This window comes from Staphylococcus sp. HMSC035D11, assembly GCF_001836075.1.
GTDB lineage: Bacteria > Bacillota > Bacilli > Staphylococcales > Staphylococcaceae > Staphylococcus > Staphylococcus hominis.
The window spans coordinates 1-44340 of sequence record NZ_KV827232.1 but is presented as its reverse complement, the minus strand read 5'-3'; the positions used below and the strand labels follow the sequence as shown (position 1 = coordinate 44340).

Here is a 44340-nt window from a genome sequence, read left to right as displayed (position 1 = left end):
TTTTTTTTCTTTTTTGAACTATACATTTACGTTAACTCCCTGCTTTCTTACCCTCTTTATATGTTGTAATGAATTTATAATAACCTCAACTTATTCATCATATATTATTTTTATCATTGTATTCAAAAATACGTCTAAAGTCTAAAGGTCCAGTTTATATTAATGATTTATAATAGAAGTCATACTATTAACGTGAGGTTGATTATGGATTATTTGCAACAATTTTTAACTACGACTGTTATCTTAAATATTTATTTAGTCATTATTATAGCAATATCTTATATAATTATTCATCAAAATCGACATTGTTCTTTTAGTCAATATTTAGATATTTACTTAAATTATATTCCAGTACTGACTCATGAAATGGGTCACATTCTATTTAATAAGTTAAGTGGGGGGCATGCTAAAGATCTTGTCATTGTTGTACGCCCTAGTGAACGTAAAGAAACGTTACAACAAGGCTATGCAATAACACAATCTAAATCAGTTACTGGACAATGTATTACGACATTAGGTGGATATGTTATGCCACCAATCATGTTAATGATAGGTTTTTGGACCATTCATTTTAACTATCCAAGCTTATTTTTAATCTTATATAGTTTGATATTTATGTATTACCTTATTTTAACATCTCGAAAATTGTCTCCCATTATCGTTTTAATCATTTTAATTTCATTATTGTATTTTTTATTGCAAGACAATAATCAATTTATGATTTTTTATATCGTAGTCCTCCTATGCCATCTTATCTTAGGTGTCCTATTAGGAGAAGTTTTGCAATCTAGTTGGACAATTATATTATTGACTTTCCAAAGAGTAAAAACACATTGGGATGGTAATACTTTAGCTGAATTGACACATTTACCAACATTATTTTATAGTCTATTTTGGATTATGATTAACGGTTTCTCTTTATATTTAATATACAAATTTATGATTTAAAAACGGCTCATCATATTCAAGTTGAATAGATGACGGTTTGTTTAATTTTTCTCTACAAATATATTCATTGCATTATCATAACTTAGAATCGTCATAGTTGTATTATTATTTATAATCATGACTTTATTGGTTTTATCTTTGGATACTATTTCAATGTTATCTCCAATTGAAATATGCTTACTGGATAGATAAACAAGTAAATCCGTTCTATCGCGAACACGTTTAATGTTTACTATGTCTCCTTCATCATATTCAAGTAATGAGTCATTATACTTTTCTTTATAAATATAATTTCTTGGAATAACTCCTCCATGCGGACAAGTTTCAGGATAATTTAACAGTTTATCTATCCTTTCTAAAAATAAGTCAGAAATTTTATGCTCTAAAATTTCCGCTTCTTGATGTACTTCTTCCCAATTATAATTTAACACTTCAATTAAAAATTGTTCTAATAAACGATGTCTTTTTATAATATCGAGTGTATGAGAGAGACCTTCTTTAGAGAGTTTTACCCCTTTATAATGTTTAGTTTCAACAAATCCAGCTTTTTCTAAACGATTTACCATTTCACTTACAGAAGGTGGTTTTATATCTAAATATTGAGATAGTATTTTATTTGAAACAAAAGCGCTATCACCACCATTAGTTAGAATTGCTTTGAGATAATCCTCTTTTTCTTCAGTTAACATGATTTCACCTCATAAACAGTTTCATCTTATTGTATCACGAATGGTTGAGTAATGTAGTTGTCTTCTATCATCTTACAATAAGAGGAATACATCTTAAATTTCAATTTTAAACCTTCCATTTATACTAAAAAAACCTAAGACATAGCGAGTTGTCTTAGGTTTAGTATTAATCATTATTGAATTATTAAATTAATCAGTTAAACTGTCTACAATAACCATTTCATCATAGTTAATTGCCTCACGTAATTTTAAAGCTGTCGCTTCTGTAATCTCTTCATCACTAATAAGTTCAGTTAAAATACGACGTTGCTCTCTTAAAGCATTCAACTTAATTTTAGTAATTGAATCTTCAGAACGTGTGTTAAAGAAGTTAGATGGTGATAAGTTGTCTATTCTCATTAAATATCCATCACATATCATACCCACTTCTAATTTATTATCTTCATTTGCCTCTTTAACAAGTCGGCTTACAACATTATAATGGACTCTTTTATTGATTTTAGAAAGTTCCATTAAGTTTTCAGTAACACTTAATGATGAAGCTGCATTTGTACGTGTACGAATATGACGTTTCAAAAGTAATCCTCTAATTCCAACAATAATACGACGACTGAGTGAAGCTTGTCTATAAACTTGTGTACGTTCAGCAAATCGCATATAGTTTTCTAACATGCTTTCCGTAATTTCGCCTTCATCTGCTAATTTTTCAAGCGTTTTTGTTTCTACGTTAAAAGCAATTCGTTGTAAACGTTCCAGCTCTTTTGAATTCTCGTCATCTTTTTCTACTGATTTTAGGAAAGTTAATTTATCATGATATTCTTTAATAACATTTCCATATCGATAGCTTGTTTCAAATGAGGAACGTTTGTTTAAATAATCAATCACGTGTTCTAAAATATAAATTCTTGCTTCTTTAAAATTCATACTTCCTATTTTAGGTTGAGGTGCATTTTTCGTAACAAAAGGTAAAATGATTTGTGCAATCACTAAGCTTAAGATAACCATACCTGAAGAAATAAAGAGTAAGTCATTACGATACTTAAATGACTCATGATTTTCTAAATAGTAAGGTAACGTTAATGCGATTGCGAGTGAAATTGTTCCATGAACACCACAAAAAGTCATAATTAACGCATACATACTTCGTTTAGGGGGTTTCTCTTTCGTATTTGTTCCATCATCATTCATTAATTTTTGGAATGGACTGACTGATAGATAAAATAAAGGATATAGTACATAAACCCAAATAAATCTAAATACATATACAGCCAATGCTACTAATAAAGTAATTCCTATTAAGAAAAGTAAGTTATGTGGTTCACTTTTAATAATTTTTACAATGACTTCCGGCACTAAGAAGCCAAGTATTGAGAATACAAAACCATTTAACGCATAGCCTAAAATATTCCACGTATGGTTATAACTTAGTTGAAGGCGTGTACGTGTTTGAGCAATACGGTCACGTTCAAAACCATGAACAAGTCCAGCCACTACAGCAGCAATAATACCTGAAGCATGGAATAGTTCTGCCACAAGATAGGTTACAAATGGTGTTAACAATTGAAGAAATACAAACATATTAATATTTTCAATACCACGTCGTGTTAATGTTAGACGGAATCGAACAAGTAATATACCGATTAACAATCCTACAATGGCCCCTCCGATTGAAGCAATTAAGAATTGTTGAATCGCTTCAAATAATGAGAAAGCGCCAGTAACAAGTACCCCTACTGCTATTTTAAATGAAATGATACCTGCAGCATCATTTAATAAAGACTCACCTTCTAAAATCGTCATTGCACCTTTTGGTAATACTTTACCTTGTGTAATAGCTTGCACTGCCGGAGCATCGGTAGGACAGAGAATTGCGGCAATCGCAAACGCTGCACCAATTGGTAAATCTGGCCATACTAAGTGAATAAATAACCCTACACCTATGACGGTAGTAATTACTAAACCTAATGCCATTAACATGACAGGTTTAATATATCTTCGTAAATGTACCCTAGATACATTAACACCTTCAACAAATAATAAAGGTGCAATGGTAGCTAGCATAAAGAGTTCAGAATCAAAATTGAATTCAACTGGTACAGGCAATATAAAGAGGATCATTCCTAATATGATTTGAATAAATGCAAGAGGTACTTTAGGAATAAAAGTATGAACAAAGGAGCTTACAATAACAACAGCTAGAAATATGAGAATCGTTTCAAATATTTCCAAACTTTCACCCCATTATTTCATATTTAATTTGAGATATAAGATACATTATCATCTTATTTATTTTAAACGTATGTAGTTATTATCTACCGTTCTTATGCTCTCAATTTAATATCAATTTTATCATTAAAATATATTCAGATTAACTAACTTGCACTTTCAAAATAATTCACTTAAAAACTATTAAGATATGCAATTATTCTTCTAAATCTTCAATATTTTTATCACCATGTTGTTTTCTTTCTTCAGCTCTATAGTTTTTAATATCATAATACAGTTTTTCTCGTTGTTCTTCTCTTTTTTTAGCACGACTTTTTAACTCATCTGTTGTATTAAATTCTTTTGAACTTAATAAAATGGAAGATTGTCTTGGTGCATCATCTTTTCTATACATGTATGCTCCAGTTCGATAAGCTGCTCTAGCAACAAGGTGCATACCAACAGCAGATGTTAAATTAATAAAGACAATGGATAATAATAAACGAACACTAAAGAGACCTTGCGCCGTCGTAAAGTATATTAATACCCCGATTAAAGTAAGTAATACAGAAAGCGTTGAGCTTTTCGTAGAAGCATGACTTCGTAAAAAAACATCTTGAAATTTTACAATGCCTATTGCACTAATTACTGCAATAATACTTCCTAGAAAAATAAGAATAGACGCAATCAACTCAGTGACGCTTTTTATGAGTTCCATTGAATACCCGACCTCCTCCAATAAATCTAGAAATAGATACAGAGCTTACAAATGAAATGATCGCAATTAACATAATTGAATCTAAGTACGCATCAGTATCATAAATCACGCTAACTACTCCAACAATGCACATAATGACGGCACTAGCTGCATCAAATGCTACGACTCTGTCTGCTGTTGTAGGACCTTTAATCAAACGAAACAATCCAATAATAAATGCAATACCAAATAATATTAAAGCTCCTGTACTAAAAAAGTTAGTCATCGCTTGGATCATCGTGACACCTCCATAATTAAACGTTCATATTGTTTAATACTTTTTAACAAATTAGCTTTTTCATTTTCAGAAATGTCTATACTATGAATAAAAAATTTATTGGTTAATTTTGAAATTCTAATCACTGTCGATCCAGGCGTAATAATAATTAAAATGGTTAAAAATGTAATGGCCCAATCACTTTTTAACTCTGTTTCATATGTGAGAAGACCAGGATTCATATCTTTTGTTTTAAATAAAATGTATTTAATGATACTAAGACTTGAAGTAATTAACTGATACAAATATATACCTAAAAACTTAATAGCTACCCATATTTTTACTAAATAAAATTCTTGACCAAAGAATCGGTGCAGTATATAAATCACAATTAATCCTATAAGATAGCCAGATACAAAGGTAGAGAATAAAAAAGAACCTTGGTCTTGAAAGAGTACCCATAGAAAAGCAATTAAGATATTCAATACAATTTGTCTCATTTATTCTCCTCCTTTAAATGTGGATTAACTAAGTGATGAAAGTAAGCATCATTTGTATTTAACTCTGTTGCATTTTTAGTAACATTCATAACAATTGGTGCTGCAAGACCCATAACTACTACAGCTACAGTTAATATGCCAATCATACCTTTTCGATGAGCAGGCAATGGATTGTAATCAACTTGCTCGCCATCTGCATCTCCAAAGTACATAATAAATAGTATTCTAAATAGACTATACATTGCTAAAAGACTTGTTAAAATCATGAGTGCTAATCCGATATAATTACCATTTTGAACCGCACCTTGGAAAATAAGCACTTTACCAGGGAATCCACTAAAAGGAGGAACCCCGCCAATCGCGAAAATCATAACGATAAATGCTACGCCAAAGAAAGGCTCTCTCTTTGCCAAACCATATAAATACTTATATTCTCTATAACCAGACATATAAACTAAACTACCAATAATAAAGAATAATAATGTTTTTACTACAATATCGTTTGTTAGATAAAAAATAGCACCATGAATTCCAGCAAATGTATTTGATCCTAAGCCTAAAATAATAAAACCAATTGATAAAATAACTTGATATGCTGCAATTTTCTTTATGTCTTTAAATGCAATGACTCCAAAAGCACCAATAATCATTGTAATACAAGACATAAATACAAGTATTGGGTGTGTAATATTTGGATGTTGATCAAATAATAAAGTGAAGAAACGAATTAAAGCATATGCTCCCACTTTCGTCATTAAAGCTGCAAATAAAGCTGCGAGCTCAGTATTTAATACTGCATAAGCTTTAGGTAACCACATAAATAACACTAACGATGCTTTTGAACCAAATGCAATCATAAATACAATTGCAATGACAACCACCATTTCATTATTGTGAATATCATCTAAGCGTAAGGCAACTTGAGAAAAGTTTAATGTTCCTACTAATTTGTAAAGTAAGCCAATACCTAATAAAAATAACCAAGACCCAATAATATTTAAAACAACATAGACAATGGCTGCTCTTAATTGTTCTATTGATTGTCCTAATGTTACAAGCACAAATGATGCAAGTAACATAATTTCGAACATCACATAGAGGTTAAATAAATCAGAAGTTAAAAAAGCACCAATCACACCGGTAGTTAAAAATAAAATAAATGTTGGTAAATAATAGCGATTCACACGTTTTTCAGCAGATCCAAATCCATACGCCATAATTAAAGTCACTACAAAAGAAGCGACTGTTACCATGAGTAAACTTAAAGTATCACCTAAAAATTGAATACCAAAAGGTGCTTTCCAACCACCAAAATCTAAAGTGATTGGTTTATGATTCATCACATAAATCAATAAAGCTAGCGAAATAAGCGTATTAACCGTCATTGTTCCAATATATAAAATCTTCGAAACTCTATTTTTATTCTTCGTAAATACAAGTAATAATGCACAAAGAAGTGGTAAGAGAATCGGAAGGATTAATAAGTTACTGTTCATCATCTTCATCCTCCCTAAGCACATCAATTTCTGATTCTTTTGTAACACGATATGTTCGATAAACTAATACAAGTAAGAAAGCTGTCATACCAAATCCAATAACAATTGCAGTTAAAACAAGTGCTTGCAATAATGGATCGACATAGTTGGTATTTGAACCACGAATAAGCGGTTCTGTTACGTGGTCACTATAGTGACCCATACTCATAATAATCAAATTACCCGCATGCGTATAAATCGAAATCCCTACAATAATACGAATTAAATTTAAAGATAATATCATGTATGTCGCTAAGAATACGAGAAATCCTATAATTAGTAATAAAATAAGATTCATGATTTACCTCCACTCAATGCCAACATAATTGTGACAATCACACCCACTACTGAAAGTACTATGCCTAATTCGAAAATCGTCACTGTAGTAATATGCATTTCATTAAATATTGGTAAATGAAGTGTAAATTCACTTTGATATAAAAATGATTTGCCAAAAAAGGTAGGCGCAATAGCTGTGATTAAAGAAATAAGCGCTCCAATAATCATTAATTTTCTAAAGTCGATAGGTAAACTATCCAATACTTTTTTTACGTCGAAAGCTAAAAACATCAAGATAAAAGCTGAGCTAAAGACGAGACCACCAATAAATCCTCCTCCTGGATTATTATGACCCGCTAAATAAATGTAGAAACCAAAAGTAAGTAAAATGAATACAACAATTTTAGTTACTGTTTTTAAGACTACGTCATTTTCTTTCATCTTGACCCCTCCGATCTTTGTAATTTAATAATGTATAAATACCTAAACCAGCAATAATTAATACCAAGCCTTCAAACATAGTATCAAGTGCTCTAAAATCACCTAAAATGGCATTCACAATATTTTTACCACCTGTGAGTTCTTTTGCATTCATATAATATTTAGAAATAGTTTCTAAACCATCACCTTGTTGTGCCATAAATACAAGTGTTACCACTGCGCCTGCAAAAATGAATGCTACAACAATTTTCATCATTTCTTTTTTCTTATCTGCTTTCTTACGAGAAATATTTGGTAAGCGTGAAAAACTAACAATGAATAATATTGTAGTCATCGTCTCTACTACAAGTTGTGTTAAAGCTAAATCAGGTGCCCTCATGATTAAATAAAATAATGCAACTGAATAGCCAATAATTCCATTTAATATTACCATCGTTAAACGTTGTCTTATAAAGACAAGTGCTATACCAACAACACTGATTGAAATCGCAAGCAGCACTTCTAAAGGCCCAAAGTCAGTAACATGCATTAGATGTAGTTTAGGAAACCCTACTCTTAAAAAGCCATACGCTACAAATAGTGAAAACACTAAAAGCGTAATCACATTGTAGTAATTTAATCGGTTCGTCATTACACCACGAATACTACAACCAGCATAATGTTCAAATATGCTATAAGCTTTACGATAGGAATTTGTAATCGATGCTGTTTTGATTAAGCGGTGCGTTAACACTTTCCAATTTACTTTTGTTGCTAAAATAATTCCTAAAATAATAACAATGATACTAAAAATAAGCGGTAAATTAATACCATGCCACTGGGATACATGTGGTGCCATCTTATCAACTTGGATACCTAAGTTTGTGACATTTCTTAATGCAGGTAAAACAATCGGATGCGTAAAGGTATTTGGGATAAAGAAGATAACAGGTAGCATCACAGCAAAGATCATTGCTGGTAAACTGAACAACCACGGCTCATGAATATGCTTTTTAGGAACTTCTTTTTCATTAAATTCTCCCCAATATGTTTCTTTTAGCATGTAAACTGCATAGACAAACGTGAATATACTTGCAATCACGCCTAATGCCACAATTATAATGGTTAAAGTTAAACTAAATTGCTCTAATTCAATAGATTTAACTAAAGAATCAAAAAACATTTCTTTACTTAAAAAACCATTTAAAAATGGTACTCCCGCCATTGATAATGCTGCAAGCGTCATACTCACGTGCATTTTAGGAAAGAATTTTCTCATACCATTTAATTTTTTAATATCTCTTGTGCCCGCTTCATGATCAATAATACCTACGCCCATAAATAACGTACATTTAAATAACGCATGATTCATGACATGGAACAACCCTGCAAATAAAACTAATGTGTAAATTTTAGCCATTGGTCCACTTGGATGCTGCGCAATACCTCCACCTAAACCAACCATTGTCATAATCATCCCAAGTTGACTAACTGTAGAATAGGCAAGAATTCCTTTCAAATCATATTGTCTTAAAGCTGTAAGAGATCCAAACATCATTGTGATTAATCCTACAAAAGTAACAATATAAATATAACTATTACTTAAGCCTAATACAGGTGTGAATCTAAATAGTAAAAATATACCTGCTTTAACCATTGTTGCTGAATGTAGATAGGCACTTACAGGGGTTGGCGCAGCCATAGCTTTAGGTAACCAAATATGAAATGGAAATTGAGCTGATTTTGTGAAAGCTCCAATAAGCATCATAATGATCATTGGAATAAATAAAGGTTGCTCACTAATATGATGACTTTGCGATAAAATTTCAGTAATTGTATTCGTACCTGTCATTATGTACAACATAATAAAACCTGTTAATAATGCTAAGCCGCCAAATACCGTAATCATAAATGACTGTATTGCACCTAGCTGACTATTTGCATTACTATACCAATACGAAATAAGTAAGAAAGATGAAACACTTGTGAGTTCCCAGAAGATATACATAAGAATGGTATTATTAGATATTACTATACCTAACATACTAAACATAAATAAAAGTAAGTATATGAAAAATCTAGGTAAGTTATCACCATTAGGCGTTAAATATTGAGTAGCGTAAAAGAAAACAGCTATCCCTATAATAGAAATAATTAAAGCAAACATTAATCCAAGTCCATCTAGTCTTAAATCTAAATTCAAATCGATAGCTGGCATCCAAGCTAGTTTAAAAGAAATCACTTTCTGATGAAGTACACTAGGAATTTGAGATAAGAAATAAACAGAAGCAATTACTGGAGCAAATAGGGAAATATATCCCGCATAGCGTCTTAGAGGTCTAATAAATAAAGTGATTAGAACCATACCTATGATTAGTAAAAGTGCCCCTAGTAAATAAATTAAACTCATCAAAACCCTCCTTTTTATAAATTCAAAGCAATAATTGTATGATGATCTTCTTTAGGTGACAAACCAATAAATTTCAAAGTTTCATGCGTAGTCTGGTGTCCTAAATATTTTTGAATAATCGCAATAGAAATACCCGATTTATAAGCATGATATGCAAAAGTTTTACGTAGAGTAGTTAAACCAATATGTAAAAGGCCTAATTCTTTAGCTGCGTGGTGAATAATTCGATAAGCTTGCTGACGTGAAAGTTCTTTATGTGTACGAAGAGACTGAAATAAAAGATGATCATCTTTCAACTGATTTTCATAGATATATGTATCAATTTCATTTCTTAAATCAGAAGGAATCATAATTTTGATAAATGGGGCACTTTGTTGAATCCAAGCTGTCTTTATTTCTTTATTTTCTTTATTCTTTATATCTTCAACTTTAAGATGTAATAAGTCAGTAAGTCGCATACCTGTATGTATAGCCAGTTTAAATAAAAGATAATCTCTGTCTGATTTCATTTGTAACACGTGATACATCTTCTTAATATCATTCTTTTTCTTAATAGGTTCTACATAATTCATTTATCCACCTCAAAAAAGTTTCTTATTTAATGATATATCATATTTTAGTAACATTAAAATATTTCGCTCAATTATTTTTGACTTCAAGTTACTTTTTTTAAAAATATTTTCGATATATAAAGTGTAAGGAGGTGAAAGTAAGATGAACGAAATTACTCAGTTATCTGTTATTTGTACTCACGTTACACATGATACAAATGGAAAAGCTAAAGAAATTAAACGTCGATTTAATAACATTAATACACGTGCTTCTGAAGCAGACATCAAATCATTTGTAACAACAATTTCAAATTTGATTGAAGAATCTTTCGATAAAGTTGAAGTTGTAAAAACTCAAGGATTAGTTTAATGAATGATTTTATTAAAAAGGAGGTATGAACAATGTCAAAAACGTTAGAACTTATATTTAAGACAAATCTAAACAAAACAGCTAAGTTACAATTACCACAAATTTCAGCAACAATAACAGAAGCTAATGTACAATCAGCAATGGAAAATATCATTAAGTTAGATGTTTTAAGATTTACCAGTGGCGCTCCAAGTAAAGTCGCTTCAGCTCAGATTGTAGATAAAACAACAACTGTTTTATTTGAATTAAATTAATTGACATAGTAGACGTAAGTTACAATATCAAATTTTACTTCACGTCTTCTAAACAGTAGATTGAGAATGGATGAAGAGTTCTAAAAGAATTCTATCCGTTCTCTTTTTTAGTATAGAATTTTTTTATAAATTTACGTATAATAATCATATTTGATAGTAAAAATAATGGAGGAATTAAGTTTGCTTTTTCTATTTGTACTTGGAATTATTGCTGGTATGATGGTGCCTATTCAAACATCGATTAATTCTAGATTAGGTCGATTTACAGAATCATCTTTTTATGCCTCTACGATTTCTTTTTTTGTAGGCACTCTATTTTTATTAATACTTAATATCATTTTTAATATCCAAATGTTCTCAAGCTCATTTTATGCTGGTCACTCTATTGATTATCATTGGTGGGTTGGTGGCTTGCTTGGTGTATGGTTCTTAACAGGTAACTTATTACTTCTTCCAAGATTAGGTGCAGCACTTACGGTTGTGATGACAGTTGCTGGTCAAATCATAATGGGTGTTATTATTGATACATTGGGATTACTTGGAGCCAATCAAACATCTTTTACTTTTTTAAAAGGTGTGGGAATTATTGTTTTATTATTCGGAATTCTTCTTATGAATCATATACCTAAAAATAAACTTAAAGATAAAAGAAATATCTCACTTTATATTTGGTTGTTCATTGGCTTTATTTTCGGATTTGCGCCTCCACTACAAACTACAATCAATAGCGGACTTTCAAAGCAAATGCATTCTTCTTTATTCGCTGCACTAGTTTCTTTTACTGTTGGAACTATTGCGTTATTTATTCTAACAATCATATTTAATAGAAGTTTAAAAATTAAACTATCACAACATCATTTCGGTCGTATTAAACCGCTCTATTTTATTGGTGGAATTTTAGGTGTCGTATTCGTTACATCTAATATTATATTAATGCCCTATTTAGGTGCTGCTCTTACAACTATTGTCGCAATGCTTGGTCAAATGATAATGGGCGTCATTATTGATCACTTTGGCATTGGTGTACCTAAAAATGAAATGACTTTCCGTAAATTTATAGGATTAATCGCTATAGCAATTGGTATTGTTTTATTACGTTTATTTTAATGGCTAATAAAATTAAACTTTTATCTAAATCTTCGTCTTCTTAATGAAATAATTGAGAAGACTTTTTTGATGTCATCATTTAATTATGTTGTATTTAGCTCTAAACTTGTATAATAAATGCATATTAATGTTTAGAGGTGATTATATTTGAAAAAGTTTTTATCCCCTTTACCAATACTGGTAACCCTCCTCCTTCTCCTTATTATTTCGTTTGGATTTTATATTTATTCTAAGATTCCTAAAACTACTCATTTAAGCAAAATAGAAACGATGACTGTAAAACCACATTACTCTCTTTCTTTTCAAGGCGTTCAGCAAGCTAAACAAAGTTATACACTTTATTATGAGCCCTCATTAGGTATTAGTTCAGATATTCTAGTAAAAAATAACGAAACGATATCTAAAGATACACCCATATTTAAATATTATAATCCACACATTGAAAAACATATTCTTGCAAAAAAGAATCTTTTATCTTCAATACAACACTCAAATAAAATATCCTCCGATAACTTCAACCAACAAGTTCAATTATCTAATGATATACTCAACTTACAGCAACAACTTCAAACACGTATTTATGCTCCTATTAAAGGTCGAGTCACTGTACTTCACCCTTTCCCTTCAAAATCTCATACTGAAATTATGCAAATTAATAGTGATGAACGAATCATTCGTGCTAAAATCAATGAATCTCAACTCAAACAGCTTAAAAATAATCAACTTGTTCAAGTTTCTATTAAAAATACTAGGCAATTTGAAGGAAAAATTTTATCTATTTCTTCTATTCCTTATAAAACTGAGACATCTTCCTCTTTTTATAACGTAGATATTTCTACAGATCCTTCCTACCCTATTGGATACCATTTTAATCTTCACTTAGGAACAACAGAATATGAATTACCCAATAAAGTCATTTACAATAAAAATTATGTTCTAGTTATACATAATAAAAAAATTATAAAAAGAAACATTAAATATATTAAAAGTAAAAAAAGTGGGTATATTATGGTATCCAATGGATTAAATATTGGTGATAAAATTATTACGCATCCTTCTACATCTTTATTAGAAAGCACCGAATAATCTTTTATTTTAGTATATTAAACTTTAATTTTATAATATGGAGTATCATAATAATTGTTCTTAATTAAATCTTTTATAAAATTTGCTTATTTTTATAAACAAAGTATTAATTAATCAAAATATTGTTTTATTAAGTGCATTTTCGTTTACTTTCTAATTTTATTTAGTTATAATTAACTAAATAAAATAGAATTAAATTAATTTATTTAATCTAAATTATTAATAGCTTTTTTAAACTAATAGTTGACGTTATATATAGATAAATTTAACGGATGCATAAAAAATAGAAAGAATATTAGTTGGGGAGGTCTTAAAATGGCTATTTCAAAAATTAATGACTGCTTTGAATTATTAGCAATGATTACTTATGCAGATAAATTAAAAAGCATTATTAAAAAAGAATTTTCAATTAGCTTTGAAGAATTTGCTGTTTTAACTTATATTAGTCAAAGTAAAGAAGAAGAATATTATTTAAAAGATATTATTAATCACTTAAACTACAAGCAACCTCAAGTAGTAAAAGCAGTGAAAAATTTATCTCAAGAAGATTACTTCGATAAAAAACGTAATGAGCATGATGAAAGAACAGTATTGATTCTTGTAAATGCAACGCAACGTACAAAAATTGATGAATTACTTAATAGAGTTAACAAACGAATCGAAGAAGCTAATAAAGAAACAGAATTATAATAGTAAACCCTAAAGAGACTAGAACTTTAAAAAACCTAGAATAATAGCCCGTAGATAACATTCGTCTACGGGCCTCTTTTATAGCCATAATTCATATTATATGATGTTGTTTTCTGTAGAATAACTTCATTCTAATATTTATAAACATTGTTTAATAATTTTTTTATATCTAGAACCCCACCCTTTAGGTTGTTCTGTTTCCTTAGATATTCTATTGTAGATAATTTTGACTCTATGCTTATAATTTTATATCAATAAATTTGTAGTATGAGATGCATCATTTTTTTCTACAAAATTTAAATATAATGTTAAAAATTTCTCTTCTTCTTCTATATGAGGTGCATGCCCTGAGTCATTAAATAAAACATAATTTATATTTTTAAATTGATTTTCAAATTGTTGATTCTCTTTATTGATAATAATTGGGTCATAACGTCCTTCTACTATCATAGTTGGAACATTGATATCATGTGTGACTGTATTTGATTGATTCTCTGTATCTAATAAGGCTCTTGATGCTACTGCACTATCTTCATCGTCTTGTTTACTATATAAACGTTGACGTTGAAACCACTTCATTGCAACGTCACTTTTTTTGTAAATATATGGAAATAATATAAGTAACGCTTCAGATTTATTAAACCCCGCTACTTTATCTTGGTGCTCAATCATTAATTTTGTAAAACCATGGACAATATCTTCAGATTTAGAAGATATAATTGTTAAAGATCGCACTTTCTCTTTATATTTTTCGGTAAAAGCTTGTGCAATAATTCCACCCATATCATGTCCTAATAAATGTGCGCTTTTAATACCTAATTGTTGCATTAACATAATTAAATCTTTAATGTGATCATTTAAGTTATAACTCGTAGGATGTGTAGATTTCCCATGACCTCTCACATCGTAAACAATGACTCTATAGTGTTTTTTCAACTCTTTTTTTAATGAGTAAAACCCAGCTAAATTACCATCTAAACCATGAATTAAAATAACGGGAATGCCTGTACCTGCATCTTGATAAGCTATCTTTATTTGATTAGACGTTTCAATTTTTTTCATATCGGCACCTCCCTTAGTATTTACTATACCCACTAAAACATATTTAACGCTATAAACATGTATACAATTAATTATTTTTTTATTTTAAAATTTTTATATAATTTAAATAAAAAAACTCAACCCTATTAATCAGGGTTGAGTTAAAATCATATATTTTATTAAATACTTCTTCTAGATGATAATCGTATAGTATATGTAACAATTAGTACGACGATAATAATCCAAATGATAAGTGAAACAGTTTGAGCGACATTTGAATTTACAATAACAGCATCAATCGTCTTTTGAGAGAATAATAAACCTACTGCTGTATATTCTAATCTTTTAAAAATAACCCCGCATAAACTCATTATAAGTCCCATAAAGAAAATAAATTGATGACTATACATAGTAATAGGAACAATGCCTATAGTGAGATTAAATGCACGCATAATAATAAGAATTAAAGCAATAATTGCAATCATATAGCCTATGATTATCTCTGTGCGATTACTATATAAATATTTTTTTCGAGCAATTTGTATATGAATAAAAATAGTAATCGGGAAAATAACAATACAATAAAACAAAGATAATATAGTTGCAGCTTGGAATGGAACGTATTGCTTATCATATAAATATGAAATTAAAATAAAATTGATAATAAAAAATATAATAGGATTCAATTGTAAACCAAATAAATTTCGTTGAATAATTAGGATAATTTGAGCCGTTGATTTCCCTCTAAAATCAAGATAATCTTGCTTTTTTTCTTCAGATTTTTTAAAGTCATTACGTATATTTTCTTTAATGTCATCGATAAGTTTAGGGGGCATGGCTTTATGAGTAAAATAATCATTCACATTTTCAAGTAATACTTTATCGTTTGATCGCATATGTTGCTCCTTTATCAAATGTAAGTTTTAAAATACATTCAATTTATTCATTTCAACATTTTATCATAGATTTCAATTGATTTCTTTTCATAAAAAGAAGTAGGATAACGAATCCCAGATTGAATTCGTTATCCTACTTCTATATATTTCATTACCTTTTAAATGAAATGGATTATACGTCACTTTAACTAACTACTTCATTACATTATTTATTAATATCAATACGATATAATTTTAATACTTTGTCTTTAGGTGAGCTTGAACCAAATTGATAGCTTGTTTTACCGTTTTGAATATAAGCAAAATTGCCACTTACACTATTATATTGAACACGTTTAATGGCTTTTTTACCTACGCTTTGTGCTACTTTTTGATAAGTTGGACCATTGGCTTGATTATAAGTCATTGATACTCTAGTCACATAACCAGTATTTTTTTTACCGATGGCAGTAACAACTAATACGCCTTTATTTGTATGGAATTCATAATATTTTTCTTGATTATTTGGATTATATGAATAAATAGGTGTGCCATAGTGATTAATAACATTTTTAATTGATTCACCTATTGTCACATTTTCTAATGTTTTTTGACCTTGAGTTAATTGTTGTACAGTCTGAATCGAATTACCACTAGCTGCTTCAGCATGATTATAGCCTACTCCTGTCATTACTAGTCCTGAAACTAATAGGGCTGTTGCTAACTTTTTCATAAGCACTCACTCCTTTTTCTTTTATGCTTAATTACAGTATACCCTATCCATTACAAAAATAACAGAAATATTACAAAAACATTACAAAATATTTCTTTTTTATAATCCATTCATTTTGGTAAATAATATTATTTAGTGTTGAGGCATATGTTTTTTTATAAAAGGTGTCACATCATGGATAAACTTCTCTTGTTCTTCTTCAAAAGGATACATGCTTGACTTCGAATACACTTCAAAATGTACATTTCCTATTAAATCTGCTACTTCTTTAGATTCAAGAGATGTTATTCTTTCTCCATACGCACTTGCAACTATAAATGTGGGTTTAGTGATGTACTCAAATACTTCTGCAATTCCTCTTTGTTTAAATACTTCATCTACTGCTTCTGTCTCTTCTTTAGTAGAAATTGAATTAGTATCTTCGACATTTTTTAAGAACTTATTCACTTTACGATGTTTATAATAGCGATGTTTATCTAAAAACTTCTCTTGTTTATCTTCATTCCAGTTACGGATTTTATGTGCATATTTTCTAAACAATCGTTCTTCTGGTAACTCTCCTTCAATAGATGTCGGATTGATCATTGTTAACGAAGAGACATACTCTGGATATTGCTTTGATAAATGCGCAATAATTGTAGCACCCATTTCATGGCCAATAAAAGCCGCTTGATCTATGTAGAGATAATCTAATAATAAAATAATATCATCTGCAAATTCATTGAATTTAATATGTCGTGGTTTATCTGAATATCCATGACCACGTAAATCCAATAATACGACTTGAAATGTTTTTGAAAGTGCATGAGCTAAATTTTGAAAAATTGAAGCATTTTCAAACGCAGTATGTACAAGCACTACTGGGTATCCTTGTCCCATAGTATTGTAATTTAATGTAAATCCACCTTTTCTTGTAAATAATTCCATTTAATTATCTCCTTTTTTTTGTTTATTTATGGATAAAATCGTTAAGAGCTCTTCTATTGTTGTAATGATATAATCTACTTCTTCTTCTAAAGGTTCTAATTCAGCATTTTCTTGTTTATACCAAACGCTTACCATTCCCATAGCACGTGCAGGAGCAACATCATTTAAGGCATCATCTCCAACATACATAATTTCTTCTGGTAAAACGCCGAGTTGATCAATCATATCTTCAAAAATACGTGGGTGAGGTTTGCGATAACCTACTGTTTCAGAAGTTGATAAATAATTAATCACGTGTTCTATTCCTAATGAATAAATCCGAAATTGTTTAATCTTTGATTTCCCGTTTGCAATTACACCGAGTAAATAATCATGCTCTGACAACTTTTCAAGTGTGTATAATGTATCGTAGTATGGAAATACATATCGATAGAAATGCATTTCGAAATCATGAAATAAATCTTTCCATTTCAATCTATCGATGTGAAATTGTTTTATTATCTCCTTATATACATAAGGTTTATCGTTATCTTCATCATCATCTAATTCTATAAATTTATGTTTAAAGTCAGCAAGTTGTACATGTACAAAATAATCATGAAAACGTTCATATTGTTCTTCTATAAATTTATCTCGAGACTTAGTTCTATCCAATAATGTGCCTTCTAAATCGAACACAACTGCTTTGATTTGGCTTAAGTCCATTTTTATTTACCTCTTATCACTATAATTATTCTTATTTTAATAATTTTTGTTCACTTCACTAACGTGTTGTATTAGATTGAGTGACTAAAATATAAAATAATATGGGTATCCCAACAAGTGATAAAATAATACTTGCTGGAATTTGCACTGGATTGATAACAATCTTCCCTACAACATCAGCGAATAGCATCGTTAATGCACCTATCAATATGTTTAATGTCATTTGTATAGCAAGACTATATTGAAAATAATATCGTCTAATTAATTGAGGTACAATGATGCCAATAAAACCTATAACACCTATAAACGCTACTGCTACAGCTGTCATAATAGATGTTAACAAAAGTACAATAAATGTTATCCATTGCACATTTAACCCTAGAGACTTACTTTTAGCTTCTCCTAATTGCAAGAGCTTAATTGGTGTAACTAAACTATATATCACAATAATGATTGGCAAAGAAACCATTGTAATATAAACGAGCTCATTCATTTCGGCATTCGCAAATCCTCCGAAATAATAGGCTAACATACGATTCGTACGTTCTGGTTTAATGAGTGTAAGTATATATATTAATGCATTAAAAAAAGCGCCTACCATAAGTCCAGATATGATGAGTACTCTAATTGGAAAATTTCTAGACAATACGATTGTCATTATAACAACAAGTAAAAGTGTCGTGATACTAAAAATGATAGAAAAAATTGGAATAAATAGAAAAGATACACCTAAAAATATAGCTAAACTTGATCCAAAAGTCGCTCCACTCGCTAAACCAAGTGTAAAGCTATCTGCTAAAGGATTATTTAATACCGTTTGAAATAATTGACCCGTCAACGTTAATATGGCTCCTACCATAAGCGCCTCAAATGTTCTAGGAACTCTAACTTTTAAAAAAATCATTTGATTAAATGCTTGATGTAATGACCCTAAACCCCAAAAAAGACTTATAGCTATTATAATACATAAGCAAAGTGTCCAAACTGAAAATGTTAAATATAGATGTCGTTTCATTTCCACTCACATTTCAATTATTATTTATTTCTTATATTACAATGAATATATCCTTACTACTAATTAAAATAAGATTACAAAATGATTCTTTCTCTGCTTTGCTAAACTTACAAGAATATATGTTGTATAAAAAGCCTACAACATTGTCAATATCGTTGTAGGCTTTTGAAAAGTCTCTCATCTTAACGTTTTAACGTTTATAAATTGCATCACGTAATTCTTTCATACCCTCATCAATACGAGGTCCTGGTCGTGAAATTTCGTCACCATTGACTGTTTCCACACGTTCATTTTTTACTGCGTTGACTTCAGAGAAACCATCACGTTCTTTAATCACTTCATAATATTCTTCTTTTGAAATACCTTCAGTTGAAATTAAAATATCAGGATTTTTTCTAATAATACTTTCTTTATCTACTGCTTTCCATCCACTAACATTTGAAAATACATTTTTTGTATCTAGTTTTTCTATCATATCATTGAAAAAGGTTTCTTTTCCTGCTGTATATATTTCGGGTTTTGAAGACACTTCTATAAAAACACTCTGTTTTTTATGATGTGCTGGAATGGATTCAATTACTTTTTGAACATTATCTTTTGTTTCTTTGACTAACTGTTTCGCCTCTTTTTCACGATGCGTCACTTTACCTACTTGCTCAAATGAATCGTAGACTTGATTTAAAGACTGAGCGTCTTTAACATATACTACCTTCACACCACTATCAGCTAAACTATCAAGTGTTTTTTTAGCAGATGATTTTTGAGATTCATGAGCTAAAATCAAATCAGGTTTAGCTTTTAAGAGTGCTTCCTTATTTAAATTCATTGCATCAAATTGTTGCTTGCCTTTTTTCACGTTTTTTGGATAATCATCAACTGTTGATACACCTATAATATTTTTTCCAAGACCAAGTCTATATAATATTTCAGTATTACTTGGAATCAAAGATATAATACGATGATATGTATGAGTATTATTATTGTGATCCGTTGTTTTTTGCTCAGTTGAATGCGTAGAATGATGTCCTTTTTCACTCGATTGATTTTGTCCACATGCTGCTAAAACTAATACTAATGTAAATAAAATAATCCACAGCTTCTTATTGTTCATTTATAAACAATACCTTCCTTTCACAATTTTGTTTATTTCATATATTTATCATACCAAATTATTTATATCATTAATTTAATTCTATAAATTTTTATTGTGTAATTTTATATTATTGGTTAAACTTAATGATTTAATTCTATTTCAAAATAAAAAAAGAAGGAAACAGATTTCAAAATACATTCTGTATCCTTCCTGTTTTCATACTATACAGTAGCTATTTTAGGATTTGGGCCATACTTATTTGTCCCCTCATCACTATCTTTTATTGTAAATGCAAAAGTAATCACAAGAATAATAAGTAAGACTAAAGACATCGCTGCCACCATAATTCCTAATTCAAGCGCAATCATTCCGTTGAAAAAACCATCAATTGAAATACCGTATGTTCTATCTACAATACTTGAAATTTTTCTGATTGATGTAAAAATTAAAATAATAAGAGGTAGAACCATTGTGTGCCCTGTATCATGTAAACGACGTACCGTCATCGTAAACGTTCCTATAAAAATAATGATATCAATGATTTCATACACAATATCAAAAAATGTATGCCCTCCATTTAACCCCAAAGTAATGATATTAAAAAGTAAACTAATAATCACTAAAATAATACAATTAGCTAAAATAGCAAACCAATAATGGCGTCTTCTAGTTCGACTTTTTATATTAAAATAATTTTGCCAAAATAATTTGAACGCTTCTATCATGTTTAAGCTCCTTTTATTCATCAGATATATTATATATATATCATCACATATTATAGAACTTAAAAACATCTTTTATTAAATATCATTCCGAACCGCATCAGCAATATACTGATTTAAATTATCGTGTCGTTTGTTATTAATTGTTTTAGCAAATCGCTCATCATTCTCATAAATCGAGGCAATATATTCTAAAAATTGTTCATCTACGTTAGGTACTTGTGTTTGAAGAATATCTTTTAGTTCAGAAATTGCTTGTTTAACCTGTACATGATTTATTTTATAGTTTGCAATAAATAATTCATTCATTTTATCAAAGAATGAATGTAACCTCTCCATTGTTTTCTTATTTTTTTGTTGTTTTTCTGTAGAATTCAATCGTTTTTGATTCTCTTTAAAAGCTTGATAATAAGGAGTATGACTATATTTCATTTCAGCTTCTTTCTCATATTGATTCTGTATATTATCATTATTCCATTTACTCATATTAATCTCCTCTTTTCTATGATTAACGAGATGATGATTAAGAAAATGAATCATTTTGTTTAATTGATCTCTTTGTGCAACAATACGCTGATAATTATTTTCTAATATTATATTTTTCTCTTCTATACTGTTACTAAAATAAAGTTGAATATCTGCTAATGATAAATTCAGTTCCCTTAGAAATTGAATGGTCTGTAATTTAGAGATGTCCTTAGAAGAATAATAACGATAACCATTAGATGCAATATAAGTGGGCACAAGCAACTCGATTTCATGGTAATAATGAAGTGTGCGTTTAGTTACTTCGGTAATTTGACTCACGTCATTGGGTGTAAAATATGCCTGATTTTCCATTCTGACATCCTGCCTTTTTCTTAATCTATTTGTTTCACTACTCTTTTCATCTCTCTATAAAAGAGACTAAGCTATGACGTCACGTCAAGGTCAATCCATTTTTGTAAAATATTGATCTAAGAAATGATATCTTTGTTCAATAGAACCATTAAAATAATTTTTCCCAAAATTATCTAGTAAAGCATGAAATTCATTTGCATCTTGATTTGTAAAGTTTGGAGGTAATTCGACATTTCTTTTTAATTTATCGTAATTCTCAGTATTGGCATAACCGAGTTTTTTATATAACCGACGTGTATAATGATCAGGAATAAATTCAACTCTCTCAAAAATATAGACTAGCAATACATCTGCTGTTTCACTTCCAATACCGTGTAGTTTAAGTAATTCATTTCTTAAACGTTCTCCATATACTTCATTAATTTTGCAATAATCAAACTGATATTGATTTAACCAGTTGAATAATGTAGAAATTGCTTTTGATTTATTATTATAGAAACCACTAGAGCGGATTAATATTTTTAGTTCTTCTATCGGCAGATTTAATATGTTTTGCGGTTCAAAATGGGTTGCTTCTTTCAGCCGTCTAAGAGAAAGTACAGCATTATTCCAGTTTGTATTTTGAACTAATATAGCACCTAATATCATCTCTTCACGTGTATCTGCTGGCCACCATCCTTGAGGCCCCATATGTTTTAATAATGCTTTGTAAAGTTGTTCTGTAGTCATCATTGACATCTTTTTACCTTTCTATAAAAAATAAACACCTTCACAAATAAATATTCGTAAAGGTGCTTTTAACTTAAAAGTATTTATATTACATTGATTCTGGTGCTGATACACCCACTAATGCTAATGCGTTGTGTAATGTAATTTTAACAGCTTCAATAAGAGCAACATGTGCTTTTGTTTTTTCAATATCATCAGATAATACCTTTTCAGCGTTATAGAATTTATGGAATGCTGAAGCTAGGTCTTGAATATAATTAGTTAATCGATGTGGTGCACGACTTTCAGCAGCACTCTCAATTGTAGGCTCAAACTCTGCTACTTTCTTCAATAAATCAATCGCTTTTTCATTTGTAATGGTACTAAAATCAGCGTTTTTGTCTATTTCAATCCCTTTTTCTTTAGCTTGTTTTAAAATCGAACAAATACGTGCATGTGCATATTGTGCATAATAAATTGGATTATCTTGAGATTGCTCTTTTGCAAGTTCCAAATCAAAATCAAAGTGCGAATCAGGACTACGCATTGTTAAGAAATAGCGCGCCGCATCAATGCCTACTTCATCCATAATTTCACGTAACGTAATTGCATTACCTGTACGTTTACTCATTTTAACTTCTTCGCCATTTTGCATTAAACGAACCATTTGCATAATTTGAATTTCTAAACGATCGCTATCTACACCAAATGTTTCTAAACTTGCTTTTAAACGATTAATATAACCATGATGATCTGCACCCATTAAATCAATTAAAATATCATTGCCACGATTAATTTTATTGTAATGATACGCTGTATCAGGTGTAAAGTACGTATAGTTACCATCTTTTTTGATTAGTACTCTATCTTTATCATCCTTAAAGTCTGACGTACGTAACCAAGTGGCACCATCTGCTTCATACGTATAGCCTAACTCATGCATTTTTTCTAATGTATTATCAATCGCACCATTTTCGTATAGTGATGTTTCACTAAACCAATTATCAAAATGAACATTGAAATCTGATAAATCTTTTTTCAATTTATCCATTTCATAATCAACACCCAGTTGTCTAAATGTTTTTAAGCGTTCTTCATCAGAGTAATCTTTCATTTCCGGATGTTTTTTGGCTAAGTCTTTACCAATTTCGACAATGTCTTTACCATTATAGCCATCTGCTGGCATTTCATGGCTTGTATCCCCTAATGCCTCAAAGAAACGTGTTTCAATTGAACGTGCTAAATTTGTAATTTGATTACCAGCATCATTAATATAATATTCACGTGTTACATCGTAACCTGCTGCAATTAAAATATTTGCTAGTGAATCACCTACAGCAGCATTTCGAGCATGTCCAATATGTAAGTCACCAGTTGGATTTGCTGATACATATTCTAATAATATTTTTTTGTTTTTTGGTTCTTCTGCATAACCAAATTTATCACCTTTTTGAATTGCTTCTGAGATGACAGCTGTTAAATATTGATTATCTAAATAAAAGTTGATAAATCCTGGCCCAGCGATATCTACTTGTTTTACATTTGCTTTACTTGTATCTAAATTGTCTACAATAGCTTGAGCAATATCGCGTGGATTACGTTTAGCAATTTTAGTTAAGACCATTGCAATATTAGTAGAATAGTCTCCATTTTTAGTATCTTTAGGGATTTCAACTTTAATTTCAGGAATATCTTCTGCTAGATTTGCTTTTTTTATACTTGCTTCAATTTCTTGTATTAAAGTTTTCTTTACTTTTTCAATAATATTCATTCGCCTATCTCCTTATACTTAATTTCATATTGATATGAGCCCATTTTTTCGTCATTTTGATGTAATTCGTATTGTATTTTTAATTTCCCACCATTTTCATTTACAAAATGTAAAATATTCTTAGTTCTTACTATTAATGGAATGCGTCCTGCTGGTATAGTGTAAAGTGTTGTAGTGTCCTTACCTTCAACGAAGTGTAAGTTCATATTGATATCACCTTTACGTATCAACTTCACGCCATTGTCTTCAATTTTAATTGTTACATTAACAATTGCACTTTCAATTTGTTCTTGATATCGAATATAATCGGCATGTTTTTGTTGCCATGATCCTTGAGAAGAAAACTCAAATGTTTGTTTTTCTCCATTTTGTTTTAAGACTTGTTTCGTTTGAATGTGTATATTCTTATCCAACGTGTGACTCACCTTAATCTTTAAAATATTACACCACATTATAGCATAAATCCTATAGTGCTTGAAGTTAACAAAATTCTATCAACATTAGTTAAATAGTTATCATAAAAAAGAGAGTAAAACAAAAGTCATTTTGTGTTCATTGTCCCATTTAAGTCCTTGCCTCAACACAATTAAAAAATCTTGATATCCTATGTTTTTAATTTAATTATCTACTTCTATATAATGAAAAAGAGCCTAAGACGCTTATGTTTTAAGTCTCAGACTCGATTTTTTTCAAGTTATTATTTTTTGAATGTCACCATTAGTATCATAGTATTACTTTTTTCTTTCTAATATGTCCGTTTCTGATTCAAGTTCAACAATATCATAATGATACTTTTCTAAAAGTGTTCTATATTTATAGAAGAAAATGATGCCGAAACCGATTGATGCTACAAATAATAAGATATTTTTCATTTGTTGTCCTCTTTACTCCATAAATTAGCTATAATCTTTTAAATAATTATATCATTAAATAACATTTTTATACATTTCTTAATAACTAAATTTGATTAGGTGTACCTTATTTCCCAGGAATAAATACTTTTGCCTCACTATCTTCTCGATAATAATACCCATTAGGGATCGCTTGCAATTCAATCAATACATTAAAAGGCGCTTTGATATAAACGCTTTTACTGCCTTTAGTATCTTCATAAGTTGAATTATCATGTGTTTCAGACAAAGGCTCAGCCCCTGCACGCTTGGCATCTTCGAGTACATCTTCAATGTGATCTACCATTAATGATATATGATTAAAGCCTAAATCTTCTAATTTAAGCAGAAATTTTAATATGAAGATTTAAGAGTTATTAGTAAACAAACTGAACAATCTTTTCAACAGATTTATCATAATGTAATGAAATCAGTTTATCATTTTTATAATGTTGGAGATACATTAGAAAAATAAAACTCGAGATACTCAGTCATTTAATATGCACTACTGAGTGTCTCGAGTTTTTTCTAATCAAATGCCTTGAATAACGCTTCGTTTGAGTTATTCCACATCGTTTCATTATGGGATATTAAAAAATCTTTTAATATCTTTTTATTTTCTTCACCAATTTGATCAATAATAACTTGATGTTTCATAGACTTATCCATCATATTGACATGTTCTGGCATACTCTTATAACCTCGACGAATACTTTTATTTACAAGTAAATAACATGCAGTGACGCCCGCGTAATAAGGACCATTTTCACCACGTTCAGTAGTCACCCAACATAACCAATATTCCTTAGCTTCTGGACCTTCCACTGATTCTTTATCAGTAATCCACTTTACGCCTTTTTCTACTTCCGCACGTGCATGCATACCGCCGATATCAAGAAATGCTTCTTTATTTGCAACATCGATAAATACAGGTGCAATATTATCTAAACTAATTGCTCCTATATTTGTACCTTTATGACCATCTAGAGGATCATTTTTTATAATATTAAATTTAAACCCTTTATTTTCTGCCACGATGATTCCTCCAATACTTCTTTACCTTTTCACACTTGCTATTAAATCATAGCGTATATTATCAACAAATATTTAATTTAATTCATTCAATAAATTAATAATTGAACCTTTCACTTCTGGATCTTTAATATTAAGAATCATTTCTTTAGGATAGTATAGTTTATAGTCTTCTCGATTAATCCCAGTAATACTTGAAATGACTAACGATTGGCTACTAATTTCTTTAATACTACCATTTCGTCTTAACAAATGGATAGGTTGTCGATTAGAACCAGGTCGATCATAATCATATGGTAAATCCGAAAAAGCTTCACTAACAAAATAATATTCCGGATCAATGCCACCTTCAATAAATAAATCCTGTAATTCAGTAATTGTAATAATCGAACCATCAAATGGAATATACTTAAAGAGATCACGATTAATAAATCGACGCGCTAAATCACTTAAGATCTCATCTTCTTCATGTATCCATTTCTTCAAATAAAATAATACAGTTACTTCATCTAATTCTACATACTGATCAATTGTAATTGTGCCTTCAAAAAATGGAATAAATTCTTTTGGATACATTTTAAATTGATAATCTTCTTTATAAAGCTGTTTGACTCGCTTAAGACAATTATTTAATAGTACTTCTCCACCACGACTTACGGGATGAAAATAGATTTGCCAATACATTTGGTAACGACTCATAATAAAATTTTCTACAGCATGCATACCACTTTCTTTAATAAGTACTTCATCTTTTGATGGTCTCATTAATCGAAGTATACGCTCCATATCAAATGTACCATATGATACACCTGTGAAATAAGCATCACGTTGCAAATAGTCCATACGATCAGCATCAATTTGAGATGAAATCATGGAAATGACTAATTTATTTTTATGCGTTTTATTAATAACATCGGCTACTTCCTGAGGAAAGGTCTCAGACACTCTACTTAATACTTCGTTAACCTCAGTGTTTCCAGTAATAATTTCTTGGGTAAACGCTTCGTGATCCGTATTAAATATCTTCTCAAAACTATGTGAAAACGGCCCATGACCCAAATCATGTAATAAAGCTGCACATAAAGCAAGGGGGCGATCTTTATTATTCCATGCTTCACGCCCAACAAATGATTCATCAATCATACGTCTTACAATTTCATAGACTCCTAAAGAGTGTCCAAAACGACTGTGTTCTGCAGTATGAAAGGCAAGGTATAATGTACCTAATTGCTTAATACGACGCAAGCGCTGAAATTCTTTAGTTTTAATTAAATCCCATATTAGTTGATCTTTAACATGAACATACTTATGAATTGGATCTTTAAATACTTTTTCTTCAGCTAATTTTTTAGTTACATAAGATGATTGTGTCAAGTTCATCCTCCTCTTTCATACTTGCTTTCATCAGTAGTAATATGAATTTAAGTTGATTAATTCTTATAATACTTTCTTCATTAATGCTAAATCTAATTGTTCACCATACATTTCTGGTTGATATGAACGAACTATTTCAAAACCATGATGTTGATAATAATGAATAGCTTCTTTGTTCTTATTATCAACTTCTAAAAAGACCGTATCATATTCATTTTCAAATTCATGTAATCCTTCTTCAAGTAAACTTGTTCCATAACCTTTATGTTGTACACCTGGGTGAACATAATGTGCGGCTAAGTATAATTCTTTACCATAGATAAAGTTAGCAAATCCTACAATTTCATTATTTTCTTCAACAACTAAAAAAAGTTGATCTTCTAATCGCTTTTTTAAATGGTGTTCATTATACGAAGCTGCTAATAATTCATTAATTGTTGATACTGCATAAATATTTAAATACGTATTATACCAAGCTTTTGTAGCTACATCTCTTATTGCTATAACGTCATTAGTTGTCGCTTTTCTAACTGTATACATGCTTCATTCTCCTGACATTTTATTGTAATTTAATAACAAAATTATATCATAGTATATTAATAAACGCTTTCACTCAACTTTAAGATGCATCTTATTAAGACAGTACTGCATTCCATTCCTGTGCTCTTTCTAGAGCATATACATCTTTCATAACATCTCCAGGTCTTTCTGCTGTACCAATAATATAACCATTTAGGTTTGCTCCGAGAAAATCTAAACTATATTCTAACTGTTTAATGCAAGGTTTCGCTTTTACTTTCGGACAATCTCCCCCAACTAAGATTAATCTAAAATCAATGTTAGACATTTTAGTTTTAAAATCCTGATATTTAGGATCGATTAATGATTCTGACCAATGATCGATAAATGCTTTTACAGATGCTGACACACTATACCAATACACAGGTGATGCAAAAATAACTGTATCACTTTCAAGCACTTGGTCAATAATCAATTGATAATCATCTATGTATGACTCAATTTGCTTTGATTCATGTCTATAATCTCTTACAGGTTTAAAATGATATTGTGTTAAATCAATCCAATTATATTGTTTTCCTTCTAGAGCATATTGTGTTAATTGAGCAGTATTTCCTTGTGGACGACTTCCACCAAATAATACAGTAATCATGTATCTTACCTCTTTTTTAATTTATATTATTAATGTGTTTTTTCTATTTACTTATTATGTACCCCATCTTTTTACTTTTATTTATAATAAAAACTCCTACACCTATATAAACGGTGTAGGAGCCATTATTACTTTTATTTAACGTACTTTATTCAACTGGGAATAAATCATCTATTTTCTTAATTTCTTCTTCAGTCAGTTCAATATTTGCTGCTTCAATGTTTTCTACAACTTGATCAGCACGTTTCGCACCAGGAATAACAACATCAAGTGATGGACGTGTTAAGTAGAATGCTAATACAATATTAGCAATACTTGTATTATGAGTTTCAGCAATACTTGATAATTCTTTTACTCGACGTACGTTATCATTGAACACTTCTGGTTGGAAATCACGACGAGTTGCACGATGATCATCGAAAGTTTGATTTTCTTCATACTTACCAGCTAAAATACCAGAAGCTAATGGGAAATATGGTACAAAAGTAATATCATTTTCAGCTGCGTATTTCATTACTTCTTCATTTTCACGATGTAGTAAATTATATTCTAATTGAACAACATCCACATATCCGTCTTTATTCGCTTCTTTAAGTTGATCTAACGTAAAGTTTGAAACACCTATTGCCTTAATTTTTCCTTCTTTTTTAAGTTCTTGTAATGCTGCCACAGCTTCATCTTTTGGTGTATCCTCATCAGGAAAATGAATGTAATACAAGTCAATATAATCCACTTGCAAGCGTTCTAAGCTCTCTTCAACTTGTTGTTTTAAATAATCAGGTTGGTTATTTTGAACAACATCGCCATTATCTTTAATAACATGTGATCCTTTAGTTGCAATTTGAACTTTTTCACGAGGATATTCCTTTACGACTTCTCCTACAAGTTCTTCTGAGCGTTTAGGCCCATAAATAAACGCAGTATCAATTAAAGTAATACCATTATCAATAGCTTTTCTAACGACATCTTTTCCTTGCTCTTCATCTAAATTGGGATATAAATTATGTCCTCCGACTGCATTTGCACCTAATGCAACTGGAAATACATGAACATCAGATTTTCCTAATTGTACAAATTCTGCCATGATATTCACAACTCCTTAAAAATATAGTTTCTATTTATAGTTTACCCGATTAGTAATGATAAATTCATTCAGTAGTGTTTAAAACATTAAATTTGACATATGTTTTATTTTATATTTAAATGTAACTAATAAAGTTACATTTAGGAGGTGCATCATTTGAATTTAGAATTTAACATTGCCGTTCACGTACTTAGTTTTTTAGTAAAGCACGACAACCAACAATTCAGTAGTCAATCTTTAGCAAAATTAACTTGCCTCAATCCAGTTCAATTACGTAGAGTGACTACTGTTTTAAATCAATACCAGTTTATTAATACTTCCCGTGGTAAAAATGGTGGATATAGTGCAAATCATTCAACTGCTAGCATTAAACTATCAGTACTATATCGTATATTTGTGCTTGAAAAAGATAGCCAACAGCGTATTTTCACAGGTCATGAGCAGAGCGATTGTGAAATATCAAGAAACATAGCAAAGACCATGTCACACTATAATCAAAAGGAACATCGTGTTATTTTAAATTTTTATGATACCCTCACAATTAATGATGTAATTAATGATACACTTCAGGAGGATACAACATATGACACATTATAATTTAATCGTTATTGGTTTTGGTAAAGCCGGAAAAACACTTGCCAAATATGCATCATCACAAGGACAACAGGTTGCTTTAATTGAACAGTTTACAGAAAGCTATGGCGGTACATGCATAAACCATGGCTGTATTCCATCTAAAGTGCTTGTTAATGATGGTATTAAACATGTCGATTTTTCAACTGCCTTTTCAAGAAAAAAAGAAGTAGTCAAAGCATTAAATCAAAAAAACTATTTAAACTTAGAAAATGATGAAAATATTACCTTGTTAAACTTTAAAGCACAATTTAAATCTAATACAGAAGTAGAATTAATTGATGAAAATGGTAAGTTAGTTCAAACACTGACAGCAGATAAAATTTTAATTAATACAGGTGCAAAATCTAATATTCCAAATATTGAAGGTATAGACTCAGCACAAAATGTATATGATTCAAAAGGACTATTAAATATTTCTTATCAACCTAAAGAATTAGTGATTATTGGTGGAGGATATATTGCATTAGAATTTGCCTCAATGTTTCAAAGCTTTGGTACAAACGTAACTGTACTAGAATATAATAAACAATTTATGGCCAGAGAAGATCAAGAAATAGTCACACACATGATTAATGATTTTAAAGATAAAGGCGTACGTTTAATTACTAATGTTGAAACAAAAGCATTAAAAAATGAAGGTGATTTGACAACAGTTGAAACCTCACAAGGAAACTTTACTGGTGATGCAATCTTACTTGCTACAGGACGTGTACCAAATACAGATTTAGCTTTAGACAATACAGATATTGAGTTAGGCACTCACGGAGAAATAAAAGTAAACAACCATCTACAAACCTCTGTATCACATATTTATGCTGCTGGAGATGTAAAAGGTGGATTACAATTCACTTATATTTCTTTAGATGACTTTAGAATTTTGAAATCTGAATTATTCGGTGATCGTTCACGACACACTGAAAATCGTGGTACTATCCCTTATACAGTATTTATCGATCCACCGCTTTCTCGTGTTGGTATGACCGCTTTAGAAGCACAAAAATTAAATTATAATTACGTTGAAAACACTTTATTTATTAATACTTTACCAAAACACAAAATTAATAACGATGGTCGCGGTCTTTTCAAAGTTGTAATCAATAAAGATAATAATGAAATATTAGGTGCTACTTTATATGGTAAAGGTTCTGAAGAAATTATTAATTTAATTAAACTTGCTATCGATCAACATATTCCTTATCAAGTATTACGTGATAATATTTATACTCATCCAACAATAGCTGAATCATTTAATGACTTATTTAACATTTAATAAAAAAGCTCGTAAACCCATTTTTAAATGAGTTTACGAGCTTCTTTATCATCGATATTTATTATTTATTTGCTTTACGCTTTGCTAATTTTTCTTTTAATTTTCTATCTTGTTCTTCTTTACGACGCTTACGTTCTTCATTACGTTTTCTCAAACGTTCTTCTTCTTCAGGATCACGTGGTTTTTTTAATTGTGCAGTCACTTTTTCCATAAGTTCATCTTCAGTCAATGCAGCAAGTGGGCGATTATTAACAAAAGCAAATGTCTTACGACGACCTGGACCACAGTATGACTGACAGCCTATTTCAATTTCAGCATCAGGATCTAATTTTTCTAATTTTTTCTTTAATGATTTTAAGTTAACTGCCTGACATTCGTCACAAATCAAAAATTTATTCTTCACTTCGCTACCCACCTTTACATTATTTTCTCTCATATTGACTTCCATTCATTTATTACAACTCTAATTATTTTACTCTTTTTAATTAAAAATTCAAGCACTAAAAAAGATTTGCTATAAATAAAAAGCAAGACATATATTTTCTTAATAAAATGTCTCGCTTCATCATAATAGTAGTCTTATTGTCCGTGATATATTTTAAATTTCAAAGGTTTAATTCCCTTTTTTTCCCATACTTCATAAATAGAGTGCTTATCAACTCTATTATCGATAATTGTAATGCCACAATCTCCTCCACCAGCTCCAGAAGTTTTTGCTGCACCACCAAAACGTTCACCAATATCACATAATAATTTTAATTTTTTTGTTTCAATATCAACCGTAGCCTCTTTATCCATTTGCTGAATAATACTACGATTTTGACGAATCATTTTTTGTACACCTTTTATATTATTCGTTTTAAAAGCATAGATTAAATTTTCCACACACGTATTTGATTGATCAAGAAACTTACCATAAAAAATAGGGTCAGATTTTAAACGCTTGACTTCGCTTACTAAGTGAGGTGACGAAGCAGGAGAACCGGTCCATCCTATGAGAACTTCCATATTTTCAGGCGCTTGTAAAGGTTCTATATGAAGACCTGGCCAGTTTTTTTCTAATACTTCATCTACAGATGTTTCTTTCATTTGTTGTTTTACCCATTCGTGATCAAACGTACTATAGGCAAGCCATCCACTATAAACACTAACAGCAATATCTCCGCATGAACTTAAACTTTGTAATCTCATATTTGAAATAACCGCAAGCTTATAAATATAAAGATTGGATAACTCCATTTCATAAAATTCATTTAGAACCTTAATTACAGATACTAAAACTGCAGCACTAGAACCTAAACCATACTTTTGTCCTGATGCATCTGCAAGATTACTATCAATAGTAAGATGAAAATGTTTTAATTTTATATTACAACTTTTCGCATACTGCTCAAACACTTCAATAGCAGTAACTACATATTTGAGTTGATTGGCTGCATGTACATCTGATATTTCTATTTTATCTTCATTACGATTAAATGTGACAGGTTTATAGTGTAATGTTTTAGAATGAATCGTACCTGTGATTTCATTTGAAGCTTCAATAGCAGCCGTGACAAAACGATCTACTGCAATTAACACTGATTTATATCCAGGTTCGGTTACAGCATATTCGCCCGCTATATAAAGTTTTCCTGGCGCTTTTGCCTGAATCATTATATCTCTTCCCTACTTAATTATTTCGACTCCTGCGTGTGTAATATCACTTGTTATAATTTGATCTTTATTAAATACTTCTAAAAATTGATTCACAATCGCTTGTTGATGTTTCTTTTCTATTAGAACTTTTACATTTGGTCCTGCATCCATAGTAAAATAACAAGGTAATCCTGCTTCTCTACATTCATGTACAATTCTCATAGCTTCGTAGCTTTCTGGCACAAGATATGTAAATGGTGGCTGTGCACCTAAATTTGTTGCGTGCATTCTCAAACCGTTTGCCTCAATCACTTCACCCATTCTTTTAAAATCTTTTTGGGCAATCGCTTGTTTTGTGACTTTTAAATCTTCCTCTACATGATCTAACCAGTATTGATAAAAACGTGAGGTCTCACGAGTTAAAGACATACCTGAACGACTTGATACTTTCTTTGATTTATTGTTAATAACTACAAAAATCATAGCTAAGTCATTCTCGAAACCATCTGATTCAATTTGATGGGCGTAAGACGTTTTATCATCATGACCTTTTTCCCATTCAGCAAAACCACCATAAATACTTCTTGATGCTGATCCAGAACCACGACGAGCAAGGCGAGATAAATCTTTATCTGATAGGTTTAAATCAAGCGCTTCATTGCAAGCACCAGCTAAAGCTGCATATGCACTAGCTGAAGAAGCTAAACCGGCAGCAGTAGGCACAAAATTATCACTTTCTATGAGTGCATACGTTGAAATACCAGCTTCTTTTCGAATCATATCCATATAACGTTGAATTTTAGCACTTTCTTTAGCATTAACAGCTTCTTTATTTAAAATAAGTTGATCTTCTGTTAATGAATCATCAAACGTTACACGTGTTTCTGTATAGAAACGCTCTAATGTCACTGATAAACTATTATTCATAGGAATAATTAGATTTTCATCTGCTTTTCCCCAATATTTTATTAGAGCAATATTCGTATGGGCGCGTGCTTTACCACTTTTTTTCAAAGATTTATCCTCCTAACTTTTCAATCCAAGTATGTTGCGCTCCAGCTTTTTCGGCTGCTGCAACAATAGTTTTAGCAGTCACTTCTTCTTTAGTTAGAATTAACATGCTACCTCCTCGTCCACCACCAGTTAATTTACCAGCTACTGCACCATGTTGTCTTCCAATTTCGAGTAATGTTTCGATTTTATCGTGACTAACTGTCAATGTTCTTAAATCGTCTTGACATTGATTAAATATATTAGCAAGTTGATTAAAGCTATGATGGTTAATTGCATCACTAGCTAAATAAACAAGAGAGCCAATATGTTCAATGACATTCATATATGACTCATCGTTATCACATAAACGGTGTACATCCTCAACTGCTTGTTTTGTAGAGCCTTTAACTCCTGTATCAATAACAACCATATAGCCATCTAAATCAAGAGACTTTAAAATTTCAACTTCTCCTTTTTGATACCAAACGGGTTGATTCGTTACAATCGTTTTTGTATCAATACCACTTGGTTTACCATGAGCAATGCGTTCAGCCCAGTCTGCATTTTCTAGTAATTCTTTATCAGATAGCGGCAATTCTAAATAATCATAACTTGCTCTTATAAAAGCTACTGCTACTGCTGCACTCGAACCTAAACCTCGAGAAGGTGGTAAATTAGCTTGAATTTTAATCAACAATGGTTCTTCAACATGTTTGCTTTCTACGAAGTGTGTAATAAGTGATTTCAAATGATCAGGTGCATCGTATAAAGGACCATCATAAACATCACTCTGAATTGCTGAATAATTACCTTTTTCTAAGCTTTCAATAAGTACTTTTACTTTTCCTGAAGTAAATGGAATGGCGATTGCTGGCTGGCCAAAAGTTACAGCATGCTCACCAATCAATATAATTTTTCCGTTAGATTCTCCATAGCCACGTCGTACCATGATCTCTCACCTTTAATATTCTTTCTAAAATGATTTCAACATTCATTAATGTTATTTTAAAATTGAACGTATTTATACATTTGTACATGTCATGTCACACATATGTTTATACTCATTTACTTCAAATCTTACATTTGTGTTAATACATCAATAAATAGTATAAAACTTTGTCAAAAATAGTTCAAAACTTTGAAATATTTATATCCTAAAAAATGTTATAATCAACATAATTATGGTTAAATTATCGTTCTTAAATGAATCCACCTCATCTATATTACTATAAAAAATAATAAGAATGTAGCAATTTTTATATTTTTGAATATAAATATACACTTTAGTTGTATGATTGCATGATAAAAAGGGAGTAAGCTAAAATTCACTTAGAATTTTTCTTACTCCCTTTTATCTTATTTTAATCTAAGGAACGATTCATTTTCTCATTACGTTCAATCATTTTATCGAAATATCCTTCATAACGTTGCCACTCATCCTCTGTAATTGGATCCATATTTAGCTGGCCACCTAAGTCTTTAATCGCATAAAGTAATTGGAACATCACATCTTGAACTTTAATGTCCCGATGAAGTAATGTTTCCAAAGATGCCATACATTCTGGTTTAATATCCGGATATTTAAATTTCGTAACTTCACCTTTCAAGGCACGTTGATAAAATTCATGCATCATTTCAGCTCTTTCTTCACCAGAACCTTCAACACATAAATAAATTTGAACTGCAATACCTCCACGTACACGTCGTTGTGAAATACCAGCAAATTTTTTCCCATCAATACTTAAATCAAATCTTCCAGGACAATATGAATGCTCTATTTCTTTAGTATCTATATCTACATTTTCATTTTCGAACATTTTACAAATAAGTAAATACATAACTGTGAATGCTTCATCAATTGTTGTCTCAGTTTGTCCTTTAAAAATAAGCGAAATATTTAAAACACCTTGGTCTAATACAACCCCAAGACCACCAGAATTTCTAACGATTGCATTATAACCGATCTCGTCAGTTAAGTATTGAATACCGTCTTTTAAAAATGGTAAACGTGAATCATGTATACCTAAAATGACAGTGTGTTGGTGAATCCATGTTCTTACAACGTTACAAGATATATCTTTTCCTACACTTTCTGAAAACGTGTCATCAAATGCAAATGACTGCATTGGCGCTAAACCTGAAGAATGGTCTATATAGCGCCAATGAATGTCATTAAAATACTTACTCGCTAAATCCATTATTGTAATGTTTGAGCAGCAGTAATAATTGATAAGTTATAAACGTCTTCAGTAGAGCAACCACGAGATAAATCATTTACAGGTGAATTAAGACCTTGTAAAACTGGACCAATCGCTTCAAATCCACCTAAACGTTGTGCAATTTTGTAGCCAATATTACCTGCTTCTAAACTTGGGAATACAAATACATTTGCGTCACCTTGAATTTTTGCTCCAGGTGCTTTTTTCTCTGCAACTGCAGGTACAATCGCAGCATCAAATTGAAATTCTCCATCAACCACTACATTATCTAAACCTTCAGATTCCACTTTTTCTTGTGCTAATTTTACTGCGTTAGCGACTTTTTCTACATCATCTGATTTAGCTGAACCTTTAGTTGAGAAACTTAACATAGCAACACGTGGGTCCATACCAAAACTTTTTGCTGATTTTGCACTTTCTACGGCAATTTCTGCTAAATCAGAAGATTCTAATGTTGGATTGATAGCGCAATCACCAAATATATATTGTTTATCTTCTTTAATCATAAAGAAGATACCAGATGTTCTAGATACGCCAGGTTTTGTTTTAATAATTTGTAAGGCAGGACGGACAGTATCTCCAGTTGAATGTGCAGCACCACTTACTAATCCATCAGCATGACCAGCGTATACTAACATTGTTCCGAAATAGTTGACATTGTTTAATAATTCTTGAGCTTGTTCTTCAGTAGCTTTACCTTTACGACGTTCTACGAAAGATTTGACTAATTCAGGTTTCAAATCACTTTTAGAAGGATCGATAACTTGAATATTAGAGATATCTAATCCTTTATCTTGAGCTAAAGTATTTACTTTTTCTTCATTACCTAATATTAAAGGTGTTACATAGTCAGTTGCTTGTAACTTTGTAGCCGCTGTTAATACTCGTTCATCTTCACCTTCCGGTAATACAATTCTAACGTTTTTTCCTGAAAGTTTTTCTTGTAATACATCTAATAAACTAGACATAATGCCCTCCTCAAATTTTTTAAATAATAGTATGTTCACCTTAATTATACTTTATTTCTTTTAATATTTCTATTTCAATAATTTGTAATCTTTTAAGTATGTGTGACAATTCTCTTTATGATAAAATTTAATCTGTATTGATAAAAAATATATTTAAAGGAGCGATAGATATGAGTGAAGCAGCTGAAACATTAGATGGTTGGTATAGCCTTCATTTATTTTACGCTGTAGATTGGGCAACGTTTAGATTGGTGCCAGAAGATGAGCGCGAAGCAATGATTAATGAATTTAAAGTATTTATCGAAAATAAAGCAACTGCCAGAGAAAAACAAGCTGGAGATTATGCTTTATATAATATTACAGGCCAAAAAGCAGATATTTTATTATGGTATTTACGTCCAGAAATGAAAGAATTGAATGAAATTGAAAATGAATTAAATAAATTAAGAATTGCTGATTTCTTCATTCAGACTTATTCATATGTATCTGTGATTGAGTTAGGTAACTATTTAGCTGGTAAATCAGACGAAGATCCTTATGAAAATCCACATATTAAAGCAAGATTATATCCAGAATTGCCTAGAACAGAATATATTTGTTTCTATCCAATGGATAAACGTCGTAATGAAACATATAACTGGTATATGTTACCAATGGAAGATCGTAAAAAATTAATGTATAACCATGGCATGATTGGACGCAAATTCGCTGGTAAAATTAAACAATTCATTACTGGTTCAGTAGGTTTTGATGATTTTGAATGGGGCGTCACATTATTCTCAGATGATGTTCTACAATTCAAGAAAATTGTTTATGAAATGCGTTTTGATGAAACAACTGCTCGCTATGGCGACTTTGGTAGTTTCTATATCGGCCATATTTTAACTACTGATCATTTCGATCAATTTTTTGCAATTTAATATATAAATGGAGCAAAGACTAGCATAGTAAACGCCAGTCTTTGCTCCATTTTTCAATAAATTAATATATTTATATAAAACAATTAGTTTCCGAGATAAAGTACACTTTTTACAAAGTGTACTTCAAGTAGTATGGTTTGGGAGAACTTCATTACTACTCTGAACATTAACAAATCACAAAAGTGCTGTCGCTACCCAGCACAATTTTGACTTGTTAACTATTATTATTTAACCGAATTGTAATGTTCTGAAACATTATTGTTATAAATTAATTGTTTTTTAACATTAAATTTTATTTTCATTAAAATATATTTACCTACTATTGAGGTATAATGGTAATCATATTATGATTGTTAAGTTTTATAATGTAAGGTAGTTATTTTCATGTACTTCTACTATAATAATAATTACATCTTAACGAATGGTGATGAAATGGAAAATACAAATAAACAAGAACATATAGATGAAACTTTAATCAAAGACGTCGTCATGATGGCTGGACGTATATTACTTGAATCTGGCGCGGAAGGAACACGTGTAGAAGATACGATGACACGTATTGCCCGAAAACTAGGATATCCTGAAAGCAATAGCTTCGTTACAAATACAGTCATTCAATTTACTTTACATAACGAATCTTACCCCCGAATATTTAGAATTAATTCCCGTGATACTAATCTCATTAAAATTTCACAAGCAAATGAAATATCACGATTAATCACAAAAGGGGATATCTCTTTAGAAGATGCAAAAGAGCGATTAGAAAAAATATATATTGCAAAACGAGATAGTAGCTTAACATTTAAAGGGATTGCTGCTGCCATTATTGCAATTAGTTTCCTATATTTGCAAGGTGGCCAATTTATCGATGTGATTACTGCTCTACTTGCAGGTAGTATTGGGTATCTGGTTGTTGAAATTCTAGATCGTCGATTACACGCACAATTTATTCCAGAATTCGTCGGATCCTTAGTTATTGGTATTATCGCAGTATTCGATCATTGGTTAGCGCCAAGTGGTGATTTAGCTACTATTATTATTGCTGCAGTCATGCCTATTGTACCTGGAGTACTGATTACGAATGCTATACAAGATTTATTTGGTGGTCATATGATGATGTTTACCACTAAGTCTTTAGAAGCACTTGTCACCGCATTTGGTATTGGTGCCGGCGTAGGTTCGATATTAATATTAGTTTAGGAGTACGCATAAATGTTTTGGTTATTTAATTTTATATTTAGTTATACAGCTTCTCTCTTTTTCTGTGTCATCTTTGACGCTCCTAGAAAGCTGTATTTATCATGTGGTTTTGTTGGAGCTTGTGGATGGATGGTATATATTTTATTCTACCAAGGTTTGAATATACATACGATTTATTCAAGTTTTTTCGGTAGCTTTACATTGGGTTTAATCAGTCATTACATGGCTCGTAAAAAACGTGAACCTGCAATCATTTTCATGGTTACTGGTATTATTCCATTAGTTCCTGGTGGACTTGCTTTTGATGCAACTAAAAATCTAGTCTTATTACAATTTGGTAAAGCAATCAACACAATGCTCGAAGTCACACTTATCGCTGGTGCGATTGCATTAGGATTATTATTTGCAGACCAAATTTCAAAAATCATCGTTTCTGGTTTCGCTCGACGACGTAAACGTATATAACAATAAAACGCGAGAGATTGTTGGTAATTAACCCTCATCTCTCGCGTTTACGTATATTATTTTTTATCTTGTATCATTTCTTTAACTTCTTGTTCTGATTGATTTAAAATCAGACGACTTAATTCGTCATTATTCATATTTTTTAATTTAGGGTATCGAACTACAAAGAAAATAAGACCAATCACTAACCAACTACCCAATGCAATATATGAAGGCATTGAAAGTGAAGCTGGTGATCCTGGAACTAATAATAAAAGTAAAAAGATAAATGAAACAATAGAACCCAAAATAGCAAAGGTCTTATAAATAGGACCATACGTGTTACTTTGTTTATTGTAACTAAATAGCTTAGCAGCAGATAAACAAGTAATAAAATAAGCAATAGATACACCTGTTGAAGACATATCAACAATCCATGTTAATGCGGTACGTCCTAACCATGGCGCAATTAAAGTAATAGCTACTAAAAAGATAATGGCTACATATGGTGTTTTATATTTTGGATGTAATTTACTAAACGCTTTAGGCATGATACCAGCACGTCCCATTGAGAATAGTAATCGACTTGAACTCATTAAGAATCCGTTTAATCCAGTAAAAATCCCCATAATAATAGCAATCGCTAATACTCCTAAACCAATATAACCAAAAGCAGTTTGTGTTTCAGCGCCTGTTAACCATAAATTTCCGTTAAAATTCGCATTATTCGTACCCAACCACCCTGTGTATAAAATCATAATGACATAAGTTAAAGCTGCCGCTAATAAACTGTATACAATCAGTTTGAACGTTTTATTTGGCGAGAAATTAAACTCTTCTGCTGTTTGTGGAATATTATCAAATCCCACATAAGCCCATGGTGCAATAGCTACAATCATAATAATGGAATTAAACCATCCAAGTTCTTTACTTGCTAAAGGTTGTAAGTTACTTAACGAAAAGTTATTTCCGAAAAATGAACCTACAAACATAAGCACAACAACAATGACCATTGCTATACAAAAATAATATTGGAGTGTACCAGAAACACTTGCACCACGAATTGCAATAAACATAAATACTAATAATAATACCGTAGCAATAACTATTTCTGTTATGTAAACATCCCATCCAGCAATCGTATATAACCTTCCATTATTCAAAATGTTTGGCAGTAAAAACTTAATTAATAAACTAAATGCTGTCGCATTTAACGCTACTACACAAACATAACCGAATGTTAAGAACCATGATGAAAAGAAACTCACATATCTTCCAAAACTTAAATAACTAAACGCGAATGCACCGCCTGACACAGGAAAACGTTCGACTAATGCGCCATAACTTACAGCAATTAATATCATCAATAAAGCACCAATGACAATACCAATAGATGAAGCAATCGGACCTGATTGTTTAATCCAATCACCGGGTAGTATAAATGCTCCCCATCCGATACACGAGCCATAAGCAATCGCCCAAACAAATTTTTCAGAGAGATTTTGTTTTAAATCTCCTCTATCTATCTCTCGATTTTTATTATTCATAAAATAAACTCACCTCAGGTACTTAACATACCCAAAAAGGTGAGTTTACTAACCAAAATATAAAATATTATTATCCAGCAAATTTAAATGTTGCAATAATTAACATTAACCATCCCACAATAAAGAGTACGCCCCCTATTGGTGTAATAGCTCCTAAAATACGAATTTGAGTCAATGCAAGAATATATAATGAGCCACTAAATAGAACAATACCAAAGAACAGAAGCCATCCTGCCCAATTCACATTAATAGAAGTTGTACCACTAATGATGCCAATCATAATTAATCCTAGACCATGATACATTTGATAATTCACTGCTTTTTCCCATACTGACATATATTTATCAGAGAGTTTTCCTTCAAGTCCATGTGCACCAAATGCGCCCGTACCAACAGACATCATCGTACACAATGCACCTAAAATTATAAATACTTTCATCATAATATTTTAGTTCTCCTAACTTAATTTTAATTAAAAATCAAATATTGATTCACCATTTCCAATTTCATCATCCGTCACCATCATATTAGACGATTTAGTTTGATGCTTCATTGTTTGTGGAACTTTACCACCCATCGCTTCAATTTCTGCAGCAGTAATCGCTGAATGATTTGAAGGCTTATTTGAAAACGAAGATTCAGAAGTTACAATATTAGTAAAATCATGTTTTGATTTTTTAGAAGGTCGTTTTGAAACATCGGAATAAAGAGATGTTAAAGTATGAATCGCATACATATGCTTTTCAAACTGTTGTTCATCTTGAGCTTCATCTGCTTGCACTAATTCTTGTTCTATAAGTTGAATTAATTGTTCTTTGTTCAATTAAGATTCCCCACTTTCACACCATTGTATTGGCGTTTTACCTTTAGATTCTAAATAATCATTTGTACGAGAATAAGGTTTAGACCCAAAGAAACCTCGATAAGCAGATAATGGACTTGGATGAACAGATTTAATGATATGATGCTTTGCTGTATCAATTAATTTTATCTTTTGCTGCGCAGGTTTTCCCCATAAGATAAAGACAACATCTTCGCGATAATCTGAAATAGCTTTAATGACTTCATCTGTAAATATTTCCCATCCAATGTCCTTATGGGAATGTGCTTCACCTTTACGTACAGTTAATACAGTATTTAATAACAGAACACCTTCACGTGCCCAGTCCTGTAGATGTGGAGAAGTTCTATGACAGCCGATATCATCTTCTAATTCTTGATACATATTTCTTAAAGATGGTGGGAATTTAGCATTGGGTTGAACTGAAAATGCTAACCCATGTGCTTGGTTAGGTCCATGATATGGATCTTGACCCAAAATAACAACTTTAATATCTTCAAATGGTGTTAAATCAAAAGCTTGATAAATGTTTTCTCTATCTGGATAGACGATTTGTGTCGTATATTCTTTTTCTAAAAAATCATGCATTGCTTTAAAATCATGTTTTGTTGTAATGTCATGAAAAATGTCTGACCATTCCATCGTTTTCACCTCACTTCTATTTTAACATAGGACCCCTTTGGAACGTGATATAAATCGCCTTACTATCTTCATGCTAGAACAATAGTTGAGTTACATGATATGATAAATAAAGATGTAAATAATTGACAGGAGTGATAATACATGGCATTAAAAAAAGTATTAACAATTGCCGGTTCTGATACAAGCGCTGGCGCAGGTATGCAAGCCGACCTTAAAACATTTCAAGAACTAAACACTTACGGTATGGTGGCTTTAACAGCTGTTGTAACAATGGACAAAGAAACTTGGTCTCACGATGTGACACCACTTCCAATGGATGTATTCGAAAAACAATTAGAAACAGTCATTTCAATTGGTCCAGATGCTGTTAAAACAGGTATGCTTGGAACTGAAGAAATCATTAAACGTGCTGGCGAAGCATTTGAACAATCAGATGCAAAATATTTCGTAGTAGATCCAGTTATGGTATGTAAAGGGGAAGACGAAGTACTTAACCCAGGAAATACAGATGCAATGATTAAATATTTATTACCTAAAGCAACGGTCGTAACACCTAATTTATTTGAAGCTGGTCAATTATCTGGATTAGGTAAATTAACGTCAATTGAAGATATGAAAAAAGCTGCAAAAATCATTTATGATCAAGGTGCTCAACATATTATTATTAAAGGTGGTAAAGCATTAGATCAAGATAAATCTTATGACTTATATTATGATGGTCAAACATATTATCAATTAACAACTGATATGTTCCAACAAAGTTATAACCACGGTGCAGGTTGTACATTTGCAGCAGCTACAACAGCTTACTTGGCAAATGGTAAATCACCTAAAGAAGCTGTTATTAGCGCTAAAGCATTTGTGGCATCAGCAATTAAAAATGGTTGGAAAATGAATGACTTTGTAGGCCCAGTTGATCACGGCGCATACAACCGCGTAGAACACATCGACGTCGACGTCAAAGAAGTTTAAAGAAGTACTGCATTTTTTAAAAAAATGCTAGTACTTCTTATGCAAAAGACA

51 protein-coding genes are annotated in these 44340 nt (G+C 30.8%); 12 read left to right on the top strand and 39 right to left on the bottom strand.

Going from position 1 to position 44340, the window contains the following annotated elements; translation table 11 throughout:
• Nucleotides 1-204 precede the first annotated feature (204 nt).
• A complete protein-coding gene (locus HMPREF2647_RS04575; RefSeq protein ID WP_070859577.1) occupies nt 205-948 on the top strand; it encodes a M50 family metallopeptidase in 744 nt (247 codons plus the stop codon).
• A 41-nt stretch (nt 949-989) separates the two neighbouring features.
• Here HMPREF2647_RS04575 and HMPREF2647_RS04570 read toward each other — a convergent pair whose 3' ends face one another.
• The 10 genes from HMPREF2647_RS04570 to HMPREF2647_RS04525 all read right to left on the bottom strand — a co-directional run bounded on the left by HMPREF2647_RS04570 (nt 990) and on the right by HMPREF2647_RS04525 (nt 10532).
• Nucleotides 990-1637, bottom strand: coding sequence for a metal-dependent transcriptional regulator (locus HMPREF2647_RS04570; protein ID WP_049382098.1), 648 nt, complete (start codon nt 1635-1637; stop codon nt 990-992).
• A gap of 189 nt (nt 1638-1826) precedes the next feature.
• Nucleotides 1827-3866: a cation:proton antiporter gene (locus HMPREF2647_RS04565; protein WP_017176020.1), complete on the bottom strand. Its 2040-nt coding sequence runs from the start codon at nt 3864-3866 to the stop codon at nt 1827-1829.
• A 193-nt stretch (nt 3867-4059) separates the two neighbouring features.
• Entirely contained in the window at nt 4060-4560 is a 501-nt protein-coding gene (locus HMPREF2647_RS04560; RefSeq protein ID WP_017176021.1) for a Na+/H+ antiporter subunit G, read from the bottom strand.
• Nucleotides 4535-4837 carry a Na+/H+ antiporter Mnh2 subunit F gene (gene mnhF2, locus HMPREF2647_RS04555; protein ID WP_017176022.1) on the bottom strand — a complete coding sequence of 101 codons (303 nt, stop codon included), beginning with the start codon at nt 4835-4837 and terminating at the stop codon, nt 4535-4537. The genes HMPREF2647_RS04560 and mnhF2 overlap by 26 nt, the downstream gene beginning before the upstream one ends.
• Nucleotides 4834-5316, bottom strand: coding sequence for a Na+/H+ antiporter Mnh2 subunit E (mnhE2, locus tag HMPREF2647_RS04550; RefSeq protein ID WP_017176023.1), 483 nt, complete (start codon nt 5314-5316; stop codon nt 4834-4836). Before mnhE2 ends, mnhF2 begins: the two co-directional genes overlap by 4 nt.
• Nucleotides 5313-6812, bottom strand: coding sequence for a Na+/H+ antiporter Mnh2 subunit D (gene mnhD2 / locus HMPREF2647_RS04545; RefSeq protein WP_049415487.1), 1500 nt, complete (start codon nt 6810-6812; stop codon nt 5313-5315). The genes mnhE2 and mnhD2 overlap by 4 nt, the downstream gene beginning before the upstream one ends.
• Nucleotides 6802-7149 (bottom strand): Na+/H+ antiporter Mnh2 subunit C, encoded by a 348-nt coding sequence (gene mnhC2 / locus HMPREF2647_RS04540; protein WP_002448875.1) that lies wholly within the window; start codon nt 7147-7149, stop codon nt 6802-6804. Before mnhC2 ends, mnhD2 begins: the two co-directional genes overlap by 11 nt.
• Nucleotides 7146-7571, bottom strand: coding sequence for a Na+/H+ antiporter Mnh2 subunit B (gene mnhB2, locus HMPREF2647_RS04535; RefSeq protein ID WP_002455676.1), 426 nt, complete (start codon nt 7569-7571; stop codon nt 7146-7148). Before mnhB2 ends, mnhC2 begins: the two co-directional genes overlap by 4 nt.
• Entirely contained in the window at nt 7558-9960 is a 2403-nt protein-coding gene (locus HMPREF2647_RS04530) for a DUF4040 family protein (protein WP_049379659.1), read from the bottom strand. The genes mnhB2 and HMPREF2647_RS04530 overlap by 14 nt, the downstream gene beginning before the upstream one ends.
• A 14-nt stretch (nt 9961-9974) precedes the next feature.
• Nucleotides 9975-10532, bottom strand: coding sequence for a tyrosine-type recombinase/integrase (locus HMPREF2647_RS04525; RefSeq protein ID WP_017176026.1), 558 nt, complete (start codon nt 10530-10532; stop codon nt 9975-9977).
• 142 nt (nt 10533-10674) lie between these two features.
• Here HMPREF2647_RS04525 and HMPREF2647_RS04520 point away from each other — a divergent pair, with 142 nt between their 5' ends.
• From HMPREF2647_RS04520 to sarA, 5 genes are all read left to right on the top strand, one after another.
• Nucleotides 10675-10881: a sigS mRNA-stabilizing protein SroA gene (locus tag HMPREF2647_RS04520; protein ID WP_002448893.1), complete on the top strand. Its 207-nt coding sequence runs from the start codon at nt 10675-10677 to the stop codon at nt 10879-10881.
• A gap of 32 nt (nt 10882-10913) precedes the next feature.
• Nucleotides 10914-11135, top strand: a complete 222-nt coding sequence (locus HMPREF2647_RS04515) for a DUF2922 domain-containing protein (RefSeq protein ID WP_017176027.1) — start codon at nt 10914-10916, stop codon at nt 11133-11135.
• Between the two features lie 180 nt (nt 11136-11315).
• Nucleotides 11316-12242, top strand: coding sequence for a DMT family transporter (locus tag HMPREF2647_RS04510; protein ID WP_049413754.1), 927 nt, complete (start codon nt 11316-11318; stop codon nt 12240-12242).
• A 147-nt stretch (nt 12243-12389) separates the two neighbouring features.
• On the top strand, nt 12390-13328 hold the full coding sequence (locus HMPREF2647_RS04505) for an efflux RND transporter periplasmic adaptor subunit (RefSeq protein WP_049379661.1): 939 nt from the start codon (nt 12390-12392) through the stop codon (nt 13326-13328).
• Between the two features lie 315 nt (nt 13329-13643).
• Nucleotides 13644-14018, top strand: coding sequence for a global transcriptional regulator SarA (gene sarA, locus HMPREF2647_RS04500; RefSeq protein WP_002448898.1), 375 nt, complete (start codon nt 13644-13646; stop codon nt 14016-14018).
• 246 nt (nt 14019-14264) lie between these two features.
• Here sarA and HMPREF2647_RS04495 read toward each other — a convergent pair whose 3' ends face one another.
• From HMPREF2647_RS04495 to HMPREF2647_RS04410, 19 genes are all read right to left on the bottom strand, one after another.
• Nucleotides 14265-15080 (bottom strand): alpha/beta fold hydrolase, encoded by an 816-nt coding sequence (locus tag HMPREF2647_RS04495; protein WP_049413752.1) that lies wholly within the window; start codon nt 15078-15080, stop codon nt 14265-14267.
• A 158-nt stretch (nt 15081-15238) separates the two neighbouring features.
• On the bottom strand, nt 15239-15955 hold the full coding sequence (locus HMPREF2647_RS04490; protein WP_049413750.1) for a hypothetical protein: 717 nt from the start codon (nt 15953-15955) through the stop codon (nt 15239-15241).
• Between the two features lie 205 nt (nt 15956-16160).
• On the bottom strand, nt 16161-16667 hold the full coding sequence (locus HMPREF2647_RS04485) for an SA0570 family protein (RefSeq protein WP_002448912.1): 507 nt from the start codon (nt 16665-16667) through the stop codon (nt 16161-16163).
• A 132-nt stretch (nt 16668-16799) separates the two neighbouring features.
• Nucleotides 16800-17594 carry an alpha/beta fold hydrolase gene (locus tag HMPREF2647_RS04480; RefSeq protein ID WP_017176033.1) on the bottom strand — a complete coding sequence of 265 codons (795 nt, stop codon included), beginning with the start codon at nt 17592-17594 and terminating at the stop codon, nt 16800-16802.
• A complete protein-coding gene (locus tag HMPREF2647_RS04475; protein ID WP_017176034.1) occupies nt 17595-18299 on the bottom strand; it encodes an HAD family hydrolase in 705 nt (234 codons plus the stop codon). It abuts the gene before it with no gap.
• Nucleotides 18300-18357: 58 nt separating this feature from the next.
• Nucleotides 18358-19314, bottom strand: coding sequence for a FecCD family ABC transporter permease (locus HMPREF2647_RS04470; RefSeq protein WP_049379663.1), 957 nt, complete (start codon nt 19312-19314; stop codon nt 18358-18360).
• A 190-nt stretch (nt 19315-19504) separates the two neighbouring features.
• Nucleotides 19505-20425, bottom strand: a complete 921-nt coding sequence (locus tag HMPREF2647_RS04465) for an ABC transporter substrate-binding protein (RefSeq protein ID WP_048682710.1) — start codon at nt 20423-20425, stop codon at nt 19505-19507.
• A gap of 203 nt (nt 20426-20628) precedes the next feature.
• The gene (locus tag HMPREF2647_RS04460) at nt 20629-21132 is read right to left on the bottom strand and encodes a DUF805 domain-containing protein (RefSeq protein ID WP_049413747.1); all 504 of its coding nucleotides are present in this window, start codon (nt 21130-21132) and stop codon (nt 20629-20631) included.
• Nucleotides 21133-21207: 75 nt separating this feature from the next.
• The gene (locus tag HMPREF2647_RS04455; RefSeq protein WP_049413745.1) at nt 21208-21969 is read right to left on the bottom strand and encodes a MerR family transcriptional regulator; all 762 of its coding nucleotides are present in this window, start codon (nt 21967-21969) and stop codon (nt 21208-21210) included.
• A 90-nt stretch (nt 21970-22059) separates the two neighbouring features.
• Nucleotides 22060-22707, bottom strand: a complete 648-nt coding sequence (locus HMPREF2647_RS04450; protein WP_049413743.1) for an endonuclease III domain-containing protein — start codon at nt 22705-22707, stop codon at nt 22060-22062.
• 79 nt (nt 22708-22786) lie between these two features.
• Nucleotides 22787-24448 carry an arginine--tRNA ligase gene (gene argS, locus HMPREF2647_RS04445; RefSeq protein ID WP_002448884.1) on the bottom strand — a complete coding sequence of 554 codons (1662 nt, stop codon included), beginning with the start codon at nt 24446-24448 and terminating at the stop codon, nt 22787-22789.
• Nucleotides 24445-24861, bottom strand: coding sequence for a YwiB family protein (locus tag HMPREF2647_RS04440; protein ID WP_049413741.1), 417 nt, complete (start codon nt 24859-24861; stop codon nt 24445-24447). The genes argS and HMPREF2647_RS04440 overlap by 4 nt, the downstream gene beginning before the upstream one ends.
• Before the next feature lie 318 nt (nt 24862-25179).
• Entirely contained in the window at nt 25180-25320 is a 141-nt protein-coding gene (locus HMPREF2647_RS11285; RefSeq protein WP_162837134.1) for a hypothetical protein, read from the bottom strand.
• A 106-nt stretch (nt 25321-25426) separates the two neighbouring features.
• On the bottom strand, nt 25427-25645 hold the full coding sequence (locus HMPREF2647_RS04435) for a VOC family protein (protein ID WP_049379665.1): 219 nt from the start codon (nt 25643-25645) through the stop codon (nt 25427-25429).
• Nucleotides 25646-25866: 221 nt separating this feature from the next.
• Complete coding sequence (locus tag HMPREF2647_RS04430; protein ID WP_002488571.1) at nt 25867-26373, bottom strand: YwhD family protein; 507 nt, start codon at nt 26371-26373, stop codon at nt 25867-25869.
• 72 nt (nt 26374-26445) lie between these two features.
• A complete protein-coding gene (locus tag HMPREF2647_RS04425; RefSeq protein WP_170999975.1) occupies nt 26446-27750 on the bottom strand; it encodes an HD domain-containing protein in 1305 nt (434 codons plus the stop codon).
• Between the two features lie 57 nt (nt 27751-27807).
• Nucleotides 27808-28284 carry a GNAT family N-acetyltransferase gene (locus tag HMPREF2647_RS04420; RefSeq protein WP_002488589.1) on the bottom strand — a complete coding sequence of 159 codons (477 nt, stop codon included), beginning with the start codon at nt 28282-28284 and terminating at the stop codon, nt 27808-27810.
• 94 nt (nt 28285-28378) lie between these two features.
• On the bottom strand, nt 28379-28915 hold the full coding sequence (locus tag HMPREF2647_RS04415; protein WP_002488563.1) for a flavodoxin family protein: 537 nt from the start codon (nt 28913-28915) through the stop codon (nt 28379-28381).
• Nucleotides 28916-29063: 148 nt separating this feature from the next.
• Nucleotides 29064-29999 carry an aldo/keto reductase gene (locus HMPREF2647_RS04410; RefSeq protein WP_017176046.1) on the bottom strand — a complete coding sequence of 312 codons (936 nt, stop codon included), beginning with the start codon at nt 29997-29999 and terminating at the stop codon, nt 29064-29066.
• Nucleotides 30000-30155: 156 nt separating this feature from the next.
• On the opposite strand from HMPREF2647_RS04410, the gene hypR reads away from it, so the two are divergent.
• Both hypR and merA read left to right on the top strand, forming a co-directional pair.
• On the top strand, nt 30156-30596 hold the full coding sequence (hypR, locus tag HMPREF2647_RS04405) for a redox-sensitive transcriptional regulator HypR (RefSeq protein WP_002488600.1): 441 nt from the start codon (nt 30156-30158) through the stop codon (nt 30594-30596).
• Nucleotides 30583-31905, top strand: a complete 1323-nt coding sequence (gene merA, locus HMPREF2647_RS04400) for a hypothiocyanous acid reductase MerA (RefSeq protein WP_002488570.1) — start codon at nt 30583-30585, stop codon at nt 31903-31905. The genes hypR and merA overlap by 14 nt, the downstream gene beginning before the upstream one ends.
• A 61-nt stretch (nt 31906-31966) precedes the next feature.
• Here merA and HMPREF2647_RS04395 read toward each other — a convergent pair whose 3' ends face one another.
• The 6 genes from HMPREF2647_RS04395 to pta all read right to left on the bottom strand — a co-directional run bounded on the left by HMPREF2647_RS04395 (nt 31967) and on the right by pta (nt 37723).
• Nucleotides 31967-32308, bottom strand: a complete 342-nt coding sequence (locus HMPREF2647_RS04395) for a YuzB family protein (RefSeq protein ID WP_017176048.1) — start codon at nt 32306-32308, stop codon at nt 31967-31969.
• A gap of 176 nt (nt 32309-32484) precedes the next feature.
• Nucleotides 32485-33561 (bottom strand): phosphomevalonate kinase, encoded by a 1077-nt coding sequence (locus HMPREF2647_RS04390; protein WP_002488572.1) that lies wholly within the window; start codon nt 33559-33561, stop codon nt 32485-32487.
• A gap of 12 nt (nt 33562-33573) precedes the next feature.
• A complete protein-coding gene (gene mvaD, locus HMPREF2647_RS04385) occupies nt 33574-34557 on the bottom strand; it encodes a diphosphomevalonate decarboxylase (RefSeq protein ID WP_070859574.1) in 984 nt (327 codons plus the stop codon).
• 4 nt (nt 34558-34561) lie between these two features.
• A complete protein-coding gene (gene mvk, locus HMPREF2647_RS04380) occupies nt 34562-35485 on the bottom strand; it encodes a mevalonate kinase (RefSeq protein ID WP_070859571.1) in 924 nt (307 codons plus the stop codon).
• A gap of 412 nt (nt 35486-35897) precedes the next feature.
• Nucleotides 35898-36734, bottom strand: a complete 837-nt coding sequence (locus HMPREF2647_RS04375; protein WP_029376812.1) for a lipoate--protein ligase family protein — start codon at nt 36732-36734, stop codon at nt 35898-35900.
• Entirely contained in the window at nt 36734-37723 is a 990-nt protein-coding gene (gene pta, locus HMPREF2647_RS04370) for a phosphate acetyltransferase (protein ID WP_070859568.1), read from the bottom strand. Before pta ends, HMPREF2647_RS04375 begins: the two co-directional genes overlap by 1 nt.
• A gap of 170 nt (nt 37724-37893) precedes the next feature.
• On the opposite strand from pta, the gene hemQ reads away from it, so the two are divergent.
• The 3 genes from hemQ to HMPREF2647_RS04355 all read left to right on the top strand — a co-directional run bounded on the left by hemQ (nt 37894) and on the right by HMPREF2647_RS04355 (nt 40308).
• Complete coding sequence (gene hemQ, locus HMPREF2647_RS04365; RefSeq protein ID WP_002455697.1) at nt 37894-38643, top strand: hydrogen peroxide-dependent heme synthase; 750 nt, start codon at nt 37894-37896, stop codon at nt 38641-38643.
• A 432-nt stretch (nt 38644-39075) separates the two neighbouring features.
• Nucleotides 39076-39843 carry a threonine/serine exporter family protein gene (locus HMPREF2647_RS04360; RefSeq protein WP_070859640.1) on the top strand — a complete coding sequence of 256 codons (768 nt, stop codon included), beginning with the start codon at nt 39076-39078 and terminating at the stop codon, nt 39841-39843.
• A gap of 12 nt (nt 39844-39855) precedes the next feature.
• Nucleotides 39856-40308, top strand: a complete 453-nt coding sequence (locus HMPREF2647_RS04355) for a threonine/serine exporter family protein (protein ID WP_002448879.1) — start codon at nt 39856-39858, stop codon at nt 40306-40308.
• Nucleotides 40309-40364: 56 nt separating this feature from the next.
• On the opposite strand, the gene HMPREF2647_RS04350 is transcribed toward HMPREF2647_RS04355, so the two are convergent.
• From HMPREF2647_RS04350 to HMPREF2647_RS04335, 4 genes are all read right to left on the bottom strand, one after another.
• A complete protein-coding gene (locus HMPREF2647_RS04350; RefSeq protein ID WP_070859565.1) occupies nt 40365-41834 on the bottom strand; it encodes an APC family permease in 1470 nt (489 codons plus the stop codon).
• A 70-nt stretch (nt 41835-41904) separates the two neighbouring features.
• Entirely contained in the window at nt 41905-42273 is a 369-nt protein-coding gene (locus HMPREF2647_RS04345) for a DUF423 domain-containing protein (protein WP_095324338.1), read from the bottom strand.
• A gap of 33 nt (nt 42274-42306) precedes the next feature.
• Entirely contained in the window at nt 42307-42657 is a 351-nt protein-coding gene (locus tag HMPREF2647_RS04340; RefSeq protein ID WP_002488584.1) for a DUF5327 family protein, read from the bottom strand.
• The gene (locus HMPREF2647_RS04335) at nt 42658-43317 is read right to left on the bottom strand and encodes a uracil-DNA glycosylase (RefSeq protein WP_002488583.1); all 660 of its coding nucleotides are present in this window, start codon (nt 43315-43317) and stop codon (nt 42658-42660) included. It lies immediately after the preceding gene.
• Nucleotides 43318-43458: 141 nt separating this feature from the next.
• On the opposite strand from HMPREF2647_RS04335, the gene thiD reads away from it, so the two are divergent.
• Complete coding sequence (gene thiD / locus HMPREF2647_RS04330) at nt 43459-44289, top strand: bifunctional hydroxymethylpyrimidine kinase/phosphomethylpyrimidine kinase (RefSeq protein ID WP_070519193.1); 831 nt, start codon at nt 43459-43461, stop codon at nt 44287-44289.
• The last annotated feature ends 51 nt before the right edge of the window (nt 44290-44340 follow it).

What these genes read in the sequence shown, in the direction of transcription:
- HMPREF2647_RS04455 (WP_049413745.1), bottom strand. Translation starts at nt 21,969, where the DNA reads ATGGAAAATCAGGCATATTTTACACCCAATGACGTGAGTCAAATTACC.
- HMPREF2647_RS04420 (WP_002488589.1), bottom strand. Translation starts at nt 28,284, where the DNA reads ATGTATACAGTTAGAAAAGCGACAACTAATGACGTTATAGCAATAAGA.
- HMPREF2647_RS04390 (WP_002488572.1), bottom strand. Translation starts at nt 33,561, where the DNA reads ATGATTCAGGCAAAAGCGCCAGGAAAACTTTATATAGCGGGCGAATAT.
- HMPREF2647_RS04480 (WP_017176033.1), bottom strand. Translation starts at nt 17,594, where the DNA reads ATGGAATTATTTACAAGAAAAGGTGGATTTACATTAAATTACAATACT.
- HMPREF2647_RS04485 (WP_002448912.1), bottom strand. Translation starts at nt 16,667, where the DNA reads ATGAAAAAGTTAGCAACAGCCCTATTAGTTTCAGGACTAGTAATGACA.
- mnhB2 (WP_002455676.1), bottom strand. Translation starts at nt 7,571, where the DNA reads ATGAAAGAAAATGACGTAGTCTTAAAAACAGTAACTAAAATTGTTGTA.
- mnhC2 (WP_002448875.1), bottom strand. Translation starts at nt 7,149, where the DNA reads ATGAATCTTATTTTATTACTAATTATAGGATTTCTCGTATTCTTAGCG.
- HMPREF2647_RS04570 (WP_049382098.1), bottom strand. Translation starts at nt 1,637, where the DNA reads ATGTTAACTGAAGAAAAAGAGGATTATCTCAAAGCAATTCTAACTAAT.
- argS (WP_002448884.1), bottom strand. Translation starts at nt 24,448, where the DNA reads ATGAATATTATTGAAAAAGTAAAGAAAACTTTAATACAAGAAATTGAA.
- thiD (WP_070519193.1), top strand. Translation starts at nt 43,459, where the DNA reads ATGGCATTAAAAAAAGTATTAACAATTGCCGGTTCTGATACAAGCGCT.
- HMPREF2647_RS04435 (WP_049379665.1), bottom strand. Translation starts at nt 25,645, where the DNA reads ATGGTAGATCACATTGAAGATGTACTCGAAGATGCCAAGCGTGCAGGG.
- HMPREF2647_RS04495 (WP_049413752.1), bottom strand. Translation starts at nt 15,080, where the DNA reads ATGAAAAAAATTGAAACGTCTAATCAAATAAAGATAGCTTATCAAGAT.
- mnhF2 (WP_017176022.1), bottom strand. Translation starts at nt 4,837, where the DNA reads ATGATCCAAGCGATGACTAACTTTTTTAGTACAGGAGCTTTAATATTA.
- HMPREF2647_RS11285 (WP_162837134.1), bottom strand. Translation starts at nt 25,320, where the DNA reads ATGAAAAATATCTTATTATTTGTAGCATCAATCGGTTTCGGCATCATT.
- pta (WP_070859568.1), bottom strand. Translation starts at nt 37,723, where the DNA reads ATGTCTAGTTTATTAGATGTATTACAAGAAAAACTTTCAGGAAAAAAC.
- mnhD2 (WP_049415487.1), bottom strand. Translation starts at nt 6,812, where the DNA reads ATGAACAGTAACTTATTAATCCTTCCGATTCTCTTACCACTTCTTTGT.
- HMPREF2647_RS04515 (WP_017176027.1), top strand. Translation starts at nt 10,914, where the DNA reads ATGTCAAAAACGTTAGAACTTATATTTAAGACAAATCTAAACAAAACA.
- HMPREF2647_RS04525 (WP_017176026.1), bottom strand. Translation starts at nt 10,532, where the DNA reads ATGAATTATGTAGAACCTATTAAGAAAAAGAATGATATTAAGAAGATG.
- mnhE2 (WP_017176023.1), bottom strand. Translation starts at nt 5,316, where the DNA reads ATGAGACAAATTGTATTGAATATCTTAATTGCTTTTCTATGGGTACTC.
- HMPREF2647_RS04530 (WP_049379659.1), bottom strand. Translation starts at nt 9,960, where the DNA reads ATGAGTTTAATTTATTTACTAGGGGCACTTTTACTAATCATAGGTATG.
- HMPREF2647_RS04345 (WP_095324338.1), bottom strand. Translation starts at nt 42,273, where the DNA reads ATGAAAGTATTTATAATTTTAGGTGCATTGTGTACGATGATGTCTGTT.
- HMPREF2647_RS04470 (WP_049379663.1), bottom strand. Translation starts at nt 19,314, where the DNA reads ATGAAACGACATCTATATTTAACATTTTCAGTTTGGACACTTTGCTTA.
- merA (WP_002488570.1), top strand. Translation starts at nt 30,583, where the DNA reads ATGACACATTATAATTTAATCGTTATTGGTTTTGGTAAAGCCGGAAAA.
- HMPREF2647_RS04415 (WP_002488563.1), bottom strand. Translation starts at nt 28,915, where the DNA reads ATGATTACTGTATTATTTGGTGGAAGTCGTCCACAAGGAAATACTGCT.
- sarA (WP_002448898.1), top strand. Translation starts at nt 13,644, where the DNA reads ATGGCTATTTCAAAAATTAATGACTGCTTTGAATTATTAGCAATGATT.
- HMPREF2647_RS04475 (WP_017176034.1), bottom strand. Translation starts at nt 18,299, where the DNA reads ATGGACTTAAGCCAAATCAAAGCAGTTGTGTTCGATTTAGAAGGCACA.
- HMPREF2647_RS04335 (WP_002488583.1), bottom strand. Translation starts at nt 43,317, where the DNA reads ATGGAATGGTCAGACATTTTTCATGACATTACAACAAAACATGATTTT.
- HMPREF2647_RS04425 (WP_170999975.1), bottom strand. Translation starts at nt 27,750, where the DNA reads ATGAACTTGACACAATCATCTTATGTAACTAAAAAATTAGCTGAAGAA.
- HMPREF2647_RS04350 (WP_070859565.1), bottom strand. Translation starts at nt 41,834, where the DNA reads ATGAATAATAAAAATCGAGAGATAGATAGAGGAGATTTAAAACAAAAT.
- HMPREF2647_RS04465 (WP_048682710.1), bottom strand. Translation starts at nt 20,425, where the DNA reads ATGAACAATAAGAAGCTGTGGATTATTTTATTTACATTAGTATTAGTT.
- HMPREF2647_RS04450 (WP_049413743.1), bottom strand. Translation starts at nt 22,707, where the DNA reads ATGTCAATGATGACTACAGAACAACTTTACAAAGCATTATTAAAACAT.
- HMPREF2647_RS04360 (WP_070859640.1), top strand. Translation starts at nt 39,076, where the DNA reads ATGGAAAATACAAATAAACAAGAACATATAGATGAAACTTTAATCAAA.
- HMPREF2647_RS04375 (WP_029376812.1), bottom strand. Translation starts at nt 36,734, where the DNA reads ATGGATTTAGCGAGTAAGTATTTTAATGACATTCATTGGCGCTATATA.
- HMPREF2647_RS04410 (WP_017176046.1), bottom strand. Translation starts at nt 29,999, where the DNA reads ATGGCAGAATTTGTACAATTAGGAAAATCTGATGTTCATGTATTTCCA.
- HMPREF2647_RS04560 (WP_017176021.1), bottom strand. Translation starts at nt 4,560, where the DNA reads ATGGAACTCATAAAAAGCGTCACTGAGTTGATTGCGTCTATTCTTATT.
- HMPREF2647_RS04355 (WP_002448879.1), top strand. Translation starts at nt 39,856, where the DNA reads ATGTTTTGGTTATTTAATTTTATATTTAGTTATACAGCTTCTCTCTTT.
- hemQ (WP_002455697.1), top strand. Translation starts at nt 37,894, where the DNA reads ATGAGTGAAGCAGCTGAAACATTAGATGGTTGGTATAGCCTTCATTTA.
- mvk (WP_070859571.1), bottom strand. Translation starts at nt 35,485, where the DNA reads ATGGTACGACGTGGCTATGGAGAATCTAACGGAAAAATTATATTGATT.
- HMPREF2647_RS04575 (WP_070859577.1), top strand. Translation starts at nt 205, where the DNA reads ATGGATTATTTGCAACAATTTTTAACTACGACTGTTATCTTAAATATT.
- HMPREF2647_RS04520 (WP_002448893.1), top strand. Translation starts at nt 10,675, where the DNA reads ATGAACGAAATTACTCAGTTATCTGTTATTTGTACTCACGTTACACAT.
- HMPREF2647_RS04490 (WP_049413750.1), bottom strand. Translation starts at nt 15,955, where the DNA reads ATGCGATCAAACGATAAAGTATTACTTGAAAATGTGAATGATTATTTT.
- HMPREF2647_RS04460 (WP_049413747.1), bottom strand. Translation starts at nt 21,132, where the DNA reads ATGATAGAAGCGTTCAAATTATTTTGGCAAAATTATTTTAATATAAAA.